At 50.9% G+C, this 57,671-nt stretch carries 52 protein-coding genes (2 of these 52 only partly in view); 28 read left to right on the top strand and 24 right to left on the bottom strand.

All coding sequences use genetic code 11. The features are described 5' to 3' along the window. Nucleotides 1–190, top strand: the 3' portion of a protein-coding gene (locus Q7T66_RS04470; RefSeq protein ID WP_304932095.1) for a helix-turn-helix domain-containing protein. 440 nt of this gene lie to the left of the window's left edge; the window shows 190 of its 630 coding nt (coding positions 441–630); the start codon falls outside the window, past its left edge; it ends in the stop codon at nt 188–190. Between the two features lie 110 nt (nt 191–300). On the opposite strand, the gene Q7T66_RS04465 is transcribed toward Q7T66_RS04470, so the two are convergent. The 4 genes from Q7T66_RS04465 to Q7T66_RS04450 form a co-directional block, all read right to left on the bottom strand. Beyond that, the gene (locus Q7T66_RS04465) at nt 301–1,011 is read right to left on the bottom strand and encodes an OmpA family protein (protein ID WP_304932094.1); all 711 of its coding nucleotides are present in this window, start codon (nt 1,009–1,011) and stop codon (nt 301–303) included. A 317-nt stretch (nt 1,012–1,328) separates the two neighbouring features. Further along, nucleotides 1,329–1,640: a BON domain-containing protein gene (locus Q7T66_RS04460; protein ID WP_304932093.1), complete on the bottom strand. Its 312-nt coding sequence runs from the start codon at nt 1,638–1,640 to the stop codon at nt 1,329–1,331. Between the two features lie 306 nt (nt 1,641–1,946). After that, nucleotides 1,947–3,533 (bottom strand): glutamate--cysteine ligase, encoded by a 1,587-nt coding sequence (gene gshA / locus Q7T66_RS04455; RefSeq protein WP_304932092.1) that lies wholly within the window; start codon nt 3,531–3,533, stop codon nt 1,947–1,949. Nucleotides 3,534–3,729: 196 nt separating this feature from the next. Then, complete coding sequence (locus Q7T66_RS04450) at nt 3,730–5,934, bottom strand: YgiQ family radical SAM protein (protein ID WP_304932329.1); 2,205 nt, start codon at nt 5,932–5,934, stop codon at nt 3,730–3,732. Nucleotides 5,935–6,324: 390 nt separating this feature from the next. Between Q7T66_RS04450 and Q7T66_RS04445 the strand changes: the two genes are divergently transcribed. The 3 genes from Q7T66_RS04445 (at nt 6,325) to Q7T66_RS04435 (ending at nt 10,501) form a co-directional block, all read left to right on the top strand. Further along, nucleotides 6,325–6,969, top strand: a complete 645-nt coding sequence (locus Q7T66_RS04445) for a DUF5610 domain-containing protein (RefSeq protein WP_304932091.1) — start codon at nt 6,325–6,327, stop codon at nt 6,967–6,969. Nucleotides 6,970–7,190: 221 nt separating this feature from the next. After that, entirely contained in the window at nt 7,191–7,904 is a 714-nt protein-coding gene (locus tag Q7T66_RS04440) for an rRNA pseudouridine synthase (RefSeq protein WP_304932090.1), read from the top strand. An 878-nt stretch (nt 7,905–8,782) separates the two neighbouring features. Beyond that, the gene (locus Q7T66_RS04435) at nt 8,783–10,501 is read left to right on the top strand and encodes a methyl-accepting chemotaxis protein (protein WP_304932089.1); all 1,719 of its coding nucleotides are present in this window, start codon (nt 8,783–8,785) and stop codon (nt 10,499–10,501) included. Nucleotides 10,502–10,627: 126 nt separating this feature from the next. Here the strand turns inward: Q7T66_RS04435 and fghA are convergent, their stop codons facing one another. The 5 genes from fghA to minC all read right to left on the bottom strand — a co-directional run bounded on the left by fghA (nt 10,628) and on the right by minC (nt 14,767). After that, a complete protein-coding gene (gene fghA / locus Q7T66_RS04430) occupies nt 10,628–11,470 on the bottom strand; it encodes an S-formylglutathione hydrolase (protein WP_304932088.1) in 843 nt (280 codons plus the stop codon). Between the two features lie 36 nt (nt 11,471–11,506). Next, nucleotides 11,507–12,613, bottom strand: a complete 1,107-nt coding sequence (locus tag Q7T66_RS04425) for an S-(hydroxymethyl)glutathione dehydrogenase/class III alcohol dehydrogenase (protein WP_304932087.1) — start codon at nt 12,611–12,613, stop codon at nt 11,507–11,509. A gap of 185 nt (nt 12,614–12,798) precedes the next feature. After that, nucleotides 12,799–13,068 (bottom strand): cell division topological specificity factor MinE, encoded by a 270-nt coding sequence (gene minE / locus Q7T66_RS04420; protein ID WP_304932086.1) that lies wholly within the window; start codon nt 13,066–13,068, stop codon nt 12,799–12,801. Between the two features lie 2 nt (nt 13,069–13,070). Further along, nucleotides 13,071–13,886 (bottom strand): septum site-determining protein MinD, encoded by an 816-nt coding sequence (gene minD, locus Q7T66_RS04415; RefSeq protein ID WP_304932085.1) that lies wholly within the window; start codon nt 13,884–13,886, stop codon nt 13,071–13,073. A 47-nt stretch (nt 13,887–13,933) separates the two neighbouring features. Then, the gene (minC, locus tag Q7T66_RS04410) at nt 13,934–14,767 is read right to left on the bottom strand and encodes a septum site-determining protein MinC (protein ID WP_304932084.1); all 834 of its coding nucleotides are present in this window, start codon (nt 14,765–14,767) and stop codon (nt 13,934–13,936) included. Between the two features lie 318 nt (nt 14,768–15,085). Between minC and Q7T66_RS04405 the strand changes: the two genes are divergently transcribed. Beyond that, nucleotides 15,086–15,988 carry a recombination-associated protein RdgC gene (locus tag Q7T66_RS04405; RefSeq protein WP_304932083.1) on the top strand — a complete coding sequence of 301 codons (903 nt, stop codon included), beginning with the start codon at nt 15,086–15,088 and terminating at the stop codon, nt 15,986–15,988. 175 nt (nt 15,989–16,163) lie between these two features. Then, complete coding sequence (locus Q7T66_RS04400; protein ID WP_304932082.1) at nt 16,164–16,616, top strand: DUF2721 domain-containing protein; 453 nt, start codon at nt 16,164–16,166, stop codon at nt 16,614–16,616. A gap of 146 nt (nt 16,617–16,762) precedes the next feature. On the opposite strand, the gene Q7T66_RS04395 is transcribed toward Q7T66_RS04400, so the two are convergent. Further along, nucleotides 16,763–17,035: an oxidative damage protection protein gene (locus Q7T66_RS04395; RefSeq protein WP_304932081.1), complete on the bottom strand. Its 273-nt coding sequence runs from the start codon at nt 17,033–17,035 to the stop codon at nt 16,763–16,765. 123 nt (nt 17,036–17,158) lie between these two features. Continuing rightward, the gene (gene argA, locus Q7T66_RS04390; RefSeq protein ID WP_304932080.1) at nt 17,159–18,469 is read right to left on the bottom strand and encodes an amino-acid N-acetyltransferase; all 1,311 of its coding nucleotides are present in this window, start codon (nt 18,467–18,469) and stop codon (nt 17,159–17,161) included. Between the two features lie 85 nt (nt 18,470–18,554). On the opposite strand from argA, the gene hrpA reads away from it, so the two are divergent. The 3 genes from hrpA (at nt 18,555) to dcd (ending at nt 23,645) form a co-directional block, all read left to right on the top strand. Further along, the gene (gene hrpA / locus Q7T66_RS04385; protein WP_370691614.1) at nt 18,555–22,619 is read left to right on the top strand and encodes an ATP-dependent RNA helicase HrpA; all 4,065 of its coding nucleotides are present in this window, start codon (nt 18,555–18,557) and stop codon (nt 22,617–22,619) included. Between the two features lie 41 nt (nt 22,620–22,660). Beyond that, a complete protein-coding gene (locus Q7T66_RS04380; protein WP_304932078.1) occupies nt 22,661–22,966 on the top strand; it encodes a hypothetical protein in 306 nt (101 codons plus the stop codon). A 112-nt stretch (nt 22,967–23,078) separates the two neighbouring features. Further along, the gene (dcd, locus tag Q7T66_RS04375) at nt 23,079–23,645 is read left to right on the top strand and encodes a dCTP deaminase (protein WP_304782515.1); all 567 of its coding nucleotides are present in this window, start codon (nt 23,079–23,081) and stop codon (nt 23,643–23,645) included. 171 nt (nt 23,646–23,816) lie between these two features. Here the strand turns inward: dcd and Q7T66_RS04370 are convergent, their stop codons facing one another. Next, nucleotides 23,817–24,731 carry a GGDEF domain-containing protein gene (locus Q7T66_RS04370; protein WP_304932077.1) on the bottom strand — a complete coding sequence of 305 codons (915 nt, stop codon included), beginning with the start codon at nt 24,729–24,731 and terminating at the stop codon, nt 23,817–23,819. 396 nt (nt 24,732–25,127) lie between these two features. Here Q7T66_RS04370 and Q7T66_RS04365 point away from each other — a divergent pair, with 396 nt between their 5' ends. Both Q7T66_RS04365 and Q7T66_RS04360 read left to right on the top strand, forming a co-directional pair. After that, nucleotides 25,128–27,998, top strand: coding sequence for an HD domain-containing phosphohydrolase (locus Q7T66_RS04365; protein WP_304932076.1), 2,871 nt, complete (start codon nt 25,128–25,130; stop codon nt 27,996–27,998). A gap of 203 nt (nt 27,999–28,201) precedes the next feature. After that, the gene (locus Q7T66_RS04360; RefSeq protein WP_304932075.1) at nt 28,202–28,885 is read left to right on the top strand and encodes a type 1 glutamine amidotransferase domain-containing protein; all 684 of its coding nucleotides are present in this window, start codon (nt 28,202–28,204) and stop codon (nt 28,883–28,885) included. Between the two features lie 52 nt (nt 28,886–28,937). Here Q7T66_RS04360 and Q7T66_RS04355 read toward each other — a convergent pair whose 3' ends face one another. The 6 genes from Q7T66_RS04355 to Q7T66_RS04330 form a co-directional block, all read right to left on the bottom strand. Next, the gene (locus Q7T66_RS04355; protein WP_304932074.1) at nt 28,938–29,393 is read right to left on the bottom strand and encodes a PliI family lysozyme inhibitor of I-type lysozyme; all 456 of its coding nucleotides are present in this window, start codon (nt 29,391–29,393) and stop codon (nt 28,938–28,940) included. Nucleotides 29,394–29,428: 35 nt separating this feature from the next. Next, nucleotides 29,429–30,961, bottom strand: a complete 1,533-nt coding sequence (locus tag Q7T66_RS04350; RefSeq protein WP_304932073.1) for a cryptochrome/photolyase family protein — start codon at nt 30,959–30,961, stop codon at nt 29,429–29,431. Nucleotides 30,962–30,989: 28 nt separating this feature from the next. Continuing rightward, nucleotides 30,990–33,245, bottom strand: a complete 2,256-nt coding sequence (locus Q7T66_RS04345; RefSeq protein ID WP_304932072.1) for an arginine/lysine/ornithine decarboxylase — start codon at nt 33,243–33,245, stop codon at nt 30,990–30,992. A gap of 219 nt (nt 33,246–33,464) precedes the next feature. Further along, a complete protein-coding gene (locus Q7T66_RS04340; RefSeq protein ID WP_304932071.1) occupies nt 33,465–33,953 on the bottom strand; it encodes a dihydrofolate reductase in 489 nt (162 codons plus the stop codon). A 15-nt stretch (nt 33,954–33,968) separates the two neighbouring features. Beyond that, nucleotides 33,969–34,943 carry a thymidylate synthase gene (locus Q7T66_RS04335; RefSeq protein WP_304932070.1) on the bottom strand — a complete coding sequence of 325 codons (975 nt, stop codon included), beginning with the start codon at nt 34,941–34,943 and terminating at the stop codon, nt 33,969–33,971. A gap of 116 nt (nt 34,944–35,059) precedes the next feature. Further along, a complete protein-coding gene (locus tag Q7T66_RS04330) occupies nt 35,060–36,847 on the bottom strand; it encodes an ABC transporter transmembrane domain-containing protein (RefSeq protein ID WP_304932069.1) in 1,788 nt (595 codons plus the stop codon). A gap of 445 nt (nt 36,848–37,292) precedes the next feature. Here Q7T66_RS04330 and egtD point away from each other — a divergent pair, with 445 nt between their 5' ends. Further along, on the top strand, nt 37,293–38,255 hold the full coding sequence (egtD, locus tag Q7T66_RS04325; protein ID WP_304932068.1) for an L-histidine N(alpha)-methyltransferase: 963 nt from the start codon (nt 37,293–37,295) through the stop codon (nt 38,253–38,255). Nucleotides 38,256–38,331: 76 nt separating this feature from the next. Next, nucleotides 38,332–39,579 carry an ergothioneine biosynthesis protein EgtB gene (gene egtB / locus Q7T66_RS04320; protein WP_304932067.1) on the top strand — a complete coding sequence of 416 codons (1,248 nt, stop codon included), beginning with the start codon at nt 38,332–38,334 and terminating at the stop codon, nt 39,577–39,579. An 83-nt stretch (nt 39,580–39,662) separates the two neighbouring features. On the opposite strand, the gene leuA is transcribed toward egtB, so the two are convergent. From leuA to Q7T66_RS04300, 4 genes are all read right to left on the bottom strand, one after another. Then, the gene (gene leuA, locus Q7T66_RS04315) at nt 39,663–41,321 is read right to left on the bottom strand and encodes a 2-isopropylmalate synthase (RefSeq protein ID WP_304932066.1); all 1,659 of its coding nucleotides are present in this window, start codon (nt 41,319–41,321) and stop codon (nt 39,663–39,665) included. A gap of 27 nt (nt 41,322–41,348) precedes the next feature. Beyond that, nucleotides 41,349–41,507 carry a hypothetical protein gene (locus tag Q7T66_RS04310; RefSeq protein ID WP_304932065.1) on the bottom strand — a complete coding sequence of 53 codons (159 nt, stop codon included), beginning with the start codon at nt 41,505–41,507 and terminating at the stop codon, nt 41,349–41,351. Between the two features lie 216 nt (nt 41,508–41,723). Further along, a complete protein-coding gene (locus tag Q7T66_RS04305) occupies nt 41,724–42,533 on the bottom strand; it encodes a class III extradiol ring-cleavage dioxygenase (RefSeq protein ID WP_304932064.1) in 810 nt (269 codons plus the stop codon). Nucleotides 42,534–42,655: 122 nt separating this feature from the next. After that, nucleotides 42,656–42,979 carry a DUF3861 domain-containing protein gene (locus Q7T66_RS04300; RefSeq protein ID WP_304932063.1) on the bottom strand — a complete coding sequence of 108 codons (324 nt, stop codon included), beginning with the start codon at nt 42,977–42,979 and terminating at the stop codon, nt 42,656–42,658. 175 nt (nt 42,980–43,154) lie between these two features. Here Q7T66_RS04300 and Q7T66_RS04295 point away from each other — a divergent pair, with 175 nt between their 5' ends. From Q7T66_RS04295 to Q7T66_RS04255, 9 genes are all read left to right on the top strand, one after another. After that, a complete protein-coding gene (locus Q7T66_RS04295) occupies nt 43,155–44,018 on the top strand; it encodes a LysR family transcriptional regulator (protein ID WP_304932062.1) in 864 nt (287 codons plus the stop codon). A gap of 369 nt (nt 44,019–44,387) precedes the next feature. Then, nucleotides 44,388–44,969 (top strand): type IV pilus modification protein PilV, encoded by a 582-nt coding sequence (gene pilV / locus Q7T66_RS04290; protein ID WP_304932061.1) that lies wholly within the window; start codon nt 44,388–44,390, stop codon nt 44,967–44,969. Next, on the top strand, nt 44,966–45,967 hold the full coding sequence (locus Q7T66_RS04285; protein ID WP_304932060.1) for a PilW family protein: 1,002 nt from the start codon (nt 44,966–44,968) through the stop codon (nt 45,965–45,967). Before pilV ends, Q7T66_RS04285 begins: the two co-directional genes overlap by 4 nt. Then, nucleotides 45,964–46,590, top strand: coding sequence for a pilus assembly protein (locus Q7T66_RS04280; RefSeq protein WP_304932059.1), 627 nt, complete (start codon nt 45,964–45,966; stop codon nt 46,588–46,590). The genes Q7T66_RS04285 and Q7T66_RS04280 overlap by 4 nt, the downstream gene beginning before the upstream one ends. A gap of 254 nt (nt 46,591–46,844) precedes the next feature. Continuing rightward, nucleotides 46,845–48,773, top strand: a complete 1,929-nt coding sequence (locus Q7T66_RS04275; RefSeq protein WP_304932058.1) for a pilus assembly protein — start codon at nt 46,845–46,847, stop codon at nt 48,771–48,773. Nucleotides 48,774–48,778: 5 nt separating this feature from the next. Beyond that, nucleotides 48,779–49,228 (top strand): type IV pilin protein, encoded by a 450-nt coding sequence (locus Q7T66_RS04270; RefSeq protein WP_304932057.1) that lies wholly within the window; start codon nt 48,779–48,781, stop codon nt 49,226–49,228. After that, a complete protein-coding gene (locus Q7T66_RS04265; RefSeq protein ID WP_304932056.1) occupies nt 49,215–49,796 on the top strand; it encodes a GspH/FimT family pseudopilin in 582 nt (193 codons plus the stop codon). The genes Q7T66_RS04270 and Q7T66_RS04265 overlap by 14 nt, the downstream gene beginning before the upstream one ends. 57 nt (nt 49,797–49,853) lie before the next feature. Beyond that, nucleotides 49,854–50,945 (top strand): bifunctional diaminohydroxyphosphoribosylaminopyrimidine deaminase/5-amino-6-(5-phosphoribosylamino)uracil reductase RibD, encoded by a 1,092-nt coding sequence (ribD, locus tag Q7T66_RS04260; protein WP_304932055.1) that lies wholly within the window; start codon nt 49,854–49,856, stop codon nt 50,943–50,945. A gap of 50 nt (nt 50,946–50,995) precedes the next feature. Beyond that, nucleotides 50,996–51,607 (top strand): riboflavin synthase, encoded by a 612-nt coding sequence (locus Q7T66_RS04255; protein WP_304932054.1) that lies wholly within the window; start codon nt 50,996–50,998, stop codon nt 51,605–51,607. A 45-nt stretch (nt 51,608–51,652) separates the two neighbouring features. On the opposite strand, the gene Q7T66_RS04250 is transcribed toward Q7T66_RS04255, so the two are convergent. Then, on the bottom strand, nt 51,653–51,898 hold the full coding sequence (locus Q7T66_RS04250) for a hypothetical protein (RefSeq protein ID WP_304932053.1): 246 nt from the start codon (nt 51,896–51,898) through the stop codon (nt 51,653–51,655). Nucleotides 51,899–51,950: 52 nt separating this feature from the next. Here Q7T66_RS04250 and Q7T66_RS04245 point away from each other — a divergent pair, with 52 nt between their 5' ends. The 5 genes from Q7T66_RS04245 (at nt 51,951) to Q7T66_RS04225 (ending at nt 56,084) form a co-directional block, all read left to right on the top strand. After that, complete coding sequence (locus tag Q7T66_RS04245; protein ID WP_304932052.1) at nt 51,951–52,316, top strand: hypothetical protein; 366 nt, start codon at nt 51,951–51,953, stop codon at nt 52,314–52,316. A 165-nt stretch (nt 52,317–52,481) separates the two neighbouring features. Beyond that, on the top strand, nt 52,482–53,594 hold the full coding sequence (gene ribBA / locus Q7T66_RS04240; protein ID WP_304932051.1) for a bifunctional 3,4-dihydroxy-2-butanone-4-phosphate synthase/GTP cyclohydrolase II: 1,113 nt from the start codon (nt 52,482–52,484) through the stop codon (nt 53,592–53,594). Between the two features lie 142 nt (nt 53,595–53,736). Continuing rightward, nucleotides 53,737–54,225 carry a 6,7-dimethyl-8-ribityllumazine synthase gene (gene ribH, locus Q7T66_RS04235; protein ID WP_304932050.1) on the top strand — a complete coding sequence of 163 codons (489 nt, stop codon included), beginning with the start codon at nt 53,737–53,739 and terminating at the stop codon, nt 54,223–54,225. An 85-nt stretch (nt 54,226–54,310) separates the two neighbouring features. Continuing rightward, nucleotides 54,311–54,781 (top strand): transcription antitermination factor NusB, encoded by a 471-nt coding sequence (nusB, locus tag Q7T66_RS04230; protein WP_304932049.1) that lies wholly within the window; start codon nt 54,311–54,313, stop codon nt 54,779–54,781. Nucleotides 54,782–54,899: 118 nt separating this feature from the next. Then, entirely contained in the window at nt 54,900–56,084 is a 1,185-nt protein-coding gene (locus Q7T66_RS04225) for a pyridoxal phosphate-dependent aminotransferase (RefSeq protein WP_304932048.1), read from the top strand. Between the two features lie 98 nt (nt 56,085–56,182). On the opposite strand, the gene Q7T66_RS04220 is transcribed toward Q7T66_RS04225, so the two are convergent. Then, nucleotides 56,183–57,133, bottom strand: coding sequence for a lytic transglycosylase domain-containing protein (locus Q7T66_RS04220; RefSeq protein ID WP_304932047.1), 951 nt, complete (start codon nt 57,131–57,133; stop codon nt 56,183–56,185). Between the two features lie 480 nt (nt 57,134–57,613). Between Q7T66_RS04220 and ubiD the strand changes: the two genes are divergently transcribed. Next, nucleotides 57,614–57,671, top strand: the start of a protein-coding gene (gene ubiD / locus Q7T66_RS04215; protein WP_304932046.1) for a 4-hydroxy-3-polyprenylbenzoate decarboxylase. 1,427 nt of this gene lie beyond the right edge of the window; the window shows 58 of its 1,485 coding nt (coding positions 1–58); its start codon is at nt 57,614–57,616; its stop codon lies beyond the right edge, outside the window.

Below are 57,671 nucleotides of genomic sequence, written 5' to 3'. Positions count from 1 at the left end.
ATTCATGTTCATTCTCAGTGGTGAAGTAGAGTTTGAAGCGATCGTTGATGGGCGCAATAAAACCTGGATATTGTCGCCTGGCGATAGTGTGTATTTCGATTCACGCACGCCACATCGCGGCCGTAGTCTTACAGGTGAGTCGCGCGCCTTGGTCGTAATTTATAGATCCACCAGTTTGGCGATTCCATAAGCTTGGGATTCATGGCGCTCTTTGCCCAGGAATAATTAGTATAAAAAAAGCCCTCAAAATTGAGGGCTTTTTTGCTATCAGCCAGCGAGTAATTTACTCGCCGTCTGAAATTAGCGTGGTTGTTGATATTGCTGATACTGCTGCTGTTGGTATTGCTGCGGTTGAGGCTGTTGCTGCTGCTGTTGTTCTGCAACATAAATCTCTACGCGGCGATTGCGTGCGCGGCCAGATTCATTGGCGTTGCTGGCAATCGGTTCGTGGCTGCCACGCCCATCAACATAAATACGTTGTGGTGATACGCCACGACCTGCGAGGTAATCGCGAGTACGTGATGCGCGATCGAACGACAATGGATTGTTGATAGCATCGCTACCGGTGCTATCGGTATGGCCGATGATAGTAACGGTTGCTGCTGGATTGTCTACCAAGCCAGTTGCGAAGCGATCAAGAATAGGGCGGAAGCTGGAATTGATATCCGAACGGCCGGTAGCGAATGAAATATCGCTAGGGATTTCGAGTTTCAAGCGGTTGTCTGCGGTTTGTGTCACTTGCACGCCAGTACCTTGGGTAGCTTGTTCCATCGAGCGCTTTTGGTTTTCCATTTTATTGGACCAGACGTTACCAGCTACTGCTCCGATCAAGCCACCCAATGCCGCGCCGCCTGCGATGTTTTTCGAGCCGCCACCTACGCCGCCGATCAGTGCGCCGACGCCAGCTCCGATACCTGCACCTTGAGCCGTACCTCGTTCAGTTGGAGACATATTGGCGCAGCCTGAGAGGGCCAATACTGCAGCAAAGCTGCCGATCATTAATTTACGCATGGCGGTTTCCTTATAGAAGAAATTTTAGATGATGCGTAAGAACATTCGTTCAAATCTACGCGGAAAATTACATCATCAGAATGCAATCATAATGCAGATTAATGAAAGCGATTCTGCTGCTTGATTTCGTGTGTGCGGGTTTGTATCCAGTACAAAGCAAGTAACGGCTGGACCGGGAATGCGTTGACAGATACGGAGACTATTTAGAGCGTGCGGGGAAGGTGAGGACGCGTTAAATTTCATCGTCTTCGTAGAGCTTGGTTCAATAATGCTGATGTTAAAAAAGGGAAACCACTTATGTGGTTTCCCTTTTCAGATTACTTCTGACGCAAATCATTTTTGACGTCTTTCACGCCTTTGATCGTGCGAGTAACCGAGCCGGCTTTCGCAATATCTTCTTTTTGTTTAACGAAGCCGCTCAATTGAACTGTGCCTTTGAATGTTTCGACATTGATTTCAGCCGATTTCAAAGTAGGCTCATTCAAGATGGCTGCTTTTACTTTGGTTGTGATCCACGAATCATCAACGTACTCGCCTGTACCTTCTTTGCTTGAGGTCGAAGCGCAGCCGACGACAGCAGTCATCATTACAGCGGCGAGCAGTGCGGTCATCAATTTTGATTTAGTCATGATTTTATTCTCCAGTTGGTCCATCGTTGCAGCAAGCGTTACATTGTTTAAAAACTTTTTTGTTTCTTGCTTCCCATAATGCGGTTTATAGCTTCGACGGATTGCCTTTAGCAATGCCGTCGATGAAGCAAGATTACCGAGGTGCAATGGAGTGGTCTGTGCGCTAACGAACACAGAATGTGAGTATGTTGCTTTTAGCTATTATTTGCGGGCAGACGCAGAAGAAGTAGACCTGGTTGGCGAGGCTTCTTCTGCGTGTAATTGAAAATACGATGGAAAAGTACTGTAGAGAAAGGCGACAAACTCTCAGTCACATAATTGGCGGGGCGTTCTTTGGCTGTAAGCAAGGACAAACGCGTGGAAGTCGCCAGTTTGCGTACGTTCCATCTCATGCTGTTCGGCAATCGATGTTTTTGCCAAGGCTTCAAAATAAGAATTTTCTTCGGCGCTCAGCGGACGCTGACGAAAATATTCTGCGTGCTTCAAACTTTGTTGCAGACCGAATTCTTCGAACGATTTGTTTGTCGTTTGCAAAGCAGCGAGCACACGCGCGGAAGGTGTCAATGCAGGATTAAGCAACTTCTCTTTTTGAGTCGCCAATGCTTGCGTATGTTGCTGGTCGTTGCGTTGCGTATCGAGCAGAGCTGCAGTCGCCTGGATTTTTCCCAATAGCTGCAGTCCCCAAGTTTGGAGATCTATAGCGCTATCGTCACCTTGCAACATCAAGCCTGGGCGGCGACCTTCCTTGACGACCAGTGCAAAATTTTCCTGATTGCGTTTGTCGGTCATTGCATTGGTCAATGGGCTATCGTCCAACGCGCAAAACAGTAGAAACGCATCGAGAAAGCGCGAGGTCTCAAGGTTGATACCTAAGGGCTCGAATGGATCGATATCCATGCAGCGCACTTCTATGTATTGCACACCGCGTGCACACAAGGCTTCGACTGGACGTTCACCGCTATTGATTACGCGCTTCGGACGTATCGTTGCGTAGTATTCGTTTTCGATTTGCAGCAAATTGGTATTGAGCTGTATCCACTCGCCATCGCGTTGTGTGCCGATTGCTTCATATGCAGGATACGGTTGGCGCACTGCGCGCGACAGGCTGCGCATATAACTATCCAGATCGTTATACGGCGGCATCAAACCAGCTTGCGCATTGTTTTGATAGCCGAGATCGCTCATCCGCAAACTGGTTGCGTATGGCAGATAGAGCGTGTCGTTGGACAGTGTTTCCAGCTCATGTTCACGACCGCGCAAGAAGTGCGTAGAGAGAGCCGGCGATGCGCCAAACAGATACATCAGCAACCAGCTGTAACGCTGGAAATTACGGATCAGCGCGATATAGCTCTCTGATTGATACGTCTTGTCGTCGACGGTGCTTTTTTCATCGTTCTTTAATACGCGCCACAGATCTTCCGACAAGGAATAGTTGTAGTGCAGGCCAGCGATACATTGCATCGCCTTGCCGTAACGCAGCGCCAGGCCGCGACGGTACACATATTTGATGCGACCGATGTGCGAGGTGCCGTACCAGGCGATCGGAATATCTTCTTCATCCGGCAAGGTGCAAGGCATCGATTGGCTCCACAATAATTCGTGGTCCAGTTTGGTATTGGCGAAACGATGAATGCGATCGAGTTCTTCCAGTGCGGTGGCGACGTCATGCTCAGCCGGCGTGATGAATTCCAGCAGGGATTCAGAATAATCGGTGGTGATTTGCGCGTTGGTCAAAGCCGAGCCGAGTGCGTGCGGATGCGGCCCGATCGCGAGCTTGCCGCTCATGTCTACCCGCAGGGTTTCGCGTTCAATGCCGCGGCGTCCCTGATTCAGCAGGCTGCGATGTGCATCGCTGGCTACCAGCGCAAGTCGGCGCGTGAATAAATTGCTCAATTGGTGATCCTCTATCGATAATCCGCCTGCTTAGTACTTAACTAAGCGCGGAAGTTTGGCGGAAGAATAACCGAAAATGGACAATCAGGTAGGACGACGGGATTTTTTGCAGTTACTTATGCGAATTTTGACTTAGGCTGCTCGGGTTCAATATCTTTGCCACCGAACAAACCGATAAAACGGGCCGGACCACAGTTTATTTGCGGCCGCCTTTCGCAGTAGCCGCCATGCTTTTGCGTGCAGGTTTGGCGACGATTACGCGACCCGTGCTGTGTGAAACCGGCGTACGTTGCACGGCGCCGCCTGGACGTGGTTTGTTCTGCCCGAATTTTTTGGCGAGTTGATTTGGTCCCGGTGTTTCGCGCCTACGTTCTGCAATGGCCAGACTGCGGTTGCCGGCATCGTGACGTGGCACCAGATGATGTTCGCCGCTGCCGATCAAATCGCTGCGGCCCATGCGTTGCAATCCTTCACGCAAAATTTCCCAGTTATCAGGATCGTGATAACGCAAGAATGCTTTGTGCAGTTTGCGGATTTTGCCGGTGCGTACGGTCTCGACTGCTTCCGAATCTTCCGTCACTTTGCGTAAAGGATTTTTACGTGTGTGATACATGGTCGTAGCCAGCGCCATCGGCGTTGGCATAAAGGTTTGCACCTGATCCAGACGGAAGTTATTTTTCTTCAGCCACAGCGCCAGATTCAACATGTCTTCATCGGTGGTGCCAGGATGCGCCGCGATGAAGTAGGGGATCAGATACTGTTCCTTGCCGGCTTCTTTCGAATACTTTTCGAACAGTTCCTTGAACTTGTCGTACGCGCCCATGCCAGGCTTCATCATCTTCGACAATGGGCCTTCTTCTGAATGTTCAGGAGCGATTTTCAGCAAGCCGCCGATGTGATGCGTAACGAGTTCTTTGACGTATTCAGGCGAACGTACGGCGAGGTCGTAACGCAGGCCAGAGCTGACCAGAATCTTTTTCACGCCGGGAATCGCGCGCGCCTTGCGATATAACTGAATCAGTTTGCTGTGATCGGTGCCGAGATTCGAACAGATACTCGGATACACGCACGACAAGCGACGGCATGATTCTTCGATGCGTTTGTCCTTGCACGCAAGGCGATACATGTTCGCGGTTGGGCCACCGAGATCGGAAATCGTACCAGTGAAACCCTTTGTCTTGTCGCGTATCAGTTCGATCTCGCGCAAGATTGACGGCTCTGAGCGACTTTGAATAATGCGACCTTCATGTTCGGTGATCGAACAGAAAGTACAACCGCCGAAACAGCCACGCATGATGTTGACCGAGAAGCGGATCATTTCCCACGCAGGGATACGCGCCTTGCCGTAACTTGGATGTGGCGCGCGCGCATAGTTCATGTCATACACGCCGTCCATTTCATCCATCGCCAATGGCAATGGTGGCGGGTTTAGCCAGACGTCACGTTCGCCATGCGCCTGTACCAATGCGCGGGCATTGCCAGGATTGGATTCGAGATGGAATACGCGTGATGCATGCGCGTACAAAACCGGATCGTCCTTGATCACATCGTAAGATGGCAGGCGCACCACGGTTTTATTGCGGACTTCTTTTTCGGCTTCGCGACGTTCTTCGCGGCTCATGATTTTGATGACTTTGAGCGGTGGTTCTACCGGCGCTGCTGGAGTTGTTGGATCAGCGCCATCGGTTTTGCAGCCTTCCGTATTTTTCATTTTCATTTCATACGGATCGGGATGCACATCGACTTTGCCCGGTGTATCAACACGGGTGGAATTGGCTTCTGCCCATTCCGGGGTCGGTCTCCAACCTGATGGCACCATGAATGCGGTACCGCGCAGATCACGTATGGATGAAATTGGTTCGCCGGCTGCGACGCGATGCGTCAGGTCGACCAGTGCACGTTCGGCATTACCGAAAATTAAAATGTCGGCTTTCGAATCCGGCAGCACTGAACGACGAACTTTGTCCGACCAGTAATCGTAATGCGCGATGCGGCGCAAGCTGGCTTCGATACTACCGATGACGACATTCACGCCGGGATACGCTTCACGCACTCGTTGAGAATAAACAGTCAGTGCACGATCCGGCCGCTTGTTGGCTTCGCCATGCGGCGTGTACGCATCGTCGGAGCGGATCTTGCGATCGGCCGTGTAGCGATTCACCATCGAATCCATATTGCCGGCAGTGATACCGAAATACAGATTCGGTTTGCCCAGCGCGCGGAAGGCGTCAGCGGACAACCAGTCTGGTTGCGCAATGATGCCAACGCGGAAGCCTTGCGATTCCAGTAGTCGCCCAACCAATGCCATACCAAAACTTGGGTGATCAATGTAGGCGTCGCCCGTCACCAAAATCACATCGCAACTATCCCAGCCGAGTTTGTCCATTTCCTCGCGTGACATCGGCAGGAAAGGCGCAGGCTTGAGCGCGCCCTTGCTGCCGGGAATGCGTTGAACAGGATAGGAAAACAGATTTTTGGGCTGAGCGCTCATGGAATGCAATGTGGCAAACGACGGTAAAAAGGACGCGTCATATCGCGAGTGGCGAGGAAGGCGACAGTATGACAGCTTTGGCGGCTGCCGACTTCGCTTCAGTGCTAATTAACTGTTTTTAAACAGATAGTTACGGCTCGAATTCAAAAATATTTGCATAATGACAATCGACGGTGCACTGCAAGGCTCAGCTTTTTCGATTTTCAGCCGATACAACTAGTAGGATCGCGATAAATTCTTACTCGATGTTGTCATTGCGATCATTTTCCATCGTTGCTTGATGAATGAAGGGCAATTGCCATGAGTATCGTAATTTCAAACACCCCACAGAATTCGCCGCGGCCAGTTTCCGCTCCGGCAGCGACGCCACGCGACACTACGCCAGCTTCGGCCGATAAACCTGACGAAGCGACCGTGACCGATAAGGTAACGTTGGGTGCGCCAGCGACTGATACGTCGACTTACACCGATCCGCGCGCAAACGCCGCTCAAACGCGCCCAGATGTGGCGGCAATGCTGGAAGAATCCAATCGCAAGGTGCAGGAAATCATCAATTTGATTCTGCCCTTGATGCGTCAACAGGGTTTGGAAATCAGCAAAGTCATCAGCTGCGAGCAGCAACTGACAACGGATGCCGCAACCATAGAGAAGGCCAAAGCCGCGATCGCCGAAGATGGCGAATTTGGTGTGCGTCAGGTTGCAGAGCGCATCTTGAATTTCGCGAAAAGCGCGATAGGCGACGATCCATCTAAATTAGCTGCGATACGTGCCGGCGTTGAAAAAGGCTTCAAGGAAGCGACCGATATGTTGGGTGGAACCTTGCCCGAGATTAGTCAAAAAACCTATGCCGCCATCATGGGCGAATTCGATCGCTGGCAAAGTGAAGGCATTCCATCCGGCGCTGTTAGCCTCGCGCCTAAAGAAGAGGCTGCAGCCAAAGCTTGATCGTTTGTTATTTATGATCAGTGGTTTGTTGTCGGTTGATCCGTATTCCTGATCGCATCTGATAAGTATGAATGCGCGTATTGATACGCGTTGATCAAAGCACAGCAATTCAGTCTGCGCATCTAAACGCAAGCTTATTTGCCGCACTCGCTGCGCGCAAAAACCTTGCAGTCCATCTCAGGCAGGCCGACAATACGCCTCTTTTTCCAGATTGCCTGATCATGACTGATTCCATTCGACTCGTTAAACGCGTCGCTGACGCGATTCCCTGCTCGCGTCGCGAGGCCGAACAATATATCGAAGGTGGTTGGATCACTATCGATGGCGTGGTCGTCGAAAAACCTGGTCATCGCGTATCGCCGCAGCAAACGATTGTATTGTCGCCGGATGCCACCTTGGTCGCGGTTGATCCAGTCACGATCCTCTTTCACAAGCCTGCCGGTATGGATATGGACGCCGCCTTGCAAAGCATAGCCGCCGACAATCTGTATGCGGACGATCGATCCGGCATTCGTTTTCTGAAAAAACACACAACAGCACTCAAGGCGACCGACGCTCTCGAAACTTATGCCAGTGGTCTCGTCGTCTTTACGCAGGATTGGCATGTCGCACGCAAATTGGTCGACGACGCGGCAACTGTCGAGCAGGAATACATCGCTGAAGTCAGCGGCGATCTGATCGAAGGCGGGCTGGCCTTGCTCAATCATGGATTGAATTTCAACAATCGTCCTCTGCCTCCGATCAAAGTCAGCTGGCAAAACGAAACGCGTTTGCGCTTTGCATTGAAAGCAGGACGACGCGGACAAATTGCTCACATGTGTGAAGCAGTTGGTTTGAAGTTGATTAATTTGAAACGTATACGTATTGCGCGCATTCCGATGGCGAGTTTGCCGTCAGGTGAATGGCGTTATCTGAAAGGCTACGAGCGCTTTTAGAGAAATTTTTCTGCAATCATTTTCGGCATTAAATTTCGATGGCTCTTGGCGTTTGATTACGAAAATATTTTTACTGAAGTGCTTGCTTACTGTGAGTTCAGCACAACAGAAATGTGAACAATTGTGGAGCAGTTGATCTTAATTGCGTTGTTAGGATTTTGTTATATCCCCGTCAGCACAGAGTAAGTTGGAGCAGGTACTCTGCGAAGAGAAATACGATTTTGTCAGGCTGATGGCGTAATGTTTTTATCGAATGTTTGTACATTCAACAAGCGCGGAAAAGCGAGTGATTCTTCTTTACGTACTGCATGCACGCAAGATTTTTTAGCTAAGCTCTTTTCTGATTGTGATGGGTGCGAATAAAGAGTGGCATCTCTGAATCATTCGGGTGTAAAGTTCTTGGCAACAGGATTGTTTTCTTCATCAGGCAAAAATGCTTGATGTAAAAAATGAAGACCATCTTTTAGACGGATAAAAATCCGCTAAATAAAAAGAACAGTACAGTTCGGAGACAAGGACCGCTTTATGCAAACCCTCAATGAGGCTCTTGATCAGAGCTATCTATATCGACGCGTTGAAGACTTGTCGATCTTTACACACTCCTCATCTTATTTTTTTTGGCTACCGTCAAGCTTGCGTATAAGTCGTCGTTATATGACAAACGTATGACAGATATTTCCAGAAACGCATGATTGTTTGACCTGTTATATCGGGTCTTGATCATTGAATGCCATTCGTTCTGGCATCTCGCATAAAAATTAGTTGGACCGCATCAAAGACGTAATTTTTGCCAGTGCCGCAGGGCACATGGGCCTTAACTCTGGAGGATGAAATAGCAATATGTTTACAGTACAAATAACAACCTTAGAGGAGACACCATGCGCATCGCAAATATGAAAATAGGTACGCGCCTTGGAGCAGGATTCGGTTTGATTCTGTTGTTGGTTGCAGCTATGGGTGCCACTGGCATCATGCGTCTGGAAAATATCAATGGCGCGAGCCGCCACTTGGTTGATGATTCGCTGGACATGCAAAAATCCGCGCAAAGCTGGTTGCTCGGAACCAGCGTCAACGCGTCGCGTACGTTGGCATTGGTGAAAGCATCGAATGCAGAGACCCAAGAATTTTTCCAAAAAGCGATCACTGCACAAAGTAAACAGATTACAGAAATCCAAAAAAGCATTGAAGATCGTATCAATAGCGACAAGGAAAAAGAACTGTTTGCCGAGGTAGCAAAAAAACGTAGTACTTATGTTGATATTCGCAAATCGATTCTTGATGTGAAGGCCGGTGGCAATATCACTGAAGCCAATCAGATGATCGATAGCAAAATGGTGCCGGCTCTGGACGCTTACGTTGATAGCGTAAAAGACGTTTTGGCTCACTATGAGAATGAAGTCAAATTGGCGGACGAATCGATCACAGCCGATTACCAATCTGGTCGCATGACCATGATCGTAGGCGCATTGATTGCGATCTTGCTGGGTGCGATCATCGCATGGCGTTTGACGAGTGGTATTACCCGTCCGTTGAAAGAAGCTTTGTCGCTGGCTGAATCAGTTGCCGAAGGTGATTTGACTGCACGCAGCAGCTTGCCGCCTACGCAGGATGAGCCAGGTCTGTTGCTCAGTGCACTGCGCAGCATGCAGGAAAATCTTGCCAGAACGGTTTCACAAATCCGCTTGGGTACCGACACCATCGCAACCGCGTCTAGCGAAATTGCAAGCGGCAATCTGGACTTGTCTTCACGTACTGAAGAACAAGCCAGCTCGCTGGAAGAGACCGCATCTTCGATGGAAGAATTGACCTCGACCGTGAAGCAAAATGCAGATAACTCACGTCAAGCGAATCAACTCGCAGTTGCTGCATCAGCGGTCGCCGTCAAAGGTGGCTCAGTGGTATCGCAAGTGGTTGACACGATGGGTGCGATCAACAGTTCAGCGAAAAAGATTGTCGACATCATTGGCGTCATCGATGGCATCGCATTCCAGACCAACATCTTGGCGTTGAATGCTGCTGTTGAAGCTGCGCGTGCTGGCGAACAAGGCCGTGGTTTCGCAGTGGTGGCGACAGAAGTGCGCAATCTGGCACAACGTTCAGCCGCAGCCGCAAAAGAAATCAAAGCCTTGATCGGTGACTCGGTTGAGAAGGTCGATGCAGGCAGCAAACTGGTGGCAGAAGCTGGCACCACGATGGATGAGATTGTTGACGGCGTAAAACGCGTCGCTGACATCATGGCCGAAATTACTGCAGCGAGCCAGGAACAAAGCGACGGTATCGAGCAAGTCAATCAAGCGGTCAGCCAGATGGATCAGGTTACACAACAGAATGCTGCACTGGTTGAAGAAGCAGCAGCAGCTGCTGAATCGCTGCAGGATCAAGCGAAAAACCTGGCGCAAGCGGTCAGCGTATTCCGTGTGGATGCTTCTTATGCAGGCTTGCAAGCGGAAGCGCCGCGTCGCACCGTGCAATCGACAGCCAAGCGCGCGCCGATTGCGGCTCCTGCCAGAAAAACCTCATTGGCTGCACCTGAGCGCAAGCCAGCAGCACCATCCAAACCTGCATCCAGTGCTGGTGATGATTGGGAAGAGTTTTAATATTCATTAGTGCAATGATCCGGTTTGACCGGATCATTTGAAGTAATAAAAAAAGCCTCGGCGATTAATTTCGCCGAGGCTTTTTTGTTTATGCATCATCAAAAATGACGCACCGTATTCGACTAATTATTGATTCAGGATCGCGCTGTGAAACGCGATGTGATCCTGCATGAAGGTTGAGATGAAATAGTAGTTGTGGTCGTAACCTGAATGACGACGCAAGGTCAGCGGTTGGTCTGCCGCCCAGCAAGCGGCTTCAAACTGATGCGGCTTCAATTGCTCATCCAGAAATTGATCTTCCAAACCTTGATCGATCAATATGCCTTGCGGGAATGGCATCTTGCGGGTGCGCATCAACGCGCTCGCATCGTGTTGCAACCATGTCGACTCATCCGAACCGAGATAAGCCGAAAACGCTTTTTGTCCCCACGGCACTTCGCTCGGTGCAGTGATAGGAGCAAAAGCCGATACCGACTTATAGATTTCTGGATATTTCAAAGACAGCGTCAATGCGCCATGGCCGCCCATCGAATGGCCGAACACGCCGATGCGATCTTCACGCGCAGGGAAGTTGGTTATGATGATGTTGCGCAGTTCTTGCACCACATACGACTCCATGCGGAAGAAGGCTGACCAAGGTTCTTGCGTCGCATCGATGTAGAAACCTGCGCCGTGACCAAAGTCCCAGCTATCGCCAGCACCCTTGATGCCGGTGCGACGCGGGCTGGTATCCATTGTCACCAGCATGATGCCGTGCTCGGCTGCATAGCGTTGCGCGCCGCCCTTGATCATGAAGGTTTCTTCGGTGCAGGTCAGGCCGGCTAGATAAAACAGCACGGGTACTTTGCGCTGCTTCGCTTGTGGTGGTTCATAGACGGCAAACGTCATCGGCAAATTGTTCGATGTCGATTCATGTTTATAAAAACTTTGCACACCGTTAAAGCATTTATGCTGGCTGATCAGTTCCACTTCTTCTCCGCGCGTTTCTGGTTCAAGTATGTTTGATTAGTAAAGTACGACCGAGCGGATTGATTCGCCGCTCTTCATCAAGTCGAAGCCTTCATTGATACGTTCCAAAGGCAGGGTATGCGTGATCAAGTCATCGATATTCAGTTTGCCTTCCATATACCAGTCGACAATTTTCGGTACATCGGTACGTCCGCGCGCACCGCCGAAGGCAGAGCCTTTCCATTCGCGGCCGGTGACCAACTGGAATGGACGTGTGCTGATTTCTGCGCCGGCTTCTGCCACGCCAATCACGATCGATTGGCCCCAACCTTTGTGACAGCATTCCAGCGCCTGACGCATTGTGTGTACGTTACCGATGCATTCAAAGCTGTAATCTGCGCCGCCATCGGTCAACTGCACGATGGCGTCGACCACGTTTTCAACTTTGCTTGGGTTGACGAAATGCGTCATGCCAAATTTGCGTGCCATTGCTTCGCGCTCAGGATTCAAATCGACGCCGATAATTTTATCTGCACCTACCATGCGTGCCGCTTGAATCACGTTCAAGCCGATACCGCCGAGACCAAACACGACGACATTCGCGCCGGCTTCAACTTTTGCGGTGAACAACACTGCACCTACGCCAGTGGTGACGCCGCAGCCGATGTAGCAAACCTTGTCGAACGGTGCATCTTCACGAATTTTCGCGAGCGCGATTTCCGGTACCACGATGTAGTTCGAGAAAGTCGATGTGCCCATGTAATGGAAAATCGGTTTGCCATCGATAGAGAAGCGGCTGGTCGCATCGGGCATCAAGCCGCGACCTTGAGTCGAGCGAATTTTTTGACACAGATTGGTTTTGCGCGACAGGCAGAATTTGCATTCGCGGCATTCTGGTGTGTAGAGCGGAATGACGTGATCGTCTTTCTTCAGACTCTTGACGCCAGGACCGACTTCAACCACCACGCCTGCGCCTTCATGGCCGAGGATGGATGGGAAGATGCCTTCAGGATCGGCGCCCGACAGCGTGTAGTAATCGGTATGGCAAATACCAGTCGCCTTGATCTCGACCAGCACTTCACCCTCACGCGGGCCGCCCAATTCAACTTCTTCGATGGTTAACGGTTGTCCTGCTTTCCATGCGACGGCGGCTTTGGTTTTCATGAGAGATCCTGAGAAAAAATGGGCAATGCAAAATGATACGCGAAATGGTCAATCATCGCGCCGGACGGGGTTTGGTCCTGCGGAGTTGCGTTGCATAGCGTGCAGCGACTGGAACATCGCGGCTCATCGTTGAGCGATGAGCCGCATGCTTGGTACTTACTTATTTCTAGATTACTGCTTGAGTGTTACGGCTTGACGAGTTCGTCTTCCGGCAACACCACGTTGACATCGAGTACTTCCAGATTGCCCTGGCTGTTCAGAGAAATCTTGATGTCTTCAGGATTGACCTTCACGTATTTGGAAATCACCGCGATCAATTCCTTATGCAGCGCAGGCAAGAAGTCAGGCCCCGAACGACCGTTACGCTCGCGCGCAATGATGATCTGCAGGCGTTCCTTGGCCGACGATGCGGTCGCTTTTGGTTTCGTATTGAAGAGAAAGGACAGAAGCGCCATGATTACTTACCTCCAAAAATTCTCTGCAGAAAGCCAGGCTTTTCGTAGTCGGTAAAACGGAGTGGAACTTCTTCACCCAGGAAGCGTGACACCACGTCCTTGTAGGCTTCCGATACTTCAGTGCCTTCGATATGAATCGCAGGATTGCCTGAGTTCGATGCGTGCAAGACCGATTCCGATTCTGGAATGATGCCGACCAATGGAATGCGCAAAATTTCTTGCACATCGGTGTAGGACAGCATTTCGCCAGCGTCTACGCGTTTTGGTACGTAGCGCGTAATCAGCAAATGTTCTTTGACCGGTTCTTGGCCATTCAACGCGCGGCGTGATTTTGCCTGGATGATGCCGAGGATACGATCTGAATCGCGCACCGAGGATACTTCCGGATTGGTGACGATGATTGCTTCATCAGCAAAGGTCAGCGCCATCACCGCGCCGTGTTCGATACCAGCTGGCGAATCGCAGATGATGTATTCAAAATCCATTGCGGCCAGATCTTTCAATACACGTTCAACGCCTTCTTCCGAAAGCGCATCTTTGTCACGTGTTTGCGATGCAGGCAAGACAAAGAGGTTATCGCAATGTTTGTCTTTGATCAGCGCTTGATTGAGCGTGGCTTCTTGATTTACAACATTGATCAAGTCGTACACGACGCGGCGCTCGCAGCCCATGATCAAATCGAGGTTACGCAGGCCGACGTCAAAATCGATGATGACGGTTTTATGTCCGCGCAGGGCCAGACCGGAACCAAAGCTTGCGCTTGATGTGGTTTTGCCGACGCCGCCTTTACCCGATGTCACAACAATGATTTTTGCCAAAGGAAACCCCTTTTCGTTAAATAATTTAATTGATTTATGCTGCTGATCTATGTAGTCGCCTTGATAGGCGACATGTCGATACGATCGCCTATCAAGCGAATTTGTGTGGCTTGCTGTTTGCGATCGGCTGGAAAGCCATCTTCAAACGTGCGATACATGCCGGCGATAGAAACCAGTTCGGCTTCCATGCTCAGCGTAAAAATGCGTGCTTCGGTATTGCCGCTAGCGCCAGCCAAAGCGCGACCGCGTAATGGCGCGTAAATGTGGATGCTGCCATCGGCGATTACTTCCGCGCCGTTATTCACTGCGGCGGTAATGATCAGATCGGCACCACGCGCATAAATGCGTTGACCAGCGCGCACAGGTGTATCGACGATCATCGTATTGGCTGCGAATTGGGCGGCAGTAGCTTGATTTGCAGCTTGTGCGGCCGCCGCTTGAGCTTGAACTGGTGCAGCAACTTCTACCGCGGCTGCAGTTTCTTCAGCGGCTTCAAGTTCGATTTCTGCTTGTTGCGGTGCTGTTGTTGCTGCATCTTCAGAAGCGACCGCGCGTGGTTTGACCGGGCCGTCCAGGCTCAGACCATGCGACAGAATGTCGGCTTCCATTTCGGGTGTGGCATTACGTACGGCAACAGCATTCAGGCGATACGCCTTTAACAGCGTGGTGATCGCATGCCAGTCGATGGCTTGATGCGCAGCGTCCAGCGAACCGACGTCAATCACGGTGAACTCATCTTCGAAGAAATCGACATTGCCGCCTGTCATTTCCTGCATGGCAGCATCGAGCACGCCCAGATTGGATTCATTCAGAATTGCAGAGACGGCGACGACAGTAGAAATCTTGATTTCGATCGGCTTGCGGGATGGGCGTTTGGACATGGAAACAATATTTTGTGATGCAGATGTAAATGCAATTTTTCGGCTCAATTTCCGAGCGGTAACCTGATTCGTGGTCGAGCGCCGTTCGTCAATTTCAATGATGCGTATTATAACCGCACCCGGGCCGGCTTCAGCGCTTGATTGGCGGGATAAATTGCGGGGTAAATCGTGGCGTTTGTGATCTGAAGTGCTACAGCTTTTTTATGCAGGATTCAACCACTTGTTGTGACTATTTTTATCGCACCTAAATTCAAATTTTTCCTTCGGCGATGCATCAGCCCGCGTGTAGAATAGCCCCTTTTTTCGCCGGGGCTAGCCATGTGGTTCAAGAATCTTCAGATATACCGTCTTCCTGCACCGTGGGCCATTACGAGCGAGCAACTGGAGGCTGATCTTGCGCCGCACGCATTTCAGCCGTGCACCAGTCTCGATATGCAAAGCCAGGGTTGGGTATCGCCGCGTGAAAATGGCGCGCTGGTTTATTCACTGAATAAACAAATTTTGCTGTTGCTAGGCACAGAGAAAAAACTGCTGCCAACTACTGTCATCAATCAAGTCACCAAAATCAAGGCGGCTGAAATTGAAGAACAGCAGGGCTTCAAGCCTGGGCGCAAGCAGATGAAGGAAATCAAGGAAGACGTGACGGATGAGTTATTGCCGCGCGCCTTCAGCATCTGGCGTCAAACCTGGGTCTGGATCGATCCGGTCAATGGCTGGTTGGTAGTCGATGCCGGCAGCCCGGCAAAAGCGGATGAAGTCTTGAAGCTGATGATTAAATCCGTAGAAAAACTGCCGATGGAAGCCTTGCACGTCACAGAATCGCCAGTGTCAGCGATGACGAACTGGTTGTTGTCTGATGCTGCACCTAGCGGCTTCACGGTCGATCAAGACACCGAACTGCGCTCGAATGGCGAAGGCAAGGCAACTGTACGTTACGTGCGCCACACGCTGGAAGCGGAAGACGTACAGCGTCACATCGCAGCGGGCAAACAATGCACGCGTCTGGCAATGACTTGGGCCGACAAGATTTCTTTTGTATTGACCGAATCCCTGACCATCAAGCGCGTTACACCGCTGGATGTGATCAAGGAAAACGCCGATAGTACGGCGCAGAATGATGACGAACGCTTTGATTCTGACGTGATGTTGATGACGGGCGAACTGAGTCGAATGCTGGCTGATCTGGTTGAAGCACTGGGTGGCGAGATCGAAAAGAAATAATCGGGAATTTGTTGGACGTTTGATCTAGAGATGCAGATCGCTAAAGCGCCCAACTTTTGGCATGCATTTTGCTGTACAACGCGGGTATGATGAAACACCGAATTGTTTGGCAATGCATGCCTCCTGATGTATCTTTGTCGATGTTTCTATCCCGTTCAAATTCTAAGAAATAGCTATGGAAATTCAAGTCGGCGATATTGGCCACATCATTCAACTATCCGTGGCCCCCGTGTTCTTGCTGACAGGTGTCGGCACCAACTTGATGGTCTTGACCAATCGTCTTGGTCGCATCACGGATAGATCACGCGTTCTGGAAGACAGATTGCGCACGTCTGATCCGGTTCATCATCCTGATTTGAATGCAGAATTGATTACACTTTATCCGCGTGCGCATTTGATTAATCGCGCGATTACGCTGAGTACGGCTTGCGCACTGATGGTCAGTTTGGTGATCATCTCGCTGTTTATTGGCGATGCCTTGAGTATTGAGCTGTCCAAGTTCATCGCGATCTTTTTTGTTCTGGCGATGCTTTGTTTGGTCGGCAGCTTTTTAATCCTGCTCAGAGAAATTCTGGCTGCAACGAATTCTCTGTATCAGCGAAGAATCGAACCCATTGCACGGCCCTGAAATTAGAGTGTCGATGTCATTTAAAAACCGCCGAATCTTTCGGCGGTTTTTTATTGTTCTTTAAAAAATTGAGAAGACATTAAAAAGCCCGCAGGAATCAACCAACGGGCTTTTCTTATCATCGCCAATAATCGGCGTGTATGACTTTATTCAGTCGGCGGCACGTAACCTTGTGCTGCATCGGCGCCATCACCGAAAAAATGTTTTTCCATTTGTGTCGCCAGGTATTTACGCGCACGTACGTCAGCCAGATTCAAACGATTTTCATTGACCAACATCGTTTGATGCTTGAGCCAGGCAGCCCATGCTTCTTTCGATACGCTTTCGAAAATGCGTTTGCCGAGTTCGCCTGGATAAGGTGGGAAGTCGAGTGCTTCAGCTTCTTTGTCGAGTTTGATGCAGTGAACCATGCGTGCCATGTTGCTATTCCTTTTCGTTGCCTGCTGCACAAACTATCGGTTCGTGCAGACCGGGTTTAATGTATGCCTTCGTTCAAGAATGAACGCCAGCGTATTGAGATCGGTATTAAGAAACTGTCGCCATTATAGGTTTTTCGTGAAAACCAGGGATTTGCGCTGCCAGTTATACATATGCTGTCTATCTTTTGGCAGGTCGTCGACCGTGGCTGGAGCGAAGCCACGCTTCAGGAACCAGTGCGCGGTACGCGTCGTCAACACGAATAGTTTTTTCAGCCCGGCGGCGCGCGCGCGATTTTCCATATGCTTCAGCAAACGTTCGCCATCGCCCTGGGTTTGTACTTCTGGATTGACGATCAGGCAGGCCATCTCTGCCATTTTTTCGGCAGGGAAAGGGTAGAGCGCAGCGCAACCAAAAATTACGCCATCATGTTCGATGACAGAGAAATAATTGATTTCTCGTTCGATCAATTCACGACCGCGTTTGACCAATGTGCCGTCGGCTTCCAGCGGTTCGATCAATTTCAAGATGCCGCCTACGTCTTCAATCGTGGCATCGCGCAAGCTTTCCAGATTTTCGAACGAAACCATGGTGCCAACGCCATCATGCGTAAACAATTCCAGCAGCGCTGAACCATCGGTCGAATACGGCACGATGTGCGCGCGCGGTACGCCGCCATTACAGGCTTGCACTGCGTGCTGCAGATAGAACGCGGAATCGTCAGGCACGCAATCGTAATTCAACACGGCATCGACTTGATGCGACGACAATTCGTGAATTTCGACGCCGGCCTTGTCGGTGATCATCGGCGTTTCTGTGATGAAGATCAGTTTGTCGGCGCGCAATGCAATCGCCGCCGACACCGCAACGTCTTCCATTGTCAGATTGAAAACTTCACCGGTAGGCGAGAAGCCGAGCGGCGACAACAGCACCAAGCCGCCTGCGTTCAGAATCGGGTGGATGGTTTCGTAAGCGACCTTGCGCGTTACGCCGGTTAGTTCCAGATCGACGCCATCGACAATCCCGAGTGGGCGCGCGGTAACGAAGTTGCCAGAAATAATACGGATCGCTGCATGTGCCATAGGTGTATTCGGCAAGCCCTGGCTGAACGCTGCTTCGATATCGAGGCGCAATTCGCCGGCCGCTTCTTTCGCGCATTCCAGCGCGGCAGCGTCGGTGATGCGCAAGCCATTGTGGAAACGCGCTTCCACATTTCGCAGTGCGAGCTGTTCTTCCACCTGCGGGCGCGAGCCATAGACGATCACGACTTTGATGCCGAGCGCGTGCAATAGCGATAGATCTTGTGCCAGCACCGGCAGCGCACCGGCAATGACCAATTCACCGGGGAAGGCTACGACGAAGGTTTTGCCGCGGAAGGCGTGAATGTAAGGCGCGACGGAACGCAGCCACTGGACGAATTGTTCTGGATTTTCCATGAGGCACATTATAACCATAGCAACGCCTATCGATTGCGCGATGCAAGACCGAAATACGACACTGCTCTGTATAATTCCGCACTACATGTCCGCTCCAGAATCCACCCCAAAAAATCCTGCAAGTGTGCAGAAGACGCAGAATATGCAGAATCGTCCCGCTGCTGCCGGTAATCGCCCTGCGCGCGATGCGTCCGCTGCCGCGCAGGACAAATCGAAGCTGCCGCTGCGTAATCCGCTGCCCGTTATTACCTTTCCTGAAGAGTTACCGGTTTCCGGCCGACGCGACGATATTGCGCAAGCGATTCAGGCGAATCAAGTCATCATCGTCAGTGGCGAAACCGGCTCCGGTAAAACCACGCAGTTGCCGAAAATCTGCCTGGAACTTGGGCGCGGGCTGAAAGGCTTGATCGGTCACACGCAACCACGCCGTATCGCCGCGTCATCGACCGCCAAGCGAATCGCGCAAGAAATCGGCTCGCCGCTTGGTGAACACGTCGGTTTCAAGGTGCGCTTCAACGACACGCTGACCAAGGGCGCGTGGATCAAGCTGATGACGGACGGTATTTTGCTGGCCGAAACGCAGACCGATCCTCTGCTGCGCCAGTACGACACCATCATCATCGATGAGGCGCATGAGCGCAGCCTGAACATCGACTTTCTGCTGGGTTACCTGAAGCAGTTATTACCCAAGCGTCCCGACCTCAAAGTCATCATCACGTCGGCGACTATCGACGCCGATCGTTTCGCGCGTCACTTTGGCAATAATGGAAAACTCGCGCCGGTGATTGAAGTATCCGGCCGCATGTATCCGGTTGAAGTACGCTATCGCCCAGTTGAGGCTTTTGATAAAAATGCCGCGAGCCCGAATCCAAACGCAACTTCCGATGCGGGCCAGGCACGACGCTCCGCACTGGCAGCGAAGGAACGTGGTCAGCGTGATTTGATGGATGCGGTGGTCGATGCCGTCGATGAACTGGCGCGCATAGGTTCTGGTGATGTGCTGGTCTTCTTGCCGGGTGAACGCGAGATTCGCGATGCTGCGGAAGCGCTACGCAAACATCATCCACCGCATGTAGAAATCCTGCCGCTGTTCGCACGATTGTCGGTTCAAGAGCAGGAACGCGTATTCAAGGTTTCCAACGCGCGCCGCATCGTGCTCGCCACCAACGTTGCGGAAACTTCGTTGACCGTGCCCGGCATTCGCTATGTCGTCGATGCCGGTTTAGCCCGCGTCAAGCGCTACAGCTATCGCAACAAGGTTGAACAATTGCAGATCGAGCCGATCGCACAATCGGCAGCGAATCAGCGCGCCGGTCGTTGCGGTCGCGTCTCTGCGGGTGTCTGTATTCGCCTGTATGACGAGCAGGATTATTTGCTGCGGCCGAAATTCACTGAGCCAGAGATTTTGCGTTCGTCATTGGCATCCGTCATCTTGCGGATGAAGTCTTTGCATCTGGCCGATGTCGAAACCTTCCCGTTTATCGAGCCGCCATTAGGTCGTGCGATTGCCGATGGTTATCAATTGCTGCAAGAGTTGGGCGCAGTCGATGACGAAAATAATCTGACCAAACTCGGTCGCGAGTTGGCGCGTTTGCCGCTGGACCCGCGAGTAGGCCGGATGATCCTCGCTGCCAAAGACAACGTTTGCCTGACTGAAGTATTGATCATCGCCGCTGCGTTGTCGGTACAAGATCCACGTGACCGACCGATGGAAGCGCAAACTGCAGCAGATAACGCGCACAAGAAATTCGCGGATGAAAAATCAGAATTCCAGAGTTATCTCAAAATCTGGAAATGGTTTGAAGATGCGATTGCTCACAAAAAATCGAATCGCTTGTTGCAGGAAGAATGCCGCGCCAATTTCCTCTCGCAATTACGTTTGCGCGAATGGCGCGACGTACATTCGCAATTGCTGACCATCGTGCGCGAGCAAGGCTGGCGTTTGAATGAAGCGCCAGCGACGTATGAACAATTACACACTGCGCTGCTGACTGGTTTGCTGGGCAACATCGGCTTCAAGTCGGAAGAAGAACAGCACTACATAGGTGCACGCGCCATCAAGTTTCACATTTGGCCCGGCTCGCAATTGATCAAGAAAGCCGGCAAGTGGATCATGGCCGCCGAGCTGGTCGACACGACACGTTTGTACGCGCGCTGTATCGCGCAAATTCAGCCGGAATGGCTGGAGCGTGTCGCCGGCCATTTGCTGAAAAAATCCTATGGCGAACCGCGCTGGGAAAAACGCACGGCGCAGGTGTCAGCTTACGAGCGGGCGACTTTGTATGGTTTGGTAGTCTACAGCCAGCGCCGCATTCAATATGGCTTGATCAATCCATCCGATGCGCGCGAGATCTTTATTCGTGATGCTTTAGTCGGTGCTGACTTCGATACGCGTGCGCCGTTCTTCGCGCACAACAACAAGCTGATACGCGAGATTGAAAACCTCGAACATAAATCGCGTCGCCTTGATGTGTTGGTTGATGATGAATTGATTGCCGCGTTCTACGACAAGATCATTCCGGCCGATATTCACAACGGCATCACATTTGAGAAATGGCACAAAGAAGCGACCGCCAAAGAGCCGAAGCTGCTGTATCTGAATCGCGATGATTTGATGCGGCACGAAGCAGCTGGCGTGACGACCGAGTTATTCCCGAAGATGATGAACGTTGCAGGTGTCGAGATGCTGCTGTCGTATCACTTCGAACCCGGCACGCCGCGTGATGGTGTGACACTAACTATTCCGCTGTACGCGCTGAATCAGGTTTCTGCAGATCGTTGCGAGTGGCTGGTGCCCGGCATGCTGAAGGAAAAAGTTCATCTGCTGATCAAGTCCTTGCCGCAAAAATTGCGCAGACATTGCGTGCCGTTACCGGATTACGCAGCGGGCTTTTGCGATCGTGTGCAGACTGCGCATGCATTTGGCAAAGGCAGTCTGCTGGATGCGGTGATTGCGGATGTGCGTGAACAAACCGGTATCGCCACCAAAACCACCGACTACAAACTCGAAACCTTGTCCTCGCATCAGTTCATGAACTTCAAGATGATTGATGAGCATGGTCGCCAGTTGGAGATGGGCCGCAATCTTGGCAGTTTACGTTCAGAATTCGGCGGGCAGGCGCGAGAAAGTTTTCAACGTATTGCAGAGCAAACCGCAATGCCGCTGACAGCGGGTTTGGTTGGGCAATCGACTGGCGGCGGTAAAACCGTTTCTGCCATAGGTAAAACGCAAGCGTCTAGTCAAAGTGCTACGGCAAAGTCAGGCGCTGCTCCTCAAGTTGCGGGCAAAGCCGTCAACGTCACGACGCATCAGAACCTGACGGGCTGGACCTTTGGTGAATTGCCGGAACTGCTGGAAATCCAGCAAGGCAAGCAAACTTTGATCGGCTTTCCGGCATTGGTGGATAAGGTCACGCATTGCGATCTGGAAGTCTTCGATGACCCTGCGGAAGCAGCGCGCGTTCATCGCATAGGCTTGCGTCGTCTGTTGGCTTTGCAGTTGAAAGAGCAGCTCAAGTATTTGGAAAAAAATATCCCCGGCTTGCAGCAAATGGGCATGCAATTCATGGCACTTGGTTCTCAAGAGGAATTGCGCGACCAGATTATTCATGCAGGATTAGAGCGCGCCTGTTTGCAAGAACCGTTGCCGAAGAATGCAGAAGAATTTAATGCGCGCAAGGACGAAGGCAAGTCGCGATTGGGTTTGCTGATCAACGAGATTGCACGCCTGACTGGATTGATCCTGACTGAATATCACGCCTTGCCGAAGAAACTGCAAACCGTGAAAGCCCAGGCTCAAGCCGTGACTGACATCCAAACACAATTACAAGGCTTGGTCAGCAAGCGCTTCATCGCCGAGAACGATTACATCAACCTCACGCACTTCCCGCGTTATCTGAAAGCGATCAACGTCCGCATCGATAAATTGCGCGCCGATCCAGTGCGAGACACGCGCTCAATGACTGAATGGCAGCAAGTCGCTGCGCCATGGCAACGCGCATTGAAAGATAGACATGGCGATCCAAAGATGACGGAGTTTCGCTGGTTGCTGGAAGAGCTACGCGTGTCGCTGTATGCACAGGAATTGCGTACGCCTATGCCGGTGTCGGCGAAGCGCTTACAGAAGGTTTGGGAAACGATGCAGCGCTAGGCGTTTCGTGGCCATATCAACCGTCGTGAAAAGGGAATCAAGTGAAGATTCGTTTATCGGTTTTAGGATTGCTGTTCGGCACATGCCTGCCTGTATTGGCAGCGTCACCTTTTTCTGCTGATGTCACAAAATTTGTAGAACAGCGCGATGGTTGTGATCACTTTCGAGGCGAATATCCTTATGACGAAGAGCGAGCTCAGTTTCTGCAGAAAAATCTTAAAGAGTTATGTACAGGCACAGACAAGAAGCTCGCACAGTTGAAGGAAAAGTATAAAACTCGCTCTGACATCATCAACAAGTTAAACGACTATGAGCCGCAGATCGAAACAGGCCGCAAAAATCCCTAGAGAAAATCTTCCATAGCTTGACCTCTCGATTATCTGCGACCAATCGAATTAGCCATTATTTCGCGTAAAATTGCCGGAATTTCCCGATAACACTCTCTTAAATTCAAAGAATATGACCATCAAATCTGACAAATGGATACGCCGCATGGCGGCAGAAACCGGCATGATCGAACCGTTCGAGCCGGGTCAGGTTCGTGAAGCGAACGGACAGAAAATCGTTTCTTACGGCACCTCGTCGTACGGCTACGATATTCGTTGCGCGAATGAATTCAAGATTTTCACCAATATCAACAGCACCATCGTCGATCCGAAAAACTTCGATGAAAATTCATTCGTCGATGTTAAAAGCGACGTTTGCATCATCCCGCCAAACTCGTTCGCACTTGCACGCACGATCGAATACTTCCGCATTCCGCGCAATGTATTGACGATCTGCCTCGGCAAATCAACCTACGCGCGTTGCGGCATCATCGTCAACGTCACGCCATTCGAACCAGAATGGGAAGGCTATGTGACGCTGGAGTTCTCGAATACGACACCGTTGCCAGCAAAGATTTACGCAGGCGAAGGTTGTGCCCAAGTGCTGTTCTTTGAAAGCGATGAAGTCTGCGAAGTGTCGTATAAGGATAGAGGCGGCAAATATCAAGGTCAGCACGGGGTGACTTTGCCTAAGGCTTGATTCGGTATTTTCAGGGATTCAAATGTGGCCAGACTAGCGTCTGGCCATTTTTTTGTGGCCAATATTGTGTTGAAACATGATTGCGATGGATTGCAGCAGATAGCTTGGGCTAGTACTTGATCAGCACAACATTCAGCGCAGGTATGTCTAGAAAAACAGGACGTACGGCGACTAAGTTTTTTCTAATGGTGTGAGCTCACTGATGCGCGTACGACCAGCGTCTTTTGCCTGATATAACTTTTCATCAGCACGACGCATTACTGCCTCCACAGATGTGTCACCGCTCAAAATTTCACTCAGCCCACCACTGATCTTGATGCCGTTAGCAAAACCTATTGCAGCGGTTGTTTTCTCGATACTGGTACTTAATCGCTGGATGATGCTGAGAGCCTGATTTTGGTCCGTATGCGGCATGACGATTACAAACTCATCACCGCCAAATCGCGCTGCCATGTCGGGCGCGCGCAATTCTGTTATGCAGGATTGTGCGATTGCTTGTAGTGCTTGATCGCCCATCAGATGCCCGTACTGGTCGTTTATTTTTTTGAAATCGTTGATGTCGAAAATAAAAACAGCTGTAGGAATTGCGTAGCGGTTGAACAGCTCGTACTGGTCCTCCAGCATTGCTAGAAGTTTTCGGCGATTGAACAAGTTTGTTAGCGGATCGCGCTCACTCAGTGAACGGAGTTGCGTTTCGAGCTCATGACGTTCGGTGATATTGCTGGCGACCCAAAGGACGGCATCTTCCCCTAGCACCTGAAAATTGAGTGCCTGCACACGTCCCTCAAACCAGATGACGTTTGATGGTCCATCTTCCAGTCCTTTGACATCACTTCCTGCAAGCTCGTATTCAACAATATGGAGTTGATGTGATGAGAGTGCTTTTTCGATTTCTTTCGCAAACCACATCGCTTTTTCAGCATGCAATACGTCGTGCAGCGATTTGCCAATCAAGCCGCTGCCATCGTGGTAATAACGCAAATCACTGCCGCCGAAGATGGCCGCATAACAACCACTGCGAGTGAGGATAAAAGCGGGATCGGGAAGTGCGGCGAGGATGTCCGCTATCTGTTTTTCTGAAAACATGGCAATTCAATTTTTTAATTAATTTTGATTAGCTTAACCTAGCATCAGGGAAAAAATTTCTTTTTGACATGAAAAAAAGCATGGATTTATTCTGTAGGGAGCCCGTCAGATCTTGTCCATGACAGTCGGATCGTATGGGGTAACGAGTTATCAGCTCAACATTCAAACTCAGATTTATAACGTAAGCTGGTTGTGAGCCGTTCCCGTCGCATGCTTGAATCGCATATGCCCATATTGTAAAAATCATTGCCAAAATTCATGTTTTTTAATTGGAGCATTTAACAAATTTGTAGCAGAATAAGCATCACTTGATTCCCTGATAACCTCAAGACGGGTAGGTGCTTCATGAAGTTCAAGTTTCCTCTGCACATACACCTATCCACTCTCTTTATAGTGATGACGCTCGTCATCAGCGGGGTGATTGCCGGTGTTGGTTATCAAATGTCTTACGACATGCTGGAAACCTCGGCGCAGGATCTTACCCAGCGCGCCAGCCGCGAAATTGCCGGCGAGATCAAGGGCATACTCGTGCCAGCTGATACAACCGTCGAGCTGTTGAGTTATCACCGCCTTACCTTTGCCGATTCGTTGCAGGAACGCCTCACCAGCTTTAACGTCTTGCAACCGGCCTTGAGCAATGCCTCGGGCATGACGTCTATTTTTATCGGTTATGAATCTGGCGATTACTTCTTTTTGCATCGCCTGGATAGCGAAGAAGAGCGCATCAAATATCACGCTCCCGCAGGTAGTCGCTATCAACTCCGCAGCATTGAACACAGCTATGGAGCGGTAGAAGCGAAGTACATCTATCTGGATGCGGCGATGGAGATTTTGATCGAAGAAACGCATCCGGAATACGCGACAGCGTTTGATCCACGTCAGCGTAGCTGGTACCAGAATGCAATTGTGGCGACAGGCACGATTACGACCAAGCCTTATCTTTTCTTTTCGGTCGGCAAAGTCGGTTTGACGATTGCCAAACGTGCACAAAATGGTCATGCGGTTATTGCAGCGGATATTCCACTCTCGGCTTTGGGTGCGGCTTTGCAAAGGCAGAAGGTCACGCCATCCAGCCAGCTCGCCTTGGTGAGCCGCGATGGCTATGTGGTCGCGCATGAGGATTTGAAACGCCTGATCGCAACGCCAGCGACGCAAGATTCTCCTCCTGCGCTGAAGAATTTGAATGACTTCGGCATCCCTGCATTGGAAGGCCTAGCCAGTTCGATTACAAAGAATATGGCTCCTGAGGGCATTTCAAAAACAGTGGAACTTGATGGTGAGGATTGGCGTGTTTCTGTGTTACCGATTGAGCTGGAGGGTTCAGAGCCTTTGTATTTGATGACGGCGATTCCTAAGATTGAGTTATTCGCGACTGCGCTCAAGATTCGCTCGACATCGATACTGATTACCTTGCTGGTCATCCTGATCGCGGTACCGATCATCTGGTTCATCTCACGCGCTATTTCCAAATCACTGCGTACGCTTGCCAACGAAGCGGAGGCGATACGTCATTTCGAATTCGATCAGCCCATCACTTTGCGTTCCAATATCGCCGAAGTGAATTCGCTGGCGACAACCATGGATGTGATGAAGAGCACGATACGCAAGTTCATGGACATCACCCATGCAGTGGCGGCCGAGACAGATTTTGAAAAGCTCTTGCCCATGCTCCTGAACGAAACCATTGTTGCCGGCGAGGCGCAGTCGGGCGCGCTGTATTTGCTTGAGGGCGACCAGCTACTGCCATTCACTGCAGAGTCCAGCATGGGGGAAGAGGTCAGTCGCAGTTTGCACCCACTGAGTATGGATAAGTTGCCGACGCTGTTGCGCACTGCTTTGGACAAACAGCAGGCGCAGGACGCAATGATGAGTGCGGATGAAATCGAAACCACTGGATTGCGCGCGCTTTGCGAGAAAAAAGATGCAGCGTGGATGATCGCCGTGCCGCTGTTTAATCGTCAGCATGAATTGCTGGGGTTGATGCTGCTGAAGCGAAAAACACGCATCGATGGTGCGCAACTGGCCTTCGTCGGTGCCTTGTCAGATTCCGCCAGCAGCTCGATGGAAACACGCGGCTTGATCCGTGAGCAGAAAGCCTTGTTTGAGGCTTTTATCCAATTGATCGCAGGCGCAATCGATGCCAAGAGCGCTTACACAGGGGGCCATTGCGCACGCGTACCGGAGTTGACCAAGATGTTGGCGCGCGCAGCATGTGTGCAAGAGAGCGGGCCTTACGCCGATTTTGATTTAAGTAAAGATGAGTGGGAGGCGGTGCACGTCGCCGCGTGGTTGCATGATTGCGGCAAGGTCACAACGCCGGAATACGTGGTCGATAAAGCCACCAAGCTGGAAACCATTTACGACCGCATTCATGAAGTACGCATGCGATTTGAAGTCATCAAACGCGATGCAGAAATCAATTGCCTGAGACAGATTGCGGCAGGTGAAGACGCACAAATCGCGCACGAAAAACTGGCAGAGCAACTGCTTGATTTGGATAACGACTTCGCATTTGTTGCGACGTGCAATGAAGGTGGTGAATTCATGGCGCCGGAAAAAGTAGAGCGCCTGAAGAAGATTGCGGCGAGAACCTGGTTGCGTACATTGAATGATGACATCGGAATTTCGCATGAAGAAAAACAGCGCAAGTCCGGCGCGCCAACTGCCACATTACCCGTCACAGAATCCTTGTTGGCTGACAAGCCTGAGCATTTGTTTGAACGCCGCGCGCAAGACAAAATTGCACCGGATAACAAATGGGGCTTTCGCGTCAAAGTGCCTGAGCTACTCTATAACCGCGGTGAGATTTATAACCTGTCTGTTAGTCGCGGAACCTTGTCTGAAGAAGAACGTTACAAGATCAATGAACACATGATCCAGACCATCATCATGCTGTCGCAATTGCCTTTCCCGCGTCATCTACGTCATGTGCCGGAGATCGCAGGTGGTCATCATGAAAAAATGGATGGCACCGGTTATCCGAAAATGCTGAAGCGTGAAGAGATGAGTCCAGTCGCACGCATGATGGCCATCGCCGATATCTTCGAAGCGCTGACTGCAGCAGATCGTCCATACAAAAAAGGGAAGACTCTTTCTGAGGCATTGAAAATCATGTCCTTCATGCGCAAAGATCAGCACATCGATGCAGAACTCTTTGAGCTATTTTTGCGGTCGGGCGTTTATATGGAATACGCGCAATCGTATATGGCGCCTGAGCAGATCGATCAAGTGGATATCGAGGCTTACCTGGAAAAACCGGCAGCCTGAGACTTGCCTTGCGTCTAGAAGATTCATCAGCGTCTTTTAAATTATGAGTCGAGAATAGGCTCTCAATTTTTATTTGATTGAACGATAGACGGCATCGTCGAGTCCGATAGTAGTAAGCAAAACATTAACTGTTTATTCCCTGACTGTTCCTCGCATAAATTTCTGCTGAACCATGTTGTTCGGTAGCTAATCTGGAGTGCTCCATGAAAATCCTTCTCGTTCTAACTTCACACGACCGCCTCGGCGACACCGGCAAGAAAACCGGCTTCTGGCTGGAAGAATTCACCACGCCTTACTATGTACTCAAGGATGGTGGCGCAGAAGTGGTACTGGCATCGCCAAACGGTGGCCAGCCGCCACTCGACCCGAAGAGTGATGAGCCGGATTCGCAGACCGAAAGTACCGAACGTTTCGCCGCTGATGTCGCTGCCAAAAAGCAACTTGCCAGCACGCAAAAGTTATTGGACATCAAAGCCGAAGATTTCGACGGCGTGTTTTACCCGGGCGGTCATGGTCCGATGTGGGATATGCCTAATAATCCGACATCCATCGCTTTGCTGGAATCCTTTGTACGCGCTGGGAAACCGGTTGCAGCGGTATGTCATGCGCCAGCAGCTTTGGTAAATATTCGCGAGACAAATGGCGACTATTTAGTAAAAGGTCGCAAGGTAACTGGTTTTTCGAATACGGAAGAGGATGCGGTCGGACTCAGAGATGTCGTGCCCTTTCTGCTGGAAGATAAGCTCAAGGAACGTGGCGGTATTTACAGCAAGGGTGCGGATTGGGGCGCGTATGCCTTGATCGATGGCAAATTGATTACCGGACAAAATCCAGCATCGTCGCAACTGGTCGCAGAGAAGTTGTTGGAGCAGCTAAAAAAATCTTGAGCAGTGCAGGGTGGAAGGCATCGCGCTTTCCACCAGTTTTAATAGCGCAGACTCAACGTCCGCTATTCAATTTATTCTTCAATGCCTTGATTGCATCTTTCTTCGCATCTAACCCGGTTATCGACGTCAGCAATTGCACAGACTTTTGTCGCACACGAAATGCATCCACCGTGACGAAGGAGCCGCTACCTGTGTAGCGCGTGATGACGATAATTTCCGGCTTGCCGTCATGTGTTAGATCTGCGAATTTGATTTCTACGAGCGTACCGTTGCGCGGCCGAACAAGGCCGGTGATGAATTGATCGTAGGGATAGGCGGGATCGTTTTTCGCATAGAGCTGCAAGCTGTAGCTGCCAGCGCTGCGTGGTTCCAGAATGCCTTCTTCAGCAACGACCGTTATGCCGTGCGGCATGGTGGCACTGATAGTTCTATCGTTGTCGGCGGCGATGGCGTTCTGTGTGATGCCAGCGATGACGAGGCTGCATAAGAGTAGAGCAAGTTTATTCATGGGTGACTTTTTTACCTTGGGTGAAGTGCTGTGGATCACAGTTCATTCAGCCTTTGACGGCTATCGTTTGCTTTGAGGCGTAATGCACTCACTACTTCGGGATCCATTTTTTCAAGCTGGCGGTACACCATGCCTAGGCGATGGTTGCTACCCAAGGTTTCTTTATTACGTGCAAAGAAATCCCAGTACAGCGCGTTGAAGGGACAAGCCTTGTTGCCTTCGCGCAGTTTTTTGTCGTAGTGACAGCCTTTGCAATAATCGCTCATGCGATTGATGTAAGCGGCGCTTGAGACATACGGTTTGGTCGCCATCGCGCCGCCATCGGCGAACTGGCTCATGCCCAGCGTATTTGGTAATTCAACCCATTCGAAGGCGTCGATATAAACACCCAGATACCAACGATGCACGGCAACTGGATCGAGACCAGCGAGTAATGAAAAATTACCGATAATCATCAGTCGCTGGATGTGATGCGCGTGTGCGTGTTCCAGTGAATCGCCAATCGCGTGCGCCAGGCAACGCATCTTCGTATTGCCGTCCCAGAACCAGGATGGTAGAGGGATATCGTGAACGAATGCGTTCTGCTGGTCGTAGCCCGGCATATTTGCCCAATACACACCGCGCACATATTCGCGCCAGCCGAGAATTTGTCGAATAAAGCCTTCGACTGCAGCCAGTGGTGCACGGCCTTCGCGATAAGCGGTTTCTGCGTGGGCCACGACTTCACGCGGATTGATCATCTTGGTGTTGAGCGCGAACGACAACAGGCTGTGAAACAGGCGCCTGGCCTTGGTACTCATTGCATCCTGAAAATCGCCGAAATGCGGTAGTGCTTCGCTTATGAAATCGTCCAGCTGTTCTAAAGCTTCAGCACGATTCAGCGACCAGCCGATATGATTGGCAGACGGTTTTCCAAAGCTGTCGACGCCGGCTGCGACTATGGTTTGCCATAACGCTGAATGATCGTGAAAGGTGCGTGCATCAGCAGGTTCACGCGGCAAACCATTCCATGCTTTGCGATTGTCTTCATCGAAGTTCCACTTTGCACCAACCGGCGCGCGCGGGCCATTCATCAGCACGTCATGCTTGACGCGCATCTGTCGATAGAAGTGTTCCATCAACCATTGTTTACGGTCTTTGAAAATCTCTGCGGCTTCGTTACGCGAGGTATAAAAATGCTCGGTATCGACCATGCGCGCAGCTATCTTCAGTCCGGCAATGTAAGTCGCCAGTTGCTGATCGAGTCGCCATTCATCGGGCGTTTGATATTCGAACGCACGGGCATCGTGCTTGACGAATAAGCTATCGAGATTTTTAGTTAAGGAAGGAAGATTGTCGGGGTCGTCGATCGCCATATAATCTACGCGATGACCTGCAATACGGAGCTGCTCGGCAAGGTCGCGCATGGCAGCAAAAATCGCGATGATTTTCTGTGCGTGGTGCAGCACGTAATCTGTTTCCTGTCGCACTTCCATGAACAGGTAAACAACGTCATCACGCCTGCTGGCGAACCAACTATGTTGCGGATTGAGTTGATCGCCGAGGATTAGTCTGCAAAGAGTTTGCATCGAATGCTCGGCGATTTTTCAGTAGAGTTTATTGGCGTACGCAGTCGACGAAATATCCGCGCTTGCCATCGACTTCACGCGTCACCAGACCGTGGACATCGGTTTCGAAGCCAGGGAATTTTTCGTTGAAGTCACGTGCAAAACGCAGGTAGTCGACGATGGTTTTGTTGAAGCGTTCACCCGGGATCAGCAATGGAATACCCGGTGGATATGGCGTCAACAGGATCGATGTTACACGGCCTTCGAGTTCGTCAATCGGTACCCGATCGATTTCTCTATGCGCCATTTTGGCGAACGCATCTGACGGTTTCATTGCTGGCTGCATGTCTGACAAATACATCTCTGTCGTCAAACGTGCGACGTCGTAGGCTTTGTAGAAATCATGAATCTGCTGACACAAGTCGCGCAGACCGACGCGTTCATAGCGTGGGTTCGCTGCAGCGAATTCCGGCAGGATGCGCCACATCGGTTGGTTCTTGTCGTAATCGTCCTTGAACTGTTGCAACGCGGTCAGCAGCGTGTTCCAGCGACCTTTGGTGATGCCGATCGTGAACATGATGAAGAACGAATACAGGCCGCATTTTTCAATGATGACACCGTGCTCAGCCAAATATTTGGTGACGATCGATGCTGGAATACCTGACTCGCCAAACTTGCCGTCCAGCGACAAGCCTGGATTGACGATGGTTGCCTTGATCGGATCGAGCATGTTGAAGCCCGGAGCCAGATCGCCGAAGCCGTGCCATGTATCTTCGGCGCGGATCATCCAGTCGTCTTGCGTGCCTATGCCTTCTTCGCTGAAGGTGTCCGGTCCCCACACTTTAAACCACCAGTCTGCGTGACCCCATTCGGCTTCGATTTTGCGCATCGCGCGACGGAAGTCGAGTGCTTCAAAAATACTTTCTTCTACCAGTGCGGTGCCACCCGGCGCTTCCATCATCGCAGCCGCGACGTCGCACGACGCGATGATCGAATACTGCGGCGAAGTCGAGGTGTGCATCAAATACGCTTCATTGAAGGCGTCTTGATCGAGTTTTACGCTTTCTGATTCGCGCACAAGAATTTGCGACGCCTGTGACAGGCCGGCCAGCAATTTGTGTGTCGATTGCGTTGAGAAAATCATCGACTCTTTGGCGCGCGGACGGTCTTTGCCGATCGCGTGCATGTTTTTGTAGAAGTCGTGAAAGGTCGCGTGCGGCAACCATGCTTCATCGAAATGCAAGGTATCGATTTCGCCGTCCAGCATGTCTTTCAATGTTTCGACGTTATAGATCACGCCATCGTAAGTCGATTGCGTGATGGTCAGGATGCGTGGCTTCTTGTTGACGGCTTCGCGTGCAAAAGGATTGGCTTCGATCTTTTTGCGTATGTTTTCCATCGTGAATTCCGACAATGGAATCGGGCCGATGATGCCGAGGTGATTACGCGTCGGCATCAGGAACACCGGAATCGCGCCGCACATGATGATCGAATGCAGAATCGATTTGTGGCAGTTGCGATCAACGACGACGATGTCGCCAGGTGCAACGGTCGAGTGCCAAACCATCTTGTTCGAAGTCGAGGTACCGTTCGTCACAAAGTAGCAATGATCGGCATTGAAAATGCGCGCGGCATTGCGTTCTGATGCAGCGACCGGGCCGGTGTGATCGAGCAACTGGCCGAGTTCTTCCACTGCGTTGCAGACGTCGGCGCGCAACATGTTTTCACCAAAGAATTGGTGGAACATTTGGCCGATAGGTGATTTCAAAAATGCGACGCCGCCCGAGTGGCCAGGGCAGTGCCACGAGTACGAACCATCTTGCGCGTAATGCACCAGCGCGCGGAAGAATGGTGGCGACAAGCCATCCATGTACGACTTCGCTTCGCGAATGATGTGGCGTGCGACGAATTCTGGTGTGTCTTCAAACATGTGAATGAAGCCGTGCAGTTCACGCAGGATGTCATTTGGAATGTGGCGCGAAGTACGCGTTTCGCCATACAGATAAATCGGGATATCGGCATTCTTGTGGCGAATTTCTTCAACGAATGCGCGCAACGATTTCAGTGCGTAATCGGTTTCTTCAAACGAGCCGGCGCCGAATTCTTCATCATCGATAGACAGGATGAAAGCGGACGCGCGCGATTGCTGCTGCGCGAATTGCGAGAGGTCGCCATAACTGGTGACGCCCAGCACTTCCATGCCTTCTTTTTCCATCGCATCGGCTAGCGCGCGTATGCCAAGGCCCGAGGTGTTTTCGGAACGAAAATCTTCATCAATGATGACGATGGGAAAACGAAATTTCATGCAGTCTCCAAGACGACGGAAGTGGACCCCATTGGGACCCTAATAAGGAAAGCGAATTTTCGCAGATATATACAGAATTTGGGGAGAAAAAAGCCGCGGATCGTGTGATCTGCGGCCTCTTGTTACCAGAGTGATACGACAGTCATACTGCTTAATACTCGCTAGTGTCGCGCGTGAGCGTGACGGCGGTATGACAAAAACTTTGGTTCAGCCTCAGTTCTAGGCAATACGGTCATAGGTAATGTAGGCGTAATCGAAATCGTTCGCCTCGGAATGATGTTCCTCACGCGCTACTTCTTGCCATTGCTTGAGGTCAATCGCCGGGAAAAATGCGTCGCAGTCGAAGCTTTTCCCTATCTTGGTCACGATCAAGCGGTCGGTTGCAGCCAGCGTGTCGGCGTAAATTTGCGCGCCGCCAATAATGAAGGCTTGCTGGTCGCCGATCAGTTCTTTGGCGGCAGCGATAGAAGTCACTGCTTCCACACCAGCGTGTTGCCAGTCTGGATTGCGGGTGATGACGATATTGCGGCGATTCGGCAACGGCCGTCCAATGGAATCAAAGGTCTTGCGACCCATGATGATGGTATGGCCGGACGTAGTGCGCTTGAAGTGCGCCAGATCTTCCGGCAAATGCCAGGGCAGAGTGTTGTTGATGCCGATGCCGTTATTGGTATCAGTGGCGACGACGATGGTCAGGTGTGCAGGCATGAATAGTGATCTAAATTAAACCGCCATCGGTGCGCTGATAGGCGCGTGATGTTCGTAGTTTTCCAGGCTGAAATCGCTGGGTTCCAACTTCTCCAGCCATTCGGGTTCGTATTTGCCGGTGACGGCGTAATCCGGGATGCGATCCGACAGCACGAACTTAGGTGCCGCGTACGGTTCGCGCGTCATTTGCTCGTTCAGCATATCCAGATGGTTTTCATAGATATGTGCATCACCGATAAAGTAGGTAAACCACTTCGGTTTGTAACCGGTCAGGCGTCCGACCACGTGCAACAGGGCAGCTGCTTCGGCCAGATTGAACGGTGTGCCGAGGCCGAGATCATTGCTGCGGATATACAGGCACAGCGAAATCTCTTTGGTCGTCGCATTCGGGATGAACTGATACAGCAAGTGACAAGCCGGCAGTGCGATCGCATCAAGATCGGCGCAATTCCAGCCGTGGAACAGGATGCGGCGGCTGCCTGGATTGTTGATGATGGTATCCAGGCAATCACGCAACTGGTCGATCGCCTTGTACATCAAGACCTTGTCGACGCCTTCGTCAGTGACTGCCGAGATCAGGCGAAAACCGCGTTTTTGCGCATCCTTGATTTGATCTTTGTTGTCGGCATCCAGCAATTTGTAGGCTGGCCATTCGCGCCATTGCACGCCATACACCGGGCCCAAATCGTCTTCACCGAGGCGATACGGATTTGCCAGCCACTCAGCGTTTTCATTCGCATTTTGATCCCAGACCTTGCAACCCAGCGCGCGGAATTCGGCTGCGCTGCGGGTCGCGCGCAAAAAACCGATCAACTCGCCGATGACGGATTTGAATGCGAGGCGTTTGGTAGTAATCGCCGGGAAGCCGTCTTTTTGCAGATCGAAACGCAACATCGCACCGGGAATGCTAATGGTGCGAATGCCGGTGCGATTTTCCTGCCAGGTTCCGGAATCAAGCACGGTCCGCACCAGGTCAAGATATTGTTTCATGCATAGTCCGTTTGTGATTTTGATGGGTGGCGGAATACAGGGATTGCTGTATTCCGCGGGAAAGCGCTATTTTAACTGAACAGGCGGGCAGGCAAGTCGCACCGCCAAGTTCATGCTCAATGCTGGCCGAACTGCAGGGCGGCGAGGCTGGCGTACAAACCGCTGGCCGCAACCAGCGACGCATGTGTGCCGGTTTCTACGATGTGGCCGTGTTCCATCACGATGATGCGGTCAGCACGTTGTACCGTCGCCAGTCTGTGGGCAATAACCAGCGTGGTACGGCCTACCATCGCGGCTTCCAGCGCACTTTGCACCAGACGTTCTGATTCGGCATCTAGCGCGCTGGTGGCTTCATCGAGCAAAAGCAAAGGTGGATTTTTCAATAAGGCGCGCGCGATGGCGATGCGCTGGCGCAGACCGCCGGACAGACGCACGCCGCGTTCACCGAGGAAGGATTGATAGCCTTCCGGCAGACGTTCTATGAATTCATGCGCTGCTGCCAGTTTGGCGACGGCGATGACTTCTTCATCGGTTGCATCGGGACGGCCGTAGCGGATGTTTTCCATCGCGTTGGCAGAAAAAATCACGGTGTCTTGCGGCACGATGCCTATGGTGTTGCGCAAGTCGTGCAAATCAAGTTTGCGAATATCGACACCGTCGAGTTCGATCACGCCTTCTTGCGGATCGTAAAAGCGCAACAGCAATTGGAACAGCGAAGTTTTACCAGCGCCTGACGGGCCGACCACGGCGACTGTTTCGCCAGCTTTGATGGCGACCGACAAATTAGATAGGGCGGGCGTCAATGGACGCGACGGGTAGTGGAAAGTCACCAGATCCAATGCCAGTGCAGCGCCATTGGCGCGACGCGGTGGTAATGCGATCGGTGTGGTTGGCGATGAGATAGGCGATTGCACCGCCAATAATTCCAGCAGGCGCTCGGTTGCGCCGGCCGCGCGCTGCGCATCGCCCAGCACTTCGGACAAAGCGCCAATCGCACCAGCCACTATCGCCGAATACAAAATGAACTGGCCAAGTTCTCCACCGCTCATGGTGCCGTTGATCACTGCATGCGCACCCAGCCACAAGACGAAAACGATGGCCCCAAAAATCAGCAGAATCGCGATCATCGTCAACATCGAACGTGCGCGTATGCGCTGCATCGCAGTCTTGAATGCTTCTTCTACAGTTTTGCCGAAACGGCTCGCTTCGATTTTTTCATGTGTGAATGCCTGCACGGTTGGCATCGCATTCAGGATTTCCCCTGCCAGCGCGGATGAATCAGCAACGCGATCTTGAGAGTCGCGCGACAGCGTGCGCACGCGACGGCCGAAACAGACGATAGGCAAGACCGTAGCGATCAACATCACCAGAATGATGGACGACAGTTTGATACTGGTCACAAACAGCATTACCAGGCCGCCCATGAATAACAGCGCATTGCGTAGCGCCATCGATATGCTGGTGCCGATCAGGGTTTGAATCAGCGTCGTGTCGGTAGTGATGCGCGACAGGACTTCGCCGCTTTGCGTGGTTTCAAAAAATTGCGGGCTTTGTGTGACGACATGCGAATAGACCGCGCCGCGGACATCGGCCGTGACACGTTCGCCCAGCCACGACACCATATAAAAGCGCGCTGCTGTAGCCACTGCCAAAACGCAAGCCACGCCGAACAATGCGATGAAGTAGGTATTGATGCTGGCCGTGTCATGGATGCCGTTGGCGCCGAAGCCAAGATCGATCATTTGGCGGAATGCATACGGGATCGCCAGTGTCGCGGCAGCGGCCACGATCAGTGCGATGCCTGCCAATCCAAACTGTTTTTTGTAAGGTAGTAAAAATGTCAGCAAACCGCGCAAGGTGGCGATACTGCCTTTTTGTAATTCTCTGGACGTCTGCGGAATCATGGGTTCACTAGCTTACTTAAAAATAGAGTGCGAAGGGAATGCGAATTCGTATGGATTGATACAAGTCAGGATAAAAAGTCCGTGTTCAAGATCATGAAGTGGTCACATTATGCGTGCAGGCTGTGCACGATAAGGTTGTCGTTCTGTTCTTGCCTGAATATGTTTATAGTCGGATATTCAATCGCGCACGTAGCTTAGCACTAGTCGCATCGCACCTTTTGTAAGTCTTGCCGGCAAGTGCTGTAGGAATGCCCTTGTTTCTGTAGCGTTCTGGCTGCTTTCGATGCCATATGGGGACGGTATGGCTGGGAACAAGCCTTGCTAGCTTGAGTTAAATTACGTGCTTGAATTTCGCCCTTTTTCTTCAGGAACGGATAAGCCCGAGCATAGTCTGACCAATACAGCCAACTCGACCATCCGCAAGACCACACTAGGAGCAGCCAGCTTGGCTCAATTTATTCAACTCGTAGAACAAGATAAAAAATCGATAGACGATGGACTATTGGCCGGTTTAACTGCGCCGCAAGCGAGTACCTCGCCCAAATATTTATACGATGCCTTGGGCTCCAAATTGTTTGAAGCGATTTGTGAACTGCCGGAATATTATCCGACTCGTACCGAAGCGGGAATTTTCGCCAAGCATGCGCAAGAGATGGCGCAAGCGATAGGCGTTGGAACTACGCTGATTGACCTTGGTGCCGGTAATTGTGCAAAGGCGGCCAAATTGTTTCCTCACTTGCAGCCTGCGCAATATGTGCCTATTGATATCTCGGTTGAATTTTTACGCGATGCAGTGAGTCGATTGCAGCAACAATTTCCGGCCATCGACATGATCGGTGTCGGTATGGATTTCTCGATGGATCTGCAGTTGCCGGAAAGTGTGCGTAGCGAAAAGCGCCTGTTCTTTTATCCAGGCTCATCGATAGGTAACTTTGCACCAGACGAAGCACTGACATTTTTGCAGCAGATCAAGGCGGCATGCACGCAAGGCGGCGCGGCTGATGGTGGCTTGTTGATAGGCGTCGATCTGGTCAAGGAAAACTCAATACTCGATGCCGCGTATGATGATGCTCTGGGTGTCACGGCGTCCTTTAATCTGAATTTGTTGCTGCATTTAAATCGTTTATTGGATGCAGATTTTGACTTGCGTGAATGGCGGCATCGCGGATTTTTCAATGACAAATTGAGCCGCATTGAAATGCATCTTGAAGCAGCCTCAGATCAGACTGTACGTTGGCCTAACGGCGTGCGTCGCTTTGAGCACGGTGAGCGGATACATACCGAGAACAGCTATAAATACACGCATCAAAGTTTTATCAGTTTGCTGACAGAAGCCGGATTTGAAAAAGTGACGACCTGGACTGATCCGCAGCAGTGGTTCATGGTTTGTCATGCGCATGCAGCGTAAGTAGCTGGTTAAATGAGTGAAATTGAAACTGAAGTGTGAGCAATAAATACCTTGCCATCAACATTACGGATACATCATGAACGTACAGACAGAACATATTTACCTGAATGAACTGCATGATGGTTCGAATGAATTAGCGCTGCGCTATGACACTGTGCGCGCACGTTCAATCGCACTGGCAGAACCACTATCAGAAGAAGATTGTTGTGTGCAATCGATGCCGGATGCCAGCCCGGTCAAGTGGCATCTTGCGCATACCACCTGGTTTTTTGAAACCTTTATTCTCGAACGTTTTGATCCAAACTTTCAACCGCATCATCCAGCCTTCCGCGTTCTCTTCAATTCTTATTACAACGGCATCGGTGACAAACATGCGCGTGCGCAGCGCGGCTTGCTGACGCGCCCGCCATTTCCCGATGTGTTGAATTACAGGCGTGATGTCGATACGCGCGTGATGACTTTGTTGGTGAGCCCGCTTGCCGTCGATGCATATGTAGAACTGAGCAACTTGCTGGAGTTGGGTTTGCAGCACGAGCAGCAGCATCAGGAATTGATGATGACCGACGTCTTGCATCTGCTGTCATGTAATCCATTGAAGCCGGCGTATACGGAAGCGCTAGAGTTGGTTTCAAAACCGGCAGCAGAATTGCAATGGTTATCTTTAGAGGGCGGCGTCGTTCATATCGGGCACGACGAGCCAGGCTTTTGCTTCGATAACGAAATGCCGGTGCACAGACAGTTCTTGGAGCCGTATGCACTCGCATCACGTTTGGTCACGAATCGCGAATATCTGAATTTCGTAGAATCTGGGGCGTATGAAAATCCGGCCGTATGGTTATCGGAAGGGTGGGATTGGGTGCAGACTCAGCAATTGACGCATCCTTTGTATTGGCAAAAAAATGACGACGTGTGGCATGCGTTTTCCTTGCATGGCTTGCAGGCGCTGAATCTCGATGCGGCAGTGACGCAGATTTCCTATTTTGAAGCGGATGCTTATGCACGCTGGGTTGGTGCACGCTTGCCGACCGAGGCGGAGTGGGAGCATGCGGCAATGCTCGCGCTCTCTTCGGATGACGCACAAAAAGACGGCATGCAATTTTTCGGGCAATGCTGGCAATGGACGTCCAGCAGTTATTCAGCTTATCCCGGTTATGAAACTGCAGCCGGCGCCTTGGGTGAGTACAACGGCAAATTCATGTCCAACCAATATGTATTGCGCGGTTCGTCTTGCGTCACGCCGGATGGCCATAGTCGGGTTACGTATCGCAATTTTTTCCCGGCGACGGCTCGTTGGCAATTTTCCGGGATACGGTTGGCACGCTGAATTATCGTCCTAACTTCTATCACGCAAAAATACAAAAAGCCGCTGAAATATTCAGCGGCTTTTTAAATTGACGTCGAAAACGATCAGCTAGCCAAAGCGATATCGCGATTGACTGCGCTCAAGACAGCACGGAACGATGCAGTCACGATGTTGCCATCAATTCCGACGCCGAAGCGTGTAGCACCATTGTTCACGCGCAGTTCAACATAGCTTGCCGCGTTCGCGCTGGCGCCTGCACCGATTGCATGTTCATGGAAATCCATCAGCTTGATGTCCAGTCCCAAGGCATTGATGAAAGCATCGATAGGGCCATTGCCGGTACCCTGTACAGACATCGCTTTGCCGTCTTTTTCCAGATCGACTTTGATTTGCACTTCGCCACCTTTTGTATCGTCGATATGGTGCCCGCGATATTGATATGGCGTGATTGCGTTCAGATATTCACTGTTGAAGATTTTGTGGATATCGTTGGCTGCGACTTCGCCGCCAGTTTCATCGGTGATGCGTTGTACGGCGCGGCTGAATTCGATTTGCAAGCGACGCGGCAAGACGAGGCCGTATTCCTGTTCCAGCAAATACGTCATGCCGCCTTTGCCTGACTGACTATTGACGCGAATTACGGCGTCGTAGCTGCGGCCAAGATCGGCAGGATCAACGGGCATGTAAGGTACTTCCCAAATTGCATTCGGCTGCTGCTTCGCAAAACCTTTTTTGATCGCATCCTGATGCGAACCTGAGAACGCGGTGTAGACCAGATCGCCGACATACGGATGACGCGGATGCACCGGGATTTGATTGCATTCTTCCACGCACTGACGCACGGCATCGATGTCTGAAAAATTCAGACCTGGATTGATTCCTTGTGAATACAGATTGAGCGCAAGCGTTACCAGATCAACGTTGCCGGTGCGTTCGCCATTGCCGAACAAGCAGCCTTCCACGCGATCTGCACCAGCCATCACAGCCAGTTCAGCGGCCGCTACTGCGCAGCCTCTGTCATTGTGCGGATGCACGCTAATGAGGATGGAATCGCGACGCGCGAGATTACGATGCATCCATTCGACCTGATCTGCGTAGACATTCGGTGTGCTGGCTTCAACCGTGCCAGGTAAGTTGATAATCATCTTGCGCTCTGGTGTCGGTTGCCAGGCGTCGGATACAGCGTCGCAGATTTCTTTCGCGAATTCGAGTTCGGTCATGCTGAATGCTTCTGGCGAATACTGGAATACCCATTCCGTTTCCGGATGCGCATCGGTCAATTCGCGGACCAGTTTGGTGCCTGCGACCGCGAGGGCTTTCACTTCTTCCTTCGACATATTGAACACAATGCGGCGGAATGACGGTGCCGTGGCGTTATACATGTGGACGATGGCACGGCGTGAGCCAAGCACAGATTCAACGGTGCGACGAATCAGATCTTCGCGGGCTGGCGTCAGTACTTCGATGGTGACGTCGTCAGGAATGCGTTTCTCTTGGATCAATTTGCGCACGAAATCAAAATCGGTTTGCGATGCAGAAGGGAAGGCAACTTCAATTTCTTTCAGGCCGATGTTCAACAGCATGTCAAAGAAACGAAATTTCTTCTCGTGGTTCATCGGTTCGATCAGGGACTGATTGCCATCACGCAGATCGGTACTCATCCAGATCGGCGGCTTGCTGATGATCTGGTTCGGCCACGTGCGGTCGGTGAGACGGACTGGCGGAAATGCGCGGTATTTCTGTTCCGGGTTAGACAACATCATGATGTGTTTTCCTTGCTTTGCTAATTTTTAGAATTCGGGATATTCGGTGTGGCGACGGGCTACCTGACTTGCCACGCGACGCGAGGCCAGATAACCGATCGGTAGTAATAGCAAAGCACGCGCACAGGACATCACGGCGAAAAGAGCGCCAGCGATGAACGATGCAGGAAGAGCCTTGATAGTCATTTTTCGGGTGAAACCTTGGTGTTTGAGTGGTGTGCTGGTGATTAAAACCGGCAGGTAAAACAGTGTAATGCGCAGTGCGCGACGATTAGTTTAATCGTAACGATAGTAGTAGTAGCGCTGCTAGCAGGGCGCTGGCAGCGTACGAGGTAGTGCGGAATTGAAAGGGTGTCGAGGACATGCCGCTACTTTAGGTGATCGCGGCAGCCCTTGTCAAGTTTAGGCAATTTCGCCAAAGGCGATTGCCGAGACGACAACATTCATCACTGTGTCCTTGAATATACGTTTCCCTTTGTCGCTACCCGCTGCGCCAGCGGCGACCATCAACGGTAGCAAGTGATCCGGATGCGGCTGAACTTCTCGTGCATTCGGCGCATCTTGCCAATGCTGTAACAGCGCATTGCGCTCAGCCGCGTCCTGTTGCGCCATGTTCGCCAGCCAGTCGTCGAAATGTTCGGATGCATCCTTGAATGCCGGGTTGAAACCACGCATGTTATGAAAGCTCATGCCGCTGCCTACGATCAGCACACCTTCACTGCGCAAGGTTTGTAGTGCTTCGCCTGCGCGTATGTGCGTTGCCGGATCCAGTCCTTTTTTCATCGACAGTTGCACCACGGGTATGTCTGCATCTGGCGCCATCACTTTCAATGGAATGAAGACGCCATGATCCCAGCCGCGTTGTGTATCGACGCGTGCTGGCATGCCAGCTTCGGTTAATAGGTTTTGAACACGCGCAGCCAGTTCAGGCGAACCCGCTGCCGGATACGTCAATTGATAAGTGTGTGGCGGGAAGCCGTGATAATCGTAAATCAGCGACGGTTGCGGATGCGCGCCGACGGTAAATTCGTCCTCTTCCCAATGGCCGGAAATAATCAGGATCGCTTTTGGGCGTGTACCAACCGTCTTGATCAGATTGCGCAAAAAATCTGCCATGTGATCCCACATATGCGGATCGCCGGGCCAGTCCATGAAAAAACATGGGCCGCCGCCGTGCGGGATGAAGAGAGTGGGGAGTGTTTTTTTGTCCATGATATTTTTCCGTAATTTCTTTGAGGCACATACGTTGATGCACGCACCAAGTCTATTCTTCAGTTTAAAACGTGCGATTAAGTGTGGCCTTGAAATCATCAGCGATGAATGTGTGAACTAGCTCAGATCAAGGGCTGACTCTGACCTTCATGTGCGGCAGCGATGCGCTCCTTGAATGCGCCTATAAACTCTCGAAAAGCCGGTTGCAATTGTTCGAACAGCGGGTCTTTGCGATGTTTCAGCATGACTTCACCAAACAGTTTCATGCCCAGTGCCATGGCTGCAGCGGTATCAGCATCAGTTAACTGCGCGCCCTGTACGCGCTCGATGATATTGAACAGGTCGTCGTGATTGCCGACCTCAAATTGGACCGGCGCGTGCAACTCGCTGCCTGCATGTTTGCCGCCCAGGTACTCCAGTGTGACGCGATAATTGTGTGCACTCATTATTCAAACCTTTCCAAGTGTGGAGGAGGGCGCTTACCCGTTTGCTATCGGTAAATCCAAGTATTCGCACTCTCTTTCAGTATTCATACAATATAGTCGTCGATGTGGCATTGATAAATATGCTATTTTTATAAACATTGTCGTCATATTGTTGATAATGGATATTCTTAATTGCATGAAAACGTTTGTCGCCGTGGTGGAAACAGAGAGCTTCACCGGCGCTGGCGTGCGTCTGGATATGTCGAAGGCGCTGGTTTCCAAATACGTAGGCATACTCGAAGATCACCTCGGCACGCGCTTGCTTAATCGCACAACGCGGCGCCTCAGCTTGACGGAATCAGGCGTGGCGTATTACGAGCGCTGTTTGCAAATTCTGGCGGATGTTGATGAAGCTGAACAAATCGCAGCGCAGTCAGCCGCAATGCCGCGGGGCACGCTCAAGGTCGCGATGCCGGTTTCATTTGGTACTGCAAGAATTGCTCCGTTGTTGACTGAATACATGCGTCGATATCCTGAGGTTAAACTGGATATCGCATTGGCCGACAGGCGCGTTGATTTGATCGAAGATGGTTACGACCTCGCGATCCGCGTCGGCAACTTGCCTGAATCCGGTTTGATCGCACGCAAGTTGGCGACCGATCGGATCGTGTTGTGTGCCTCGCCTGCTTATGTAAAAGCGCACGGTGCTCCGCGAGTTCCGGAAGATTTGAAGCAGCACGCCTGTCTGAATTACAGCTACTCCAGCAATGGCGACGAATGGTTTTTCGGCACCGAAAAAAAACAATCCTCAGTACGCATCGATGGACCCATGCGTGCGAATAACGGCGATATGTTACGACTGGCGGCATTGGATGGCGCTGGTGTAATTTGGCAGCCGCATTTTATTGTGGCAGATGATTTGCGTGCTGGCCGCTTGGTAAAACTGATGAAAAATCATCCCGGTGTTGAAATTGGAATCTACGCGATTTACCCTAGCCGCAAACATCTGTCTGCGAAGGTACGGACCTTTGTCGATTATCTGGTTGCGTGCATGGCTTGATAGAGCAAACCTTGCTTCTCATGAAGTTCACAGAGGTTTACGCGAGTTGATATATCTATTTACAACTATGTAAATAATTAATTGGTCGTTGGTAGTTGGATGTCTGGGCGATATAGTGGCTCTGTCTCCTCCAACTTCTCAAGAATTGGATTCCGCCCGCTTCCGCAAGGATGGCGGGCTTTTTTTTGTGTTTTATCGATATGTCGCATTAATAAAACAACTCCCATATTGATGGGATACGAAAAAGTTAAAAATATTGCAACAATCAGGCCTGTTTAAAAATCGCTGTTCGCAAGAAGTTGTTCTGCACTTGTATTCCTGATCCCGTATTTCTGATTTTGTATTAATCACGTTGGCGGAAGGTATTGCATGAGATCAACCGAACATGGTTTTTCCCTGATCGAAGTATTGATCTCGGTTTTTATTTTGAGCGTTGGCGTTATCGGTGCACTCGGCATGCATCTGCATGCTTTACGTACGGCGCAGCAATCTGCATATCAAACGCGCGCTTTGTATCTGGGGGCGGATATGGCTGACGCTATGCGTGCCAATGCCGAGCAAATGCGTTTACCAGACAACGCGAATCCCTATCTGCAAGTCGATTATCAATCTTCCTCGGCATCTAGCCATTCAGGCACTCTTGCTTGTTATGGTTCTAACGGCGATTGCAATACACAAGAGCTGGCTAGATTTGATATCGATCAATTGTTGCAACATATTGATGCGGATTTTCCAGGTGGACGAGTACGCATTTGTCGCGATGCTTCGCCGTGGAATGCGAGCGCGAAGCGATTTGAGTGGGATTGTGCAATCGCATCAAACGCCTTGATGATTGCGCCGTTGGTGATCAAAATCGGCTGGCAAGAAAAGATCTTCAGTAATAAACCCTCTCAAGAAGATTCATTCATCGCACCGAGCATGGTGCTGGCCGTTACGGCCTATTCAAGATGAATACCTATGGTCGTACCACCAAAGTAAATATCTTTTTACATCAGCAGGGATGGACGATCACTGAACTGATGATCGCTATCACCTTGGGTTTATTCATTCTGCTCACAGCTACAGGTCTGCTTTTGTCCAGCAAGAGCGGTTATGTGATGCAAGATCAGAATGCCTCCATCCACGAAACAGGACGCTATGCGATGGAAGTGTTATCGCGCAATGTGCGTCAAGCTGGATATGAAAATTGGAATAGCGCCAGCATGCCGTCTCTCGCCGGCGCGGAGTTCAGTGCAAACGTGATGGGTATGGATGCCATGACATTAAAGAAAAACAGCGCTGGTTTGGAGGGTGCGACATCGGCTGATGTCGTCAATGGCAGTGACGTGCTTGCGCTACGTTTCTTTGGCGAGAGCACGTATGGCGAAGAGGGCGCGATTCTTAACTGTGCGGGCTTGGCGGTGGCTGGCCCTGCTTCTACTCAAACTGCTGATCAAGACCGTGGTTGGAGTATTTTCTTTGTGGCCAAGGACAGTACCGGCGAACCTGAATTGCGTTGCAAGTATCAATCGAAAACTAGTTGGAATGCGGATGCAATCGCGCGTGGCGTGGAATCATTCCAGGTTTTGTATGGAATTGATACGGACGGTAATGGTTCGCCTGACCACTTTCTAAATGCTGCCAGCATAGATGCGCTGGACGATAAATTATTGCTGATTGGTGACAATGCGGTTTCACGCGCAACTGACAAGATGCGCAAAACTGCCTGGAAGAAAGTAAGAGCGATTAAATTTTCCTTGCTAGTGCGTGGTTCGCAAACAGCGCGCGACGATGTACTTACGACGGAGTACAACCTATTCGGAACGGATTACAGTAAGGTGCATGCGACTACGGACAAAGGCGTGCGTATCAGGGAAGATGCCTTGCCGAGCGCAAGCAGAAACCGAATCAGGAAAATATTCACGCACACAATTCAGTTGCGGAATGATCCTGCTGGAAACGGTGTATGAACATGCAATTTTTCTATTTTCGACGCCACCAAAATGGTATGACTTTGGTAGCGACCTTGCTTATTCTGCTGGTAGTTTTAATGCTAAGTATTGCAGCGTCACAGATTGCTATACAAGGTGAGAAAACATCCCGTAACGATAGAGATCGTCAAATTGCATTTCAAGCGGCGGAAGCGGCATTGCTGGATGCAGAACTGGATATTGAACATTCGCCAGATGCTGGCAGATCGCGTAGCGATTTGTTTTCCAATGCCAGTGCAATTGGTTTCCCGAGTGAAGCAGGTGCCGCATGTGGAAATGGTGGGCAGAATCGCTATCTTGGCTTATGCCATCACTCGGAAATTGGCGCAGTACCAATTTGGCATATCGTTAATTTCATGGACGATGCCGAGAGTACAAACAGCTCCGTGCCGTATGGACGATTTACCGGACAGTTGTTTCACACTGCAAACGGTTCTTTGCCGCAAAAATTGCCGCGTTACATAGTCGAGCTGATGAAGTACAAATCGGCAGGAGCGCGTGCTGATGAAACCAGTTATTTCTATCGTATTACCGCAGTTGGATTTGGAGCGAGTGAGACGACACAGGTCGCATTGCAAACGGTTTATCGCAAGACGCATTGATGACACTGATGACGCGACATGCTGTCAACGTTAGTGCATGTATGGGATTGTTATTCTTTATTTTCTGTCGGCCTTCCCACGCCGCTGTGTCGGAAGTGGCAATCCAAACCGACCCGTTGACTAGCCTTCATTGCTCGACGCAGCCGTTAAACAGCTTGACCACTTCTGGGACAACAACCTCGGCGAATACCATTTCTGGCAATGGCGCTTCAATCTATCAAGCGGCATTTAATCCGCAGACATGGAGCGGAAGCTTGAAAAAATATCGCTTGGGATTTGATGCTTTTGAAGGTGCGATTCAGATCGCATCCAATGCTGAATGGGACGCCGCCGACATACTGACAGGCCTCGCACGGACTGCAGCAAAACCAGCGCCAGAAGCTCGCCATATCTACACATCAACGCTTGCAGCAAATCAGTCATCGCTAACGATTCCGTTTCTGTGGGTGCATTTGTCACTTGCGCAGAAAGCATTGCTGAATAACTCTCCTGTCAATGGCAGCACCGATCAACTTGGTGAAAAACGACTGAATTATTTGCGCGGCGTGCGTCAATACGAACTGGTGAATGCGGGCGGTATTTTTCGTCCACGTGATCGCATTCTTGGTGCGATTGTGCATGGTGTCCCGGTGTTTGTTGGGGCTCCATCCACCAGCCTACAAGATAGTGACCACCAAGCTTTCTATGATGCAAACAAGGGGCGCCGATCTGTAGTCTATGTGGGAGCAGCCGATGGCATGCTGCATGCATTTGATGCGATTAATGGGGAAGAACTGTTTGCGTATATTCCTCAAGCTGTATTCAAGAATTTGAGTGGCTTGACGCTGCCGAATGGCGTCTATCGTCCTTATGTCGATGGCGCGATTGCAGTAGGCGAGGCACGCGTTGATAATCAGTGGAAGACGATACTCATATCCGGTTTGGGTGGCGGTGCGCAAGGTGTATTTGCACTGGACGTAACGAATCCAGAGCAATTCGAAAATGGATTGGGTGCGCTATGGGAGTTTACCGATGCAGACGATGTAGATATCGGTAACGTTGTTGCTGCTCCGCTCATCGCTAAATTTAAAGTCAAGGTTGTTAAAGGTGTGGCCAGCTATCGGGATTTTGCTGTCGTCGCAGGTGGCGTGAATAGTTATAGGGATGACGGCGCAGGGAAATTTAATCCTCAAGCACCTGGCGCACTGTTCTTGCTGGCACTCGATAAAGCCAAATCGCAGCCATGGAAGCTGGGCACCAATTATTTCAAGTTTCTTATTCCGCTCGCTGATAAGAATCTAGCAAATGGTTTGATTGCACCCAGCATGACGCTTTCTGAAGATGGTGCTGTTAGTTATATTTATTCCGGCGACTTGCAGGGAAATATCTGGCGCTTCGATTTCAATGCTGGCGCGCCGTGGCCCAATGCGCTCGGCAGTGCTTCGACCAAGCCATTGTTTATTGCAATGGATCAGGCTGGGAACAAACAAGCCATTACGCAGAAAATACAAGTAGTCTATGCGCCAAATGGCGCTTATCTGCTGCTGTTCGGTACGGGTAAGTTCATGGAAGCTGCTGATATGGACGTCGCGCGTTTCAAAACGCAATCATTCTATGGCGTGCTTGATACGCTGGACGGCAAGACTGTCACGCGCAGCCAATTGCTAGAACGGAAGTTGGTGCCAGCTAGCTCTCACGCGAACGCGCTGGAAATCAGTGGCAGTGTGATCAAGTACGGTCTTTTCAGTAATAGCGATAAAGGTTGGTACTTCGATTTTCTGGATTCGAATAAAACCGGTGAGCGTAGTGTCAGCAGCGCATTGGTGAGGGATGGCAGCCTGTTCTTCAATACTCTAATTCCAAGTATAAATCCGTGTCATCCGCATGGCGGACGCTCGTATGTTCTCAATGCACTCACTGGCTTGCCTGCCTACGCAAACCTCAGTGCTTATTTAATAAGCACAAGCTTGGTGAATGCTCCGATGGTGATGGCCATAACGTCTGGACAATCTGATCGCGATGGAACGGGAAAGCGTCGCGTAAAAAAGAAGCTGGAAGTGCTTGATCCAGTTGTCAGCGAGAAGTTCGATACGACTTCGCCTCTTCCAAAACCTGCAACAGAAACTACAACAATATCCGGCCGACTGAGTTGGCGCGAAATCGTCAACTGGGTTGAATTGCGCACATCAGCGATTAAAAAATAGGAGGGATGATGACCTGCAAATGTATTCGTGGTTTCACGATAGTAGAACTGATGATCACGCTGATTATTATTGCGATCCTGGCCGCGGTTGCTTTCCCTTCCTATCAGGAATCGGTATTGAAAACCAAAAGAACGGAAGGACGGGCCGCGCTGATGAAGACCATGCAGCAGCAAGAGCGCTACTACTCGCTACATACTACTTACCTCACGTTTTCTTCTACATCTATCGATGCAAACGAAAAGAGATTCAGCTGGTTTTCTGGAGAGAATGCGCAAAGCAGCTTCTATGAAATAAGTGCGCAGTCATGCAAGGACAAGAGCTTGCGTGATTGTGTTTTGGTGACAGCACAGCCGGGAACCACCAAGGTCAATGTACATTATCGCGATCCAAAATGCGGCAAATTAAGCTTGAATAGTAGCGGCGAGAAAACGGCAGAAGCAGATGGCTGCTGGTAATACTAGTTCACTAATGCGGTCGGGATATCGGTCGCATAGTGAATCGCGTCATACAGGCTTCTCCATCGTTGAGTTGATGGTGATATTGCTGATTGCCGGCATTCTTATGATGATCGGTATTCCGAGCTATCAGGCGATGATACAAAACCATCGATTGATCACGGCAACGAATGCACTGTTTATGGCGGTTAATTTGACACGTTCAGAAGCAATACATCGCGGTGTACGCGTCGATATGGTGCCCTCCGGAGATGGTACGAAGTGGACCAATGGCTGGGTAATTTTTGTCGATGAAAACAATAATCAACGGCCCGACAAGAATGAAACGATGATTTATTCGCATGGTGAGTTGCATAGAGATGTAAGGATCACGCCCAGCTTCACCGATTCGAAAGTACAATATATTGCATACAACGGTACTGGCCGTACGCGTACCAATGCGAATAGTCAGACTTCGCAATCCGGGAACTGGCTGCTTGAAGCGGGCCCAAAATCGCGTAAGGTCGTAATCAATTTTCTCGGACGGGCTCGCGTATGCGATCCGGACAAGGAAGCTTCAAGCTGCTGACTTGTTTTGTCGCCGGGCCGTTGTATTCGTCATCCATCATTCTAGATAAAGACTCTCGTGGAAATTCATAGCGACGTGCAAGGGATACGCCTTGCATTGGAACTGGCAGCCAAAGGCATGTTCACGACGACGCCCAATCCGCGCGTCGGATGCGTCATCGTCAAGGAAAACCAAATTATCGGCACCGGCTACACGCAGCCGGTGGGACATGCGCACGCTGAAGTACAAGCGCTGAACGATGCCGCGGACAAAGGTTTCGATGTCGAAGGATCTACCGTCTATGTCACGCTGGAGCCATGCAGCCATCACGGTCGTACACCGCCTTGCGCCGATGCCTTGATCAGGGCGCGCGTAGCACGTGTGGTGGCCGCGATTGCCGATCCTAATCCGCTGGTGTCTGGCCAAGGTCTGGCGCGGCTGGAAGCTGCCGGCATACAAGTCGCATGCGGCGTACTGGAAGATGATGCGCGCGAAATCAATATCGGTTTTCTGTCGCGCATGCAACACGGCAAACCTTGGGTCCGTATGAAAAGCGCCGCTAGTCTGGATGGCATGACAGCGTTAAAAAATGGCATTAGCCAATGGATAACAGGTGATGAAGCGCGAGCGGATGGCCATTACTGGCGTGCGCGCGCTTGTGCAATTTTGACCGGCATCGGTACCGTGATGGAAGATGATCCGCAACTGACCGTGCGTGCAATCGACACGCCGCGTCAGCCGCAACGTATTGTCATCGATAGCAAATTGCAGATCAGTTCGCATGCGCGTGTATTAAGCGGTGGCGGTACGTTGATCGTTGCAGCAGAAGAAAATCCGGAAAAAGAAAAAGCTCTGCGCGATCTCGGCAACGAAGTAATCGTTTTGCCAAATGCCAGTGGCAAAGTTGATTTGCAGGCGCTAATGCTGGAACTGGGACGGCGCCAAATCAATGAGTTGCATGTGGAAGCCGGTTCCAAATTAAATGGCTCGCTGATACGCGAAGGTTGCGTCGATGAGTTGCTGGTTTATCTGGCACCTACTTTATTGGGCGATGCACATGGCATGTTCAATTTGCCAGTAATCGAATCGCTGGAGCAAAAGAAAAATCTGACTTTTCATGAGGTCAAGCAGATAGGCGCCGATTTGCGTATCCTCGCTCGCTTCAGCTGATTATTTTTGCTTAAAAACTCTTACTTATTTACTTTTAATTAAATACCGCCATGTTTACAGGAATCATCGCCGCAGTCGGCAAAATCACCGCAATCTCTCCACTAGGCGACGACGCTGCCGGACATCGTTTGACTGTGCACGCTGGCGGTTTACCGCTGGCAGATGTCGCATTAGGCGATTCGATCACATTGAATGGTGCATGCATGACCGTGGTGAGCAAAACAGATAGCGCGTTCGACGTGGATGTCTCGCGTGAAAGCTTGAATTGCACCGCAGGCCTGGACGCTATTGGTGAAGTTAATCTGGAAAAAGCCGTCACCCTGTCAGAACGCTTGGGCGGTCATCTGGTATCCGGTCACGTAGATGGCTTGGGCACCGTGCAAAAGTTCGAACCTGTAGGTGAATCCTGGTTGTTGGTGGTGGATGCACCGAGAGAGTTGGCGAAATTTATCGCGGTAAAAGGTTCTATCGTCATCAACGGTGTGTCGCTGACAGTCAACACTATTGAGGATCACGCCAGCACCTGTGCATTTTCTGTGAATTTGATTCCGCATACAGTGCAAGTCACGACACTCAAACATCTGAAGGTCGGTAGCAAGGTCAATCTGGAAATCGATTTGATCGCGCGTTATGTGGAAAGAATGCTAGCAGCGGCAAACTAAATAATTGGCCGTTACGCTATGGACGCAAGAGCAGAGTAGTCATGCTTAACCGCGGCTGATCTCAACGCGAGCTACACCATCTAAAACTGAATATTCGCGCAGCATAAACTTGCTCGGCAAGGAATAGCCTTGGCTGGCATCCCTGTGTTGATTTCTTAACAAGTGCGAACTGAGCACACTCATTAATTTTAAACATAAAGGAATCATTTTGGATAACACAAAATCTGGCGAGAGCGCTCCTGAATCACCCCTCAAATCGGCGTTGTTCATTTTGATTGCAGTGACAGTCATGTATTTTCCTTTATCAATCTATTTCGACCTCCCGCTTCCATTTGGAGACAACGTGTTGGAGAAGTCATTGCGTCCAGGTGAGAGCAACAAGGATCAGTTTGCTGCGTTCACGGACAAAGGTGGTCTTCAATCCGAGTCGTCGTGGAAGGGCTACGGGGTCAAGTCTGTCAATACGCGCTATCACGAAAACGGCAAATTAGAGATCGCAGAGATCACCCTTGGGACCAAAATGGTTGGTCGTGATCCAGCAACTTTGGAAAATTTAAAAGTCAGCCTAGCTCCGGTATGCGGTTCCAAATGGCAAGCAAGTACCGAAGGCAATTTAAGCATGTTGAAGACGGAAAGAAAGGGTGTGGAGTGCACCTTGCAATATCAAGGCGATGAAACAGAAGTTGTCTTGGCCAAGCGGACGCTGTAATTTATTCGTCTTGCCCATTCGGCGGGAATCCCGTTTTCGCTGCCATAGTGCTTTTATATAAGCGCTGCATGGCAAAGCGGGTGTTTACTTTGGTGCCAATCGCACAATTGCCGGTCTGACAGGCGGCAAATCCTTTAAAATAGCGGCCTATTCCGAGAAACCGCTATGTCCATTTCATCTACCTTAGAAATCGTTGCAGAATTGCGTGCCGGCCGTATGGTCATCCTGGTCGATGAAGAAGATCGTGAAAACGAAGGCGATCTTGTGATGGCGGCCGAGTTTGTCACACCGGAAGCGATCAATTTCATGGCCAAGTTCGGCCGCGGTCTGGTCTGTTTGACATTGACCGAAGAGCGCTGTGATCAACTTGCTTTGGCGATGATGACCTCGCGTAACGGCACCTCGTACGGTACCAATTTCACTGTATCTATCGAAGCCGCCGAGGGCGTGACGACAGGGATTTCCGCTGCGGATCGCGCTAAAACTATTCAGGTTGCTGTCGCCAAGAACGCCAAGCCGATAGATATCGTTCAGCCTGGCCATATTTTCCCTTTGAAAGCGCAAAAGGGCGGTGTGCTGATGCGCGCCGGGCATACCGAAGCGGGTTGCGATTTTGCTGAACTCGCTGGTTTGACACCAGCTGCGGTGATTTGTGAAATCATGAAGGATGACGGCACGATGGCGCGTCTGCCAGATTTGATCGAATTCGCCAAAGAACATGATTTGAAAATCGGCACGATTGCCGACCTGATCCACTATCGTAGCCAGAATGAAAGCTTTGTCGATCGTATCGGGGAACGCACGATGGAAACCGTGCACGGTAGTTTCCAGGCGGTGCTGTATCGCGACAAGCCTAGCGGCGGCGCGCATCTGGCGCTGGTGCATGGCGAAATCGTACCCGGTGAAGAAACCTTGGTGCGCGTGCATCAGCCGGTTTCCATCCTCGACCTGCTGGAAACCAAGGCGACCACTCATTCGTGGAATATGGCTTCGGCGATGGCTGCGATCAAGCAATCCGAGCGCGGGGTGATGGTTTTGTTGAATTGCGAAGAGTCGGCCGATGAGCTGTTTTCGCAATTTGAAGCACTGGCCAATCCTGATATTCGTCCTCAGCAGCGCGCGGCGCGTATGGATTTACGTACCTACGGTATCGGTGCACAGATTTTGAAAGATCTGTCTGTGTGCAAAATGAAGCTGCTGGCGAACCCACGCAAAATGCCATCGATGACAGGCTTCAATTTGGAAGTAACTGGTTATCGGGCAACACCAGAGAACTGATTGTTCGTTCAATTTTTGCAAAATTAGTTAATTAAATCAAGAGACAAGCTGGTATTTCAACAAGATTGAAATGCAGTAAAGTTGAATCAATAATTAAATCAGTAACAATGTATCCAGCGCTTTGCGCATGAAGGGAAATACCATGACAGTTGGCACCTACGATATGAATTTGGCAGGAGAAGGTTTGCGGATCGGCATCGTGCAAGCGCGTTTCAATCAAGACGTTTGCCACGGTTTGCTGGCATCTTGCCTGGCCGAGCTGAAGCATTTGGGTGTAGCAGACGAAGACGTCTTGCACGTCACGGTCCCGGGCGCGCTGGAGATTCCTTTGGCTCTGCGCAAAATGGCTGAAACCCTACAGTTCGATGCCTTGATCGCCATCGGAGCAGTGATTCGCGGCGAGACTTACCACTTTGAATTGGTATCGAATGAATCCGGCGCAGGCATCACACGCGTCGGTCTCGATTTCGGCTTGCCGATTGCGAATGCCGTATTGACGACCGATACTGACGAACAAGCGGAAGCACGCATGGCTGAAAAAGGTGCCGATGCGGCCCGTGTCGCTGTCGAGATGGCGAATTTGACCATTGCGCTGGAAGATCTGGCCGACGCTGGCGACGCAGAAGAGTAATCGTCCGCCTTAATTGTTTTATCGCCTGCTTGCAGTGCGCGCTTTTTAACCTTTTTGCGCCTTCTGAAATGAAGTGCGGTGAGCCATGACCCAAAAAACCGACCACGCTAATCCAAGCAAAAACCGTACGCCGCGTCATCGCGCGCGTGAATTTGCGTTGCAAGGCCTGTATCAATGGCTATTGAACAACGAAGACGTACGCGTGATCGAAACGCATATTCGTCAGGCGCATGGCTTCGACAAGGCTGATGCTGAGCATTTCGATGCGCTGCTGTACGGCACCGTCAAGCAAGTCGGTGAATTGCGTGCAGGTCTGTCGCCTTTGATCGATCGCGAGATTGCGCAATTGTCGCCAGTCGAGCATGCAGCGTTGTTGATCGGGGCCTTCGAACTGAAGAATCACATCGAGATTCCATACAAAGTTGTCATCAACGAAGCAGTCGAGTTGACCAAATCCTTCGGCGGTATTGATGGCCACAAGTATGTGAATGGAGTGCTGGATAAATTTGCTGCAAGCGTGCGTGAGCCTGAGATCAACGCCGGTCGCAAGGGATAATTCGGCGTTTGCCGACTTCATTCTTATCCAGGCGGATTGATCCAACGCCGATAGTACAAACATCGCCACCTGGTTTCCATCATCGGACACAGGTGGCGGTTTTCATTGAGGAACTAGCTTGTCTTCAAACCTGACTCAACTCGCATCTCGTCTCGATAACATCGCGCCTTTCCATGTCATGGAATTGGCAAAGATGGCCGCTGAACTGGAGCGGCAAGGGCGCCATATTATTCACATGGGTATAGGCGAGCCGGATTTTACCGCTGCGCCTTCGGTGCAAGCAGCCGCGGCGCAAGCCATGGCGGACGGCAAGATGCAATACACGTCGGCAACTGGCTTGCCTAAGTTGCGTGCAGCAATTGCCAAACATTACCGTGATAAATATGGCGTTGAAGTTACGCCGTCGCGCATCATCGTGACGGCCGGCGCTTCCGGCGCTTTGTTGCTGGCTTGCGCGGCGTTGGTGGAGAAGGGCGCGGAAGTGTTGATGTCCGACCCTTCGTATCCATGCAACCGACATTTTGTCGCCGCTTTTGACGGCACCTCTAAATTAATAGAGAGCGGTCCCGAGCATCGTTTTCAATTATCGGCACAGATGGTGAGTGAAAACTGGAGTGAGCAAACTTGCGGCGTCTTGCTGGCATCGCCATCGAACCCGACCGGTACATCAATAGCAGAAGATGAATTACGGCAGATTGTAGAGGTCGTGCGTCAGAAGGGCGGCTTCACGATCGTTGACGAGATTTATCATGGCTTGCGTTACGATGCCGCGCCATTTTCTGCGCTCTCGCTGGGCGATGATGTGATTGTGATCAACAGCTTTTCCAAATATTTCAATATGACGGGCTGGCGTTTAGGCTGGCTGGTAGTGCCAGAAGCTTTGGTGCAGCCTATCGAAAAATTGGCGCAGAATCTGTTTATCTGCCCATCCAGTTTGGCGCAGCACGCTGGCGTGGCCTGTTTTGAGCCAGAAGCGACTGCTGTTTATGAAGAGCGTAAGGCCGAGTTCAGGCGTCGTCGCGATTACATCGTACCCGCGCTGGAAGGGTTGGGCTTCAAAGTGCCTGTGATGCCGGACGGCGCATTTTATGTGTATGCCGATTGCAGCGCTTTGTCTGATGACGCGGATAGCCTGACGATAGCGATGTTGAATGAGGCGGGAGTGGTGATGGTGCCGGGCTTGGATTTTGGCCCATCGACTGCGCGCCAATATATCCGTGTGTCATATGCGACCTCGATGGAAAATCTGCAGGAGGCGGTAGAGCGTTTGCGGGTGTTTTTTGAAAAGCGCGGCAAAGCCTGAAACTCATCAATATGTAGAAATCGAAAGACTGGAAAATAAAAAAGGAGCCGAGGGCTCCTTTTTTTACGACGTCATTTAATACTTTGGTATCGAATAAATTACAGCGAAGTGTATTGCGCGACATTCGCCTGACGACGTGCGCGATCTTCGAGTGCTGTCTTTTCGTTGTTGATGTCAGCAGTTTTTTCCGGTACGGCATTAGGAATAGGCTGGATGCGTGGCGCTGCACGGCTTGCCATTGTGGCAAAAGCCGATACGCGTTTGCCGCCAGCAACTGCTTTCAAGCGATCGTATTCGCCTAAAACCTTTGCGCCGTAACCGTCGTCGCTATCCATTGCTGCTGCGCCTACATAGCGTTTCAGGCCAGCTTCAACTGAGCCGCCACGTGCTACATATTCTTTCAGGATCAAGGCGCCGACACGGATATTGGCGACTGGGTTCAAGGCAGCGCGAGTGCCGCCCATTTCAGCAAATTTATCGTGGTGCACTTTTGACATGACTTGCATCAGGCCTTGCGCGCCGACCGGGCTTTCTGCAAATGGATTGAAGCGCGATTCGATAGCCATCACTGCCAAAATCAACAAAGGATCAATTTGGACTTCTTTGCCAGTCAGGTAGGCTGCAGAAACCAGCATATTGGTAGCGTCATTAGCGACGCGATAGCGTTTGGAGATCCATTGCGTCACGCGTTGCTGTTGCAAGTCGGTGCCTATCATGGCGTTGTTGCCAGTGGATACGCTCGCGATTGCTTCTTCGGTGTCGGCAGCGCCGGCTGCTTCATCCATCAGATTGGCCATAGCTGGCATTTCTTCAGGTGCTGGTGATGCAACGGCTTCGCTGAATGGCGACAGAGCTTGAATACGATCTGCAATTTCTGGCTTGAAAAACATCAAGGCGAGAGTGGCAATGGCAGTCAGGCCCAAAGCCATTACTGCGTTACGTCCTGTTGAAACTAGACGTGTGCTGCGGACGGAGATCGCTTTTGCGATCGCCTGTCGTGCTGATTGGTTGGCGACTTGACGCATCGCCGTGTTGATTCGATTTAACATGCAAAACTCCAGGATTGACGCGGCAAATAAAGGGCTCCACTACAAATGACGCTTATCTGTAGAACCCTGCACATGCCGTGAATCAGAGAAATCGCTTACTGTCGCGTGTCGCGTACTGCAAGCGTCGGAGTTGATTACTTATCGGGCGCGCATCGTATGCGGCATGCCCTTGGCAAACAACTTTATTCGGGGGGAAGGCAGAAGCCTTTGCAAAACACTCCTAAAATGTCATGTGGGACCCCGATCCCGTGAAATGAAGAGGGTTTCTTTTCTGCCCGGTTTGGTGTTCAAATACGGGCCTGCTCTTCAAGTTGCGCGAATTGTAGGAGGCCGTTTATATCAAGTCAATACTATAAAAACGAAATTCTATTACTTTTAAGTCTTAAGTTTTCACTGCTAGTCCGGTAAAACCTAAGTGAATCAGGTACTTGGCCGTTTTATTTGAAAATTCAAGTGCACTGTGCAAAATGGCGAAAAAATATGAAATATTCAGATTTACGCGACTTTATTTCTCAGTTGCAACAGATGGGCGAACTTA

The sequence above is a fragment of the Herminiimonas sp. genome (genome assembly GCF_030655415.1).
This window is presented reverse-complemented; position numbering and strand designations above follow the sequence as displayed.

Bases quoted from the DNA above. Each gene is read 5' to 3' on its own strand.
- Q7T66_RS04465 (WP_304932094.1), bottom strand. From the start codon at position 1,011: ATGCGTAAATTAATGATCGGCAGCTTTGCTGCAGTATTGGCCCTCTCA.
- Q7T66_RS04460 (WP_304932093.1), bottom strand. From the start codon at position 1,640: ATGACTAAATCAAAATTGATGACCGCACTGCTCGCCGCTGTAATGATG.
- Q7T66_RS04450 (WP_304932329.1), bottom strand. From the start codon at position 5,934: ATGTCACGCGAGGAAATGGACAAACTCGGCTGGGATAGTTGCGATGTG.
- Q7T66_RS04445 (WP_304932091.1), top strand. From the start codon at position 6,325: ATGAGTATCGTAATTTCAAACACCCCACAGAATTCGCCGCGGCCAGTT.
- Q7T66_RS04440 (WP_304932090.1), top strand. From the start codon at position 7,191: ATGACTGATTCCATTCGACTCGTTAAACGCGTCGCTGACGCGATTCCC.
- Q7T66_RS04435 (WP_304932089.1), top strand. From the start codon at position 8,783: ATGCGCATCGCAAATATGAAAATAGGTACGCGCCTTGGAGCAGGATTC.
- Q7T66_RS04425 (WP_304932087.1), bottom strand. From the start codon at position 12,613: ATGAAAACCAAAGCCGCCGTCGCATGGAAAGCAGGACAACCGTTAACC.
- minE (WP_304932086.1), bottom strand. From the start codon at position 13,068: ATGGCGCTTCTGTCCTTTCTCTTCAATACGAAACCAAAAGCGACCGCA.
- minC (WP_304932084.1), bottom strand. From the start codon at position 14,767: ATGTCCAAACGCCCATCCCGCAAGCCGATCGAAATCAAGATTTCTACT.
- Q7T66_RS04405 (WP_304932083.1), top strand. From the start codon at position 15,086: ATGTGGTTCAAGAATCTTCAGATATACCGTCTTCCTGCACCGTGGGCC.
- Q7T66_RS04400 (WP_304932082.1), top strand. From the start codon at position 16,164: ATGGAAATTCAAGTCGGCGATATTGGCCACATCATTCAACTATCCGTG.
- Q7T66_RS04395 (WP_304932081.1), bottom strand. From the start codon at position 17,035: ATGGCACGCATGGTTCACTGCATCAAACTCGACAAAGAAGCTGAAGCA.
- argA (WP_304932080.1), bottom strand. From the start codon at position 18,469: ATGGAAAATCCAGAACAATTCGTCCAGTGGCTGCGTTCCGTCGCGCCT.
- hrpA (WP_370691614.1), top strand. From the start codon at position 18,555: ATGTCCGCTCCAGAATCCACCCCAAAAAATCCTGCAAGTGTGCAGAAG.
- dcd (WP_304782515.1), top strand. From the start codon at position 23,079: ATGACCATCAAATCTGACAAATGGATACGCCGCATGGCGGCAGAAACC.
- Q7T66_RS04370 (WP_304932077.1), bottom strand. From the start codon at position 24,731: ATGTTTTCAGAAAAACAGATAGCGGACATCCTCGCCGCACTTCCCGAT.
- Q7T66_RS04365 (WP_304932076.1), top strand. From the start codon at position 25,128: ATGACGCTCGTCATCAGCGGGGTGATTGCCGGTGTTGGTTATCAAATG.
- Q7T66_RS04360 (WP_304932075.1), top strand. From the start codon at position 28,202: ATGAAAATCCTTCTCGTTCTAACTTCACACGACCGCCTCGGCGACACC.
- Q7T66_RS04355 (WP_304932074.1), bottom strand. From the start codon at position 29,393: ATGAATAAACTTGCTCTACTCTTATGCAGCCTCGTCATCGCTGGCATC.
- Q7T66_RS04350 (WP_304932073.1), bottom strand. From the start codon at position 30,961: ATGCAAACTCTTTGCAGACTAATCCTCGGCGATCAACTCAATCCGCAA.
- Q7T66_RS04345 (WP_304932072.1), bottom strand. From the start codon at position 33,245: ATGAAATTTCGTTTTCCCATCGTCATCATTGATGAAGATTTTCGTTCC.
- Q7T66_RS04340 (WP_304932071.1), bottom strand. From the start codon at position 33,953: ATGCCTGCACACCTGACCATCGTCGTCGCCACTGATACCAATAACGGC.
- Q7T66_RS04335 (WP_304932070.1), bottom strand. From the start codon at position 34,943: ATGAAACAATATCTTGACCTGGTGCGGACCGTGCTTGATTCCGGAACC.
- Q7T66_RS04330 (WP_304932069.1), bottom strand. From the start codon at position 36,847: ATGATTCCGCAGACGTCCAGAGAATTACAAAAAGGCAGTATCGCCACC.
- egtB (WP_304932067.1), top strand. From the start codon at position 38,332: ATGAACGTACAGACAGAACATATTTACCTGAATGAACTGCATGATGGT.
- leuA (WP_304932066.1), bottom strand. From the start codon at position 41,321: ATGATGTTGTCTAACCCGGAACAGAAATACCGCGCATTTCCGCCAGTC.
- Q7T66_RS04310 (WP_304932065.1), bottom strand. From the start codon at position 41,507: ATGACTATCAAGGCTCTTCCTGCATCGTTCATCGCTGGCGCTCTTTTC.
- Q7T66_RS04305 (WP_304932064.1), bottom strand. From the start codon at position 42,533: ATGGACAAAAAAACACTCCCCACTCTCTTCATCCCGCACGGCGGCGGC.
- Q7T66_RS04300 (WP_304932063.1), bottom strand. From the start codon at position 42,979: ATGAGTGCACACAATTATCGCGTCACACTGGAGTACCTGGGCGGCAAA.
- Q7T66_RS04295 (WP_304932062.1), top strand. From the start codon at position 43,155: ATGAAAACGTTTGTCGCCGTGGTGGAAACAGAGAGCTTCACCGGCGCT.
- pilV (WP_304932061.1), top strand. From the start codon at position 44,388: ATGAGATCAACCGAACATGGTTTTTCCCTGATCGAAGTATTGATCTCG.
- Q7T66_RS04285 (WP_304932060.1), top strand. From the start codon at position 44,966: ATGAATACCTATGGTCGTACCACCAAAGTAAATATCTTTTTACATCAG.
- Q7T66_RS04280 (WP_304932059.1), top strand. From the start codon at position 45,964: ATGAACATGCAATTTTTCTATTTTCGACGCCACCAAAATGGTATGACT.
- Q7T66_RS04270 (WP_304932057.1), top strand. From the start codon at position 48,779: ATGATGACCTGCAAATGTATTCGTGGTTTCACGATAGTAGAACTGATG.
- Q7T66_RS04265 (WP_304932056.1), top strand. From the start codon at position 49,215: ATGGCTGCTGGTAATACTAGTTCACTAATGCGGTCGGGATATCGGTCG.
- Q7T66_RS04255 (WP_304932054.1), top strand. From the start codon at position 50,996: ATGTTTACAGGAATCATCGCCGCAGTCGGCAAAATCACCGCAATCTCT.
- Q7T66_RS04250 (WP_304932053.1), bottom strand. From the start codon at position 51,898: ATGACTGTCACTGCAATCAAAATGAACAACGCCGATTTGAGGGGTGAT.
- ribBA (WP_304932051.1), top strand. From the start codon at position 52,482: ATGTCCATTTCATCTACCTTAGAAATCGTTGCAGAATTGCGTGCCGGC.
- ribH (WP_304932050.1), top strand. From the start codon at position 53,737: ATGACAGTTGGCACCTACGATATGAATTTGGCAGGAGAAGGTTTGCGG.
- nusB (WP_304932049.1), top strand. From the start codon at position 54,311: ATGACCCAAAAAACCGACCACGCTAATCCAAGCAAAAACCGTACGCCG.
- Q7T66_RS04220 (WP_304932047.1), bottom strand. From the start codon at position 57,133: ATGTTAAATCGAATCAACACGGCGATGCGTCAAGTCGCCAACCAATCA.